49 protein-coding genes, 1 tRNA gene and 1 other annotated feature (2 of these 51 cut by a window edge) are annotated in these 57671 nt (G+C 46.3%); of the genes, 3 read left to right on the forward strand and 47 right to left on the reverse strand.

Going from position 1 to position 57671, the window contains the following annotated elements; translation table 11 throughout:
- The 3 genes from AABI08_RS01705 to pcrA form a co-directional block, all read right to left on the reverse strand.
- Nucleotides 1–295: the 5' portion of a CamS family sex pheromone protein gene (locus AABI08_RS01705; RefSeq protein ID WP_338343377.1), read on the reverse strand. It extends 851 nt beyond the left edge of the window; the window shows 295 of its 1146 coding nt (coding positions 1–295); it begins with the start codon at nucleotides 293–295; the stop codon falls past the left edge of the window.
- Nucleotides 296–373: 78 nt separating this feature from the next.
- On the reverse strand, nucleotides 374–2416 hold the full coding sequence (gene ligA, locus AABI08_RS01710) for an NAD-dependent DNA ligase LigA (protein WP_338343378.1): 2043 nt from the start codon (nucleotides 2414–2416) through the stop codon (nucleotides 374–376).
- Nucleotides 2417–2504: 88 nt separating this feature from the next.
- Complete coding sequence (gene pcrA, locus AABI08_RS01715) at nucleotides 2505–4754, reverse strand: DNA helicase PcrA (RefSeq protein WP_338343379.1); 2250 nt, start codon at nucleotides 4752–4754, stop codon at nucleotides 2505–2507.
- A gap of 200 nt (nucleotides 4755–4954) precedes the next feature.
- On the opposite strand from pcrA, the gene AABI08_RS01720 reads away from it, so the two are divergent.
- A complete protein-coding gene (locus AABI08_RS01720; protein ID WP_338343380.1) occupies nucleotides 4955–6133 on the forward strand; it encodes an ATP-binding protein in 1179 nt (392 codons plus the stop codon).
- Between the two features lie 84 nt (nucleotides 6134–6217).
- On the opposite strand, the gene AABI08_RS01725 is transcribed toward AABI08_RS01720, so the two are convergent.
- The 16 genes from AABI08_RS01725 to gnd form a co-directional block, all read right to left on the reverse strand.
- Nucleotides 6218–6883 carry a glycoside hydrolase family 73 protein gene (locus AABI08_RS01725; RefSeq protein WP_421823470.1) on the reverse strand — a complete coding sequence of 222 codons (666 nt, stop codon included), beginning with the start codon at nucleotides 6881–6883 and terminating at the stop codon, nucleotides 6218–6220.
- 161 nt (nucleotides 6884–7044) lie between these two features.
- Nucleotides 7045–7980: a dihydroorotate oxidase gene (locus AABI08_RS01730; protein ID WP_338343381.1), complete on the reverse strand. Its 936-nt coding sequence runs from the start codon at nucleotides 7978–7980 to the stop codon at nucleotides 7045–7047.
- 3 nt (nucleotides 7981–7983) lie between these two features.
- Nucleotides 7984–11154 carry a carbamoyl-phosphate synthase large subunit gene (carB, locus tag AABI08_RS01735; RefSeq protein ID WP_338343382.1) on the reverse strand — a complete coding sequence of 1057 codons (3171 nt, stop codon included), beginning with the start codon at nucleotides 11152–11154 and terminating at the stop codon, nucleotides 7984–7986.
- A gap of 1 nt (nucleotide 11155) precedes the next feature.
- Nucleotides 11156–12241, reverse strand: coding sequence for a carbamoyl phosphate synthase small subunit (locus AABI08_RS01740; RefSeq protein ID WP_338343383.1), 1086 nt, complete (start codon nucleotides 12239–12241; stop codon nucleotides 11156–11158).
- A 4-nt stretch (nucleotides 12242–12245) separates the two neighbouring features.
- Complete coding sequence (locus AABI08_RS01745; RefSeq protein ID WP_338343384.1) at nucleotides 12246–13514, reverse strand: dihydroorotase; 1269 nt, start codon at nucleotides 13512–13514, stop codon at nucleotides 12246–12248.
- Nucleotides 13511–14443, reverse strand: a complete 933-nt coding sequence (locus tag AABI08_RS01750; RefSeq protein WP_338343385.1) for an aspartate carbamoyltransferase catalytic subunit — start codon at nucleotides 14441–14443, stop codon at nucleotides 13511–13513. Before AABI08_RS01750 ends, AABI08_RS01745 begins: the two co-directional genes overlap by 4 nt.
- Nucleotides 14444–14882: 439 nt before the next feature.
- Complete coding sequence (locus AABI08_RS01755) at nucleotides 14883–15182, reverse strand: DUF1292 domain-containing protein (protein ID WP_059393585.1); 300 nt, start codon at nucleotides 15180–15182, stop codon at nucleotides 14883–14885.
- Nucleotides 15183–15231: 49 nt separating this feature from the next.
- On the reverse strand, nucleotides 15232–15663 hold the full coding sequence (ruvX, locus tag AABI08_RS01760; protein ID WP_047975301.1) for a Holliday junction resolvase RuvX: 432 nt from the start codon (nucleotides 15661–15663) through the stop codon (nucleotides 15232–15234).
- On the reverse strand, nucleotides 15663–15914 hold the full coding sequence (locus tag AABI08_RS01765) for an IreB family regulatory phosphoprotein (RefSeq protein ID WP_059393587.1): 252 nt from the start codon (nucleotides 15912–15914) through the stop codon (nucleotides 15663–15665). The genes ruvX and AABI08_RS01765 overlap by 1 nt, the downstream gene beginning before the upstream one ends.
- A gap of 135 nt (nucleotides 15915–16049) precedes the next feature.
- On the reverse strand, nucleotides 16050–18731 hold the full coding sequence (gene alaS, locus AABI08_RS01770) for an alanine--tRNA ligase (protein WP_338343386.1): 2682 nt from the start codon (nucleotides 18729–18731) through the stop codon (nucleotides 16050–16052).
- A 277-nt stretch (nucleotides 18732–19008) separates the two neighbouring features.
- Nucleotides 19009–20343, reverse strand: coding sequence for an aspartate aminotransferase family protein (locus AABI08_RS01775; protein ID WP_338343387.1), 1335 nt, complete (start codon nucleotides 20341–20343; stop codon nucleotides 19009–19011).
- Between the two features lie 102 nt (nucleotides 20344–20445).
- Entirely contained in the window at nucleotides 20446–21873 is a 1428-nt protein-coding gene (locus AABI08_RS01780) for an APC family permease (protein ID WP_338343388.1), read from the reverse strand.
- Between the two features lie 191 nt (nucleotides 21874–22064).
- Nucleotides 22065–23675 (reverse strand): APC family permease, encoded by a 1611-nt coding sequence (locus AABI08_RS01785; protein WP_338343389.1) that lies wholly within the window; start codon nucleotides 23673–23675, stop codon nucleotides 22065–22067.
- A 146-nt stretch (nucleotides 23676–23821) separates the two neighbouring features.
- Nucleotides 23822–25204, reverse strand: a complete 1383-nt coding sequence (locus AABI08_RS01790; RefSeq protein ID WP_338343390.1) for a gluconate:H+ symporter — start codon at nucleotides 25202–25204, stop codon at nucleotides 23822–23824.
- Between the two features lie 48 nt (nucleotides 25205–25252).
- The gene (gene gntK / locus AABI08_RS01795; RefSeq protein WP_338343391.1) at nucleotides 25253–26791 is read right to left on the reverse strand and encodes a gluconokinase; all 1539 of its coding nucleotides are present in this window, start codon (nucleotides 26789–26791) and stop codon (nucleotides 25253–25255) included.
- Between the two features lie 153 nt (nucleotides 26792–26944).
- The gene (gnd, locus tag AABI08_RS01800; RefSeq protein ID WP_047975309.1) at nucleotides 26945–27853 is read right to left on the reverse strand and encodes a phosphogluconate dehydrogenase (NAD(+)-dependent, decarboxylating); all 909 of its coding nucleotides are present in this window, start codon (nucleotides 27851–27853) and stop codon (nucleotides 26945–26947) included.
- Nucleotides 27854–28004: 151 nt separating this feature from the next.
- Here gnd and AABI08_RS01805 point away from each other — a divergent pair, with 151 nt between their 5' ends.
- Complete coding sequence (locus tag AABI08_RS01805) at nucleotides 28005–28856, forward strand: MurR/RpiR family transcriptional regulator (protein WP_338343392.1); 852 nt, start codon at nucleotides 28005–28007, stop codon at nucleotides 28854–28856.
- An 82-nt stretch (nucleotides 28857–28938) separates the two neighbouring features.
- Here the strand turns inward: AABI08_RS01805 and udk are convergent, their stop codons facing one another.
- The 9 genes from udk to AABI08_RS01850 all read right to left on the reverse strand — a co-directional run bounded on the left by udk (nucleotide 28939) and on the right by AABI08_RS01850 (nucleotide 37140).
- Nucleotides 28939–29574 (reverse strand): uridine kinase, encoded by a 636-nt coding sequence (gene udk, locus AABI08_RS01810; protein WP_168778103.1) that lies wholly within the window; start codon nucleotides 29572–29574, stop codon nucleotides 28939–28941.
- A gap of 180 nt (nucleotides 29575–29754) precedes the next feature.
- Nucleotides 29755–31098, reverse strand: a complete 1344-nt coding sequence (locus AABI08_RS01815) for an MFS transporter (RefSeq protein WP_338344176.1) — start codon at nucleotides 31096–31098, stop codon at nucleotides 29755–29757.
- Between the two features lie 127 nt (nucleotides 31099–31225).
- Nucleotides 31226–32239, reverse strand: coding sequence for a substrate-binding domain-containing protein (locus AABI08_RS01820; protein ID WP_338343393.1), 1014 nt, complete (start codon nucleotides 32237–32239; stop codon nucleotides 31226–31228).
- A gap of 93 nt (nucleotides 32240–32332) precedes the next feature.
- A complete protein-coding gene (locus tag AABI08_RS01825) occupies nucleotides 32333–32548 on the reverse strand; it encodes a hypothetical protein (protein ID WP_338343394.1) in 216 nt (71 codons plus the stop codon).
- Nucleotides 32549–32609: 61 nt separating this feature from the next.
- Entirely contained in the window at nucleotides 32610–33095 is a 486-nt protein-coding gene (locus tag AABI08_RS01830; protein ID WP_338343514.1) for a SprT family protein, read from the reverse strand.
- Nucleotides 33096–33165: 70 nt separating this feature from the next.
- A complete protein-coding gene (locus AABI08_RS01835) occupies nucleotides 33166–33414 on the reverse strand; it encodes an acyl carrier protein (protein WP_338343395.1) in 249 nt (82 codons plus the stop codon).
- Nucleotides 33415–33477: 63 nt separating this feature from the next.
- Nucleotides 33478–34506 carry a phosphate acyltransferase PlsX gene (gene plsX, locus AABI08_RS01840; protein WP_059393694.1) on the reverse strand — a complete coding sequence of 343 codons (1029 nt, stop codon included), beginning with the start codon at nucleotides 34504–34506 and terminating at the stop codon, nucleotides 33478–33480.
- Nucleotides 34507–34547: 41 nt separating this feature from the next.
- Nucleotides 34548–36581 carry an ATP-dependent DNA helicase RecG gene (gene recG, locus AABI08_RS01845; RefSeq protein WP_338344128.1) on the reverse strand — a complete coding sequence of 678 codons (2034 nt, stop codon included), beginning with the start codon at nucleotides 36579–36581 and terminating at the stop codon, nucleotides 34548–34550.
- Between the two features lie 244 nt (nucleotides 36582–36825).
- The gene (locus AABI08_RS01850) at nucleotides 36826–37140 is read right to left on the reverse strand and encodes a SemiSWEET family transporter (protein WP_338343515.1); all 315 of its coding nucleotides are present in this window, start codon (nucleotides 37138–37140) and stop codon (nucleotides 36826–36828) included.
- A gap of 559 nt (nucleotides 37141–37699) precedes the next feature.
- Here AABI08_RS01850 and AABI08_RS01855 point away from each other — a divergent pair.
- On the forward strand, nucleotides 37700–38104 hold the full coding sequence (locus AABI08_RS01855; protein WP_338343397.1) for a hypothetical protein: 405 nt from the start codon (nucleotides 37700–37702) through the stop codon (nucleotides 38102–38104).
- 216 nt (nucleotides 38105–38320) lie between these two features.
- Here AABI08_RS01855 and AABI08_RS01860 read toward each other — a convergent pair whose 3' ends face one another.
- From AABI08_RS01860 to AABI08_RS01950, 19 genes are all read right to left on the reverse strand, one after another.
- The gene (locus tag AABI08_RS01860; RefSeq protein WP_338343398.1) at nucleotides 38321–38713 is read right to left on the reverse strand and encodes a type II toxin-antitoxin system HicB family antitoxin; all 393 of its coding nucleotides are present in this window, start codon (nucleotides 38711–38713) and stop codon (nucleotides 38321–38323) included.
- A gap of 37 nt (nucleotides 38714–38750) precedes the next feature.
- Nucleotides 38751–38942, reverse strand: coding sequence for a type II toxin-antitoxin system HicA family toxin (locus AABI08_RS01865; RefSeq protein ID WP_338343399.1), 192 nt, complete (start codon nucleotides 38940–38942; stop codon nucleotides 38751–38753).
- Between the two features lie 203 nt (nucleotides 38943–39145).
- Nucleotides 39146–39216, reverse strand: a tRNA-Cys gene (locus AABI08_RS01870).
- Nucleotides 39217–39301: 85 nt separating this feature from the next.
- Nucleotides 39302–39604 (reverse strand): hypothetical protein, encoded by a 303-nt coding sequence (locus AABI08_RS01875; RefSeq protein ID WP_168778095.1) that lies wholly within the window; start codon nucleotides 39602–39604, stop codon nucleotides 39302–39304.
- Nucleotides 39588–40367 (reverse strand): YibE/F family protein, encoded by a 780-nt coding sequence (locus tag AABI08_RS01880; protein ID WP_338343400.1) that lies wholly within the window; start codon nucleotides 40365–40367, stop codon nucleotides 39588–39590. Before AABI08_RS01880 ends, AABI08_RS01875 begins: the two co-directional genes overlap by 17 nt.
- Entirely contained in the window at nucleotides 40364–41455 is a 1092-nt protein-coding gene (locus AABI08_RS01885; protein ID WP_338343401.1) for a YibE/F family protein, read from the reverse strand. Before AABI08_RS01885 ends, AABI08_RS01880 begins: the two co-directional genes overlap by 4 nt.
- 97 nt (nucleotides 41456–41552) lie before the next feature.
- Nucleotides 41553–42509: a primosomal protein DnaI gene (gene dnaI, locus AABI08_RS01890; protein WP_338343402.1), complete on the reverse strand. Its 957-nt coding sequence runs from the start codon at nucleotides 42507–42509 to the stop codon at nucleotides 41553–41555.
- 8 nt (nucleotides 42510–42517) lie between these two features.
- Complete coding sequence (locus AABI08_RS01895) at nucleotides 42518–43972, reverse strand: DnaD domain protein (protein ID WP_338343403.1); 1455 nt, start codon at nucleotides 43970–43972, stop codon at nucleotides 42518–42520.
- Nucleotides 43972–44574, reverse strand: coding sequence for a dephospho-CoA kinase (coaE, locus tag AABI08_RS01900; protein ID WP_338343404.1), 603 nt, complete (start codon nucleotides 44572–44574; stop codon nucleotides 43972–43974). The genes AABI08_RS01895 and coaE overlap by 1 nt, the downstream gene beginning before the upstream one ends.
- Nucleotides 44571–45281 carry a DUF975 family protein gene (locus tag AABI08_RS01905; protein ID WP_338343405.1) on the reverse strand — a complete coding sequence of 237 codons (711 nt, stop codon included), beginning with the start codon at nucleotides 45279–45281 and terminating at the stop codon, nucleotides 44571–44573. The genes coaE and AABI08_RS01905 overlap by 4 nt, the downstream gene beginning before the upstream one ends.
- Before the next feature lie 118 nt (nucleotides 45282–45399).
- Nucleotides 45400–46230, reverse strand: coding sequence for a DNA-formamidopyrimidine glycosylase (mutM, locus tag AABI08_RS01910; protein ID WP_338344131.1), 831 nt, complete (start codon nucleotides 46228–46230; stop codon nucleotides 45400–45402).
- A 293-nt stretch (nucleotides 46231–46523) separates the two neighbouring features.
- A complete protein-coding gene (locus AABI08_RS01915; protein ID WP_338344133.1) occupies nucleotides 46524–47903 on the reverse strand; it encodes a DEAD/DEAH box helicase in 1380 nt (459 codons plus the stop codon).
- A gap of 143 nt (nucleotides 47904–48046) precedes the next feature.
- Complete coding sequence (gene obgE / locus AABI08_RS01920) at nucleotides 48047–49363, reverse strand: GTPase ObgE (RefSeq protein WP_059393609.1); 1317 nt, start codon at nucleotides 49361–49363, stop codon at nucleotides 48047–48049.
- A 273-nt stretch (nucleotides 49364–49636) separates the two neighbouring features.
- Nucleotides 49637–51430, reverse strand: a complete 1794-nt coding sequence (uvrC, locus tag AABI08_RS01925) for an excinuclease ABC subunit UvrC (RefSeq protein WP_338343408.1) — start codon at nucleotides 51428–51430, stop codon at nucleotides 49637–49639.
- A 107-nt stretch (nucleotides 51431–51537) separates the two neighbouring features.
- Complete coding sequence (locus AABI08_RS01930) at nucleotides 51538–53157, reverse strand: CTP synthase (protein ID WP_338343409.1); 1620 nt, start codon at nucleotides 53155–53157, stop codon at nucleotides 51538–51540.
- 302 nt (nucleotides 53158–53459) lie between these two features.
- Nucleotides 53460–54839 (reverse strand): amino acid permease, encoded by a 1380-nt coding sequence (locus tag AABI08_RS01935; protein WP_338343410.1) that lies wholly within the window; start codon nucleotides 54837–54839, stop codon nucleotides 53460–53462.
- A 50-nt stretch (nucleotides 54840–54889) separates the two neighbouring features.
- Nucleotides 54890–55111: a binding site (T-box leader), on the reverse strand.
- An 84-nt stretch (nucleotides 55112–55195) separates the two neighbouring features.
- Nucleotides 55196–56212, reverse strand: a complete 1017-nt coding sequence (locus AABI08_RS01940; RefSeq protein WP_338343411.1) for a HoxN/HupN/NixA family nickel/cobalt transporter — start codon at nucleotides 56210–56212, stop codon at nucleotides 55196–55198.
- 37 nt (nucleotides 56213–56249) lie between these two features.
- The gene (locus AABI08_RS01945) at nucleotides 56250–57026 is read right to left on the reverse strand and encodes an L-threonylcarbamoyladenylate synthase (RefSeq protein WP_338343516.1); all 777 of its coding nucleotides are present in this window, start codon (nucleotides 57024–57026) and stop codon (nucleotides 56250–56252) included.
- Nucleotides 57027–57197: 171 nt separating this feature from the next.
- Nucleotides 57198–57671, reverse strand: the 3' portion of a protein-coding gene (locus AABI08_RS01950) for an MFS transporter (RefSeq protein WP_338343412.1). It continues 831 nt past the right edge of the window; 474 of the gene's 1305 nt are visible here — the last part of the coding sequence; the start codon falls outside the window, past its right edge; its stop codon occupies nucleotides 57198–57200.

A 57671-nucleotide genomic window follows, 5' to 3' on the forward strand; every position in this document is an offset into this window, starting at 1 on the left:
CAGTCTTGAAGTGTGACTTCGACAAATTCAACAATGAAGTTTCAAAATCTTGAACATCCAAAGAATTGTTCAAAGACGTTGCAGTAATTCCGCGAGCGGCTGAAGTCAAGTAATGACCATCCTTGATGACTGTCTGGTAATCCCCTGCAGAACTTTGCGTTAACTGAACGCCCTTGGTTTTGGAAACACTGGGTGTGACCGAAGCGATATTAATAAAGTAAAAAAAGGCTCCTAAAATAATCAGAAGCACGAGGCCGATTAGGATATAACCCCGCTTTGAAATCCGTTTTAACATTGTTCTTCCTCTTTGACATCTTGGCTGAAAACACCAAGTACAACCACCGGTAAGTTTTCCTTACCGTGACCGACTGCTTTAGCCGGCCTCATTTTGCTGGGCTGACAAAAATTCTTGCTCATTCCAGACAGTGATTCCAAGATCATTTGCTTTTGTCAGCTTCGAACCCGCATCGGTACCGGCAATCACTAAATCAGTCTTCTTAGAAACTGATCCCGTGACGCTGGCACCATGGGCTTCTAACCAGGCAGCAATTTCACTCCGTGAACTCTGCTCTAGTTTACCAGTCAAAACGATCTTTTTACCATAGAAAAATGAATTTTCATCAATTGGACCCGTTTCGGACAAGTATTCTAGATTTACGCCAGCATTAGCCAATTCGGCCAAAAGGGCTTGGGACTGGGGTTCATCGAAGTATTTCACAACGGAATCCGCAATCGCTTGGCCAATTCCATCGATGGCCACAATTTGGTCAGCATTGGCCTGTCCCAGACTGGGTAAGTCCTGCAGGGTCGCCATAATCGTTTTCGCCGCTTTGGCTCCGACCAAGCGGATTCCCAAACCAAAGAGCAAGCGGTCAGCAGAGTTTGCTTTGGATGCCTGAATGGCCGCCACTAGGTTGTTCGCTGATTTTTCTTGGAACTTATCCAAGGATAGCAGCTGGTCAACCGTCAGGGAATAAATCGAGGCCACATCGGTCACCAATTTTTTCTCCAAAAGCTGGCTAACAATCTGTGGGCCAAGGCCATCAATGTTCATCGCATTGCGGGAAGCAAAGTGAGTCAGCCCTTCCTGCAACTGTGCCGGACAGGCTGGGTTAATGCAGCGCAACACCACTTCGCCCTCAACGTGGACCAAATCAGCACCACAGGAAGGACAGGTTGTTGGAATTTGATACTTTTTAGCATCGGCTGGGCGTTTATCTAGAATTACCTGCCCAATTTCCGGGATAATATCACCGGCCTTGTGCAAGGTCACCGTATCGCCAACGCGGACATCCTTTTCCTCAAGGTAGTCCGGATTGTGCAAAGAAGCCCGCTGCACCGTTGTCCCAGCCAAGAGAACCGGATCCATGGCCGCCGTCGGCGTGACTGCACCCGTTCGGCCAACCGTCCACTCGATGTCACGGACAATTGTTTGTTCCTCTTCCGGTGGAAACTTATAAGCGATGGACCACCGTGGCACCTTGACCGTGTTTCCCAGGTCAATTTCAGAGTCGATATCATCAACTTTGACAACAACGCCATCAATTCCGTAAGGTAGGCCGTCACGTTTTTCAGTATATTCAGCAATATAGGGGGCAATATCTTTCATTTGGCCAATCACGCGATTATCCTTGTTGGTTGGCAAACCAAGTTCGGCAAAGCGTCGCAAAACATCTGATTGCTTGGTTACACCCAAGGTATCGGCCTCGGCCGTATAGTAGATAAAGGCGGACAACTTCCGCTTCTTGGTTTCGCGTGCATCTAGTTGGCGCAAAGACCCGGCCGCTGCATTCCGTGGATTGGCAAAAGGTTCTTGGCCCTGATTTTCCCGCTCCTCATTCAAATGCGCAAAGGAGGCCTTGGGCATATAAATCTCACCACGAACTTCAATGGTTAAGGGCTCTTTTAATTCTTGGGGCACATCCGCGATGGTCTTGACGTTAGCCGTCACATCTTCGCCAATCAGGCCATTACCCCGAGTGGAAGCCTGAATTAAGCGACCATTTTCATACTTTAAAGAAACGGCCAAACCATCAATCTTCAACTCCAAGTTATAGGACGGTTGTTGACCACCCAATGCCTTGACCGTGCGATTTTCCCATTCTTGAAGTTCTTCTATGGAAAAAACATCCCCCAAAGAAAGCATTGGCACTGGATGTTGCACCTTTTCCAAGCCGGACTTGGTCTGAGCACCACCAACATTTTGTGTCGGCGAATCTGGTGTCACAAATTGTGGAAAGGCCTGTTCCAAGGCCACCAGCCGGGCATACTTTTCATCATAAACGTGGTCTTCAACCTTGGGCGCATCTTGCTCATAATAGGCAATCCCGTAATCGGTCAGTTCATCTTGCAGCTGACTGATTTCGACTTGCGCATCCTTTGTCGACATATTTGTTGGTTGTGGATTACTTGCCATAAAAAATCCTTTCTACACGGTCGTTTAATCAGCGACCGCCATGGCTGTGACTGCACCAAGGGAAAAACCTCGGTACCTTCCTGCCCGCTTAATCAACCCGTGTGATTGGTGCAAAGGCAGCCAAAAGTTGTTTAATGCCATCTTCTGGGAAGGCGACCTTGAGTTCTTGGTCCGCCTGATCACCGGTAACTGAAACAACCGTCCCAATCCCCCACTTCTTGTGTGAAACCTTGTCGCCGGCCTGCCACATAACGCCCTCGGCACCAGTGGTTCCGGCTGATTTCTTTTGAACCGGACTGGCCTTAGCAGCCCCCTGATAAGTGGTGCTCGTTGCCCGGAGGAACTTTGAGGACAGACCAGAAGAAACGCCAGAACCACCTGCCGGATAGGCCTGCTCAATCAATTCAGGCGAAATCTCATCAATAAAGCGAGAAGGTTGGTTCGCCTGTGTCCGGCCGTATAGCAAACGAGAGAAGGCGTTGGTCAAATAGAGTTTCTGCTCAGCACGCGTAATCCCGACATAGGCCAGACGGCGTTCTTCCTCTAACTGATCCTCGTCTTGTGCGGCCCGGCCCAGTGGGAACAAGCCCTCTTCAAGGCCAATCAAGAAGACCGTTGGAAATTCCAGTCCCTTGGCGGCGTGCAGGGTCATCAATGTGACCACCCCGCTATCTTCCTCGACATTGTCTAAGTCAGCCATTAAGGCCGTCGATCCTAAGAAATCAGTCAACGGGTTGACTGCGTCTTCCGCCTGAGCGTCGTACTTGTCATCAAATTCCTTCGTAACAGACAAAAATTCATCCAGGTTTTCCAGTCGTGATTGCGACTCGGGGTCTGATTTTGCCTGTAATTCTTTGCGATAGCCGGACTGCTCCAAAATCAAGTCCGTTAGCTCAGAAACGGTTAAGAACTCAGCCTGTTGGCGGAAGTTATGCACCATTTCGGCAAAGGAAAGCAACTTTGTCACCGCTGCTGGGCGGATATCCTGGGCCATTTCGACTTGGTCGATGGCCGCCAACATCGGTAAGTTCACCTGGTTGGCAAAGGTAAAGAGCCGGTCAACCGTTGACTGGCCGATGGCACGCTTGGGAACGTTGATAATCCGTTCTAAGGCCGCATTGTCAGCCGGATTGGCGACCAACGACAAGTAGGCCATAATGTCCAAAATTTCCTTACGGTCGTAGAACTTATGCCCACCGACAATCGTGTAAGGAATGTTCGCCTTGACCAAGGACTCTTCCATGGCACGCGACTGGGCATTGGTCCGGTAAAGAATGGCAAAATCGGACAAGGACTTATGGTTCTCGCGTTGGCCCTTTTGAATTTGACCCAATACATAATAGGCCTCATCTTGAGCAGACTGGGCCCGGTAATAGGTAATCTTGTCCCCAACACCGTTTTCGGTCCAGAGCTTCTTCGGCACTCGCTCGTTGTTGTGATTAATCACATCATTGGCAGCGTCCAAAATCGATTGAGTTGACCGATAATTTTGTTCCAGGAAGACTGATTTTGCCTCGGGCCAATCCTTTTCAAAGTTCAAAATATTTTGCATGTTGGCACCACGCCAACCATAAATTGACTGGTCGGCATCTCCAACAACGGCCAAGTTCTTCGAACCCTGCGCCAGCATGTTGACAATCTTGTACTGGGCATCGTTGGTGTCCTGGTACTCATCGACGTGGAGGTAACGGAATTGGTCCTGGTAGCGTTGCAAAACATCGGGGGCCTTTTCAAAGAGTTCAATCGTCAACATAATTAAGTCATCAAAGTCGACTGACTGCGCCTGACGCAAGGCCTTTTGGTAAGAAGAATAAACTTCCGCCACCCGCTCTTCATAAAAATTAGCGGCCTGTTCTTGGTAATCCTTGGCCGTTAATAAATCGTTTTTGGCGTTAGAAATGGTTCCCAGGATAGTCCGTGGATCATACTGGTTTGAATCCAAATTCAAATCGTTAATCACCCGCTTCACCAGCGTCTTTTGAGCAGAACTATCCAAAATCGTGAAGTTCTTACCCAAACCGATGCGTTCGCCATCTCGACGCAAAATCCGGACAGCCAGGGCGTGAAATGTTGAAACCCAAACGGATTGGGCCAGCTGTTCATCCACTAATTTACCAATTCGCTCCCGCATTTCACGGGCAGCCTTATTCGTAAAGGTGATGGCCAAAATCCGCCAAGGCGCCACATCTAAGTCTTCAATCAAATGCGCAACACGGTGCGTCAAAACCCTGGTCTTCCCAGAGCCGGCACCAGCCATAATTAAAAGCGGTCCCTCTGTCGTTCTGACCGCCTCTGCTTGCTTGCTATTCATACCCTTGGTTAGTTCTTCAATAGTCATTTTGCCATCCTAAATCGTTTTTGTTCACTGCTTTTATTTTATCATAATTCAAGAAAAATCAGGCCAAGACAAAAAACAGTCCTGGTCGAACTCGCTCTCCTGAAAAATACCCGCCAACCTAGCCTCAGCCACCAGTAATTAACCATTTACAGCCTGTCTGATTTTTTGGTAAGGTAACTATAATTAAAGGTGGAAAAATCATGCAAACTAGCGAACACTTACTCACTTTAGGCCAGACTGGCTGGTTCAAGACCAAGTACCAACCAGCGGCCACGACGCTTTTCGCCCCACACCTGCTTTTGGTTGGGCAAACTGGGTCCGGCAAATCAACAACCCTCAAACAAATTAGCCGACAACTACAAGAAAATCGACTCGGACAAATCATTTTCGACCCAACCGGTGAGTTTAGCCGAGCAGACGACCAGCAGGTGTCCTATAACATTGGCCAAAACGTCTACTTTGATCTCAGCCAACTGGCAGCAGAAGACTTGCTAACTGCCCTTGATTTAACCTGGCCAACCAAGTGGCAGCTCCTACTGGGGCAAGCCCAAGCAGCCCTGCGCATTAACTACTACCTTAACCAGCAACAAAAGGCCATTTTGGACACCCAATCCTTAACCACCGATACTTTTTATGAGCAAAAAAGCCAGCTATATCCCAGTCAGTGGACCTTTTCACTGAACCTCCTTGCCCCCCAATTGCGGTTGCTTGCCCGTCAAGGTTTTGCAGATCAAGAAGAGAGTCTTGCCGACACCAATCCTGATTTGATGACAGCCATCAACCAACTGGCCGACCGCCTGGCGGATCCACGCCTAAAGGCCATTGCCCCAAACACCCAGGTGAAAACGACCAAGTACGACCTGCTTTACTTGCTAAAATTAGCAACGGCCAAGGCCGACTTCGGTGCTAAAATCAGCATCAACCTCGCTCAACTGAAAGACCTTGGTCCCCTTCAGGCCACCATCATGTCCACCGTCTGGCGCCAGCTTCTCAGCTTCCAGGCGAAGAGCACACATAAGGCGACTGTTTACCTCTTGATTGACGAGGGCCACCGTTTCCTTTTGAAAAACAACCAAAATAACCAAGACAAAGGTAGTGGCTTAGCACAAATTCTTCGTGAGGGACGCAAGGAAGGCCTCCTGGTGGCCTTTGCTTCCCAGTCGCCACTTGACCTGCCAACCGCCCTGCTCGGACAATTTTCAGCCACAATCGCCCATCGACTGACGAACCAAAACGAATGGCAGGCTCTGCCCCTCTTAGCCAACTCGGCTAAAACTGGCAAGAAATTAGGTCAGCTACAAACCGGCCAAGCAATCGTCAAAATTGGCCAAGAGTCCAGTCGAACCGTCACGATTTTCGCATCAAAGACCAACCAATAAATCAAACAAAAAGAGAACCGTACCTGCGTCCATGACGAATCCGGTTCTCTTTTTAACTGAAATAATGCTAATAAAATTCGTTTATTAATTTATTGAAGAAGTAGCATCCCCCATCTTCACCGCCAAATCAAAGCGCTTTAAATTCCAGGTTTCAATGACTGCCACTAATTTGGCCGCATAGGTCGGATCGGTCGCGTACCCATCTTGAACAAGGGCTTGCGCCGCTGCCTGATAATTTTTGGCTGCCAGCACATGCTCGTACTGGTTGGGATTCCAGTGGGTCCCCTTTGAAATCAGCTGGGCATGCGCCTCCATTGATTCCTGCCAGGTCTTGTAGGAAGCAAATTTTTGATCGACCGTAATCCAATGACCGTCCTCATACTCCTTGGTAGGAACGACCACACCAGCCTGGCTTGCCGATGCCTTAATGCCATACAAGTTGTTATAATCTTTTGACAAACTGGATTGATTCCAATCAGATTCCAAAATCGCCTGTGCCAATGAAATCGAAGCAAAAATCCGATACTTATATTGCATTTTTTGTGCATAAGGAGCCCAAATTTGAAGCTGCTTTTGCTTGGCTTCATTTTGGTAGATAATTTGATCTTTTTTAGTGGTCATCGATTGGTTCATCGCCACGGTCAAAGCAATCAAAGTTAGAAAAACGAGCAAGAGCATAAAGTAAATTCGTCGCTTTTTTTTCGCCTTTGGCAGGAAAAACCATTTTTTCTTTTTCCGCTTTTTAGCCACCAGGGCACCTCCATTTTATTAGAATCATTGTTGTCTGAAATTGAATATAGCCAGTATACGCCTTTCTAATTTATTTGCCAAAAAAAGAAAAAACCAACATCACTGTTGGTTTAATCATTTTACCAGTCAAAAGGCTGACTGATTTTTTAGCCAAAACTGTCTTACAGTTCCTTTAACTTCCCGCGGAAGTCGGCCAGCGTTTGGTAACCCTTTTCAGCCATAATGGCCTTCAATTCTTCGGCTAGACGGTCATAAACGCCCAAACCTTCCTTCATCACCTGAGTACCGACGGAAACCAAATCAGCCCCACAGAGGATATGTGCAAAGACATCTTCCCCGGAAGTTACACCACCGGTTCCCAGCACCTTAATGCTATCATTCAAGCGTTGACGGAGAGCCCGAACATTGGCCAAAGCAGTTGGCAAGACCATTGTTCCCCCTAAACCTCCAAAGCCACCCTTGGCCTTGGTGACAACCTGTTCCTGGTCGATATCAACCCACAGGCCGTTACCAATTGAATTAATCGTGTTCACGTGAGTCAATGGGTACTTGTTCAAGACTGCGGCAATCTTGTCGAAGTGCACTAAGTCAAAATATGGTGGCAACTTCACGCCCAAAGGCTTCGTGTAAAAGCTGAAGACTTCGTTTAAGACCCGGTCGGTGGCCTCAAAGTCGTAAGCCAATTGAGGTTCCCCAACAATGTTTGGGCAAGACAAGTTCAATTCAGTTGGTCCCTGGTAGTCAGAAGCCTGCAAATCCTTTAACAAAGTAATCGCATCGGCTGCAGACAAAGCGGCAACTGACAAAATTGTTGGCTTTGTCTGCTCTTGCAAAACGTAATCGAGGTAAAAATCATAACCCAAGTTTGGCAACCCCATCGAGTTAATTGAACCATTTTCGAGGTCATAGTACCGTGGGTTTGGGTTTCCTTCACGAGCCTGCAGCGTCGCTGATTTTGTCACCATGGCGCCCAAGTTACTTGTGTTTGCCAAGTCATTCAATTCTTCTTTGGTCTGGCAGTGGACCCCAGAGGCGTTGAGCAGTGGGCTCGTTAAAGTTTGGCCAAACAGGTCGGCGCTCAAATCAATTTCAGTCATGAATTATTCTCCCAATGCTTTTACAAAGTGTGTTTCTTCTGGTAATTCCAAAACCGTCAAGTAAGCAGCGACGGTATCCAAGGCCGTAAACAAGGCCACCTCGTTGACGATTGCTGCTGCTCGAACAGGGCTCTCCCCTGCCAAAGCCTGGTCAGCCTGGTCGAGTGTATTAACCATAATTTGGAATTCTTGCTTGGCCATCGCCATTGGCAAATCAGCTGGCGCTGCTTCGGCCGCAACACCGTTTTCCTGCAAGAAAGCCAAATTACTGTCGGTAGCAGACAATTCAAAGCCTAGGGCTGCAAAGCGCTTAGCTAGGGCCAAGCCCTCTTGCTGGTCTGCTTCGGCTAAGTCCCAAAGGATCCGACCCTGGTGCAAAATTGGTAGGCCAGCACCGACCATCGCCTTGGCAAGTGCCTGATCATAGTTATCAGCAGTTCCCATAACTTCACCGGTTGACTTCATTTCTGGTCCAACCGTTGAATTCAAGCCAGCTAATTTGGCAAATGAGAAGACTGGTGCCTTAACATGAACTTCTGCTGGTTCAGGAACCAAACCAGATTGGTAACCCAAGTCCTTCAAGGACTTGCCTAACATGATTTGCGTAGCGACCTGCGCCATTGGAATATCAGTGACCTTTGACAAGAACGGCAACGTCCGCGAAGCCCGTGGGTTGACTTCAATCACGTAGGCGATTTCATCATGAATCACGTACTGAATATTCATCAAGCCGATCACATTCAATTCCTTGGCCAACTTTTGAGCAGATTCGACAATTTGAGCCTTGACGTTGTCAGACATCTTTTGCGTTGGATAAACCGCAAAGGAATCACCTGAGTGAATTCCAGAACGCTCAATGTGCTCCATCACTCCTGGAATCAAGACGTCCGTCCCATCTGAAATCAGGTCAACTTCAGCTTCCTGACCAGTGAGGTAGTCATCAATCAGAACTGGGTGATCATTTGAAACTTTCACCGCCTGTTCCATATAGGTCTTCAGGTCGTCATCAGAATCGATAATGGCCATTGACCGGCCACCAATCACGTAAGATGGTCGAATCAAAACGGGGTAACCAAGGTCATTGGCTGCCTTCAAGGCACCCTCTTTGGTCGTGGCCGTTTCACCCTTTGGCTTTGGCAAACCTAGCTTATCAATCACCTTGGCAAATTCATCGCGGTCTTCCCCGCGGTCCAAATCAGCCACCGTGGTTCCCAAGACCTTGACACCAGCTTTTTCCAAACCAGCAGCCAAGTTAATGGCCGTTTGCCCACCGAACTGCACCACTACACCCAAAGGTTGTTCGAGGTCAATCACGTTCAAGACATCTTCTAGGGTTAATGGTTCAAAATAAAGCTTGTCAGAAATAGCAAAATCAGTTGAAACTGTTTCGGGGTTTGAGTTTTGAATAATAGCTTCATAACCCGCCTGTTGGATGGCCTTCACGGCGTGAACAGTAGCGTAGTCAAATTCCACTCCCTGTCCAATCCGGATTGGGCCAGAGCCAAGAACCAAAACGGAAGGTCGGTCCGTGACAATGGACTCATTTTCGTCTTCATAAGTGCCATAGTAGTAAGGCGTCTTGGACTCAAATTCACCAGCAACCGTATCAACCATCTTAAAGGTTGGTAACAAGCCCTGTGCCTTGCGCCAAGCACGGAATTCAGCTTCCGTCTTGCCAGTCAACTTTGCCAACCAGGCATCGGAAAAGCCGTATTCCTTGGCTGTTTTAATTTCCTCGAAGTTGTCTGGTTCGGCCTGAACAGCTCGTTCGATTTCAATAATGTGCAGAATCTTGTCCAAGAAGAACAAGTCCATCTGGGTAATATCATGAATTTCTTCAATCGTTACCCCGCGGTGAATCAATTCGGCGATGGCAAAGAGGCGGTCATCCTTAGCTGGCATCAATTGTGCCTTCAGGTCTTCGGTTGAAACACCGTCAAAGTAACCAGCACTCAGGTCCTTTTCATCGACTTCGAGCGAACGGACTGCCTTTAGCAATGATTCTTCCAGTGTCCGTCCGATGGCCATGACCTCACCGGTTGCCTTCATTTGCGTTCCCAACGTGCGGTTTGCGTGTTCAAACTTATCAAATGGGAACCGTGGAATCTTGGTCACAACATAATCAAGGGCTGGTTCAAAGGCGGCCCAAGTCGTCTGGGTAACAGGATTCTTAATTTCATTCAAATGCAAACCAACGGCAATCTTGGCCGCCATCTTAGCAATTGGATAACCAGTTGCCTTTGAGGCCAAGGCTGATGAACGAGAAACACGGGGGTTCACTTCGATAATGTAATACTGGAAGGACTCTGGGTCCAAAGCCATTTGGATGTTGACACCACCCTCAATTTTCAAGGCCCGGATAATCTTTAAAGCGGAATCCCGCATCATTTGATAGTCACGGTCCGAGAGGGTCTGCGTTGGCGAAACAACGATGGAGTCACCCGTGTGCACCCCAACTGGATCGATGTTTTCCATCCCCGCCACAATCAAGGCGTTATCGGCGGCATCACGCATGACCTCAAACTCGATTTCCTTGTAGCCGGCAATCGACTTTTCAATCAAAACCTGGGTCACCGGTGATAGCTCCAAACCGTGGGCCGTGATTTCTTCTAATTCAGCCAAATTATTGGCAAAACCACCGCCGGTTCCACCAAGCGTGTAAGCAGGACGGACAACTACTGGGTAACCGATTTGTCCAGCAAAATCAGCTGCTTCTTCAACCGTCGTAGCAATTTGCGATTCCGGTACTGGTTCGTTCAATTCTTCCATCAAATCCTTGAACAATTCACGGTCTTCAGCCTGTTCGATGGCTGGCAACTTCGTTCCAAGCAATTCAATGTTTAATTCCTGCAAGATACCAGAATCGGCTAAATCTTTGGCCATGTTTAGGCCGGTTTGGCCTCCTAAGGTTGGCAAAATGGCATCCGGCTTTTCTCGGTACAAGACCTCCTTGACGAAGTCCAAGGTAATGGGTTCCAAGTACACCTTATCGGCAATTTCTTGGTCCGTCATGATGGTAGCGGGGTTGGAGTTAATCAACACCACCTGGTAGCCCTCTTCTTTTAATGAGAGGCAGGCCTGTGAACCGGAATAGTCAAATTCGGCCGCTTGACCGATAATAATTGGTCCCGAACCAATTACCAAAATTTTATGAATGTCATTTCGCTTGGGCATCTTAGGCTCCCTTCTTTTCCGTCAACTTGTTAATGAAGTTGTCAAAGATATATTCGGCGTCGTGTGGTCCTGGCGAAGCATCCGGGTGGAATTGGACTGAAAACGCTTCCTTATCCTTCAACCGAACGCCCTCAACAGTTTCAGCATTAATCTCTTCGTGGGTTACTTCCAAATTCGTACCGGCCAATGAAGCCCGGTCAACGGCATAACCATGGTTTTGTGAGGTGAAGTACTTCCGCTTGTGATCCACATCCGTCACGGCGTGGTTAAAGCCACGGTAGCCAAACTTCATCTTGTAAGTCTTGGCACCGTTGGCAATGGCGAAGAGCTGGTGTCCCAAGCAAATCCCCATGATTGGGTACTTATTTTGCAATTCGAGGATGGTCTTCGTTGCATAACCGTACTGAGTTGGGTCGCCAGGGCCGTTTGAGAGCAAAACACCGTCGGGGTTGCTGGCTTCAATTACGGAAGCTGGCGTCGTCCCAGGGAAAACCGTCACGGTTGCGCCACGCTTTTGCAAGGCCTTGACAATTGAGCCCTTCAACCCAAAGTCCAACAAAGCAATCTTTGGACCGTCAGCTTCACCAACGAAAGTTTCGATTTCTTCTTCCTTCTTGGCCCGGGCCAACAACAATGATGGGTAGTCCTGAGCAAAGAGGGCATCAATCTTTTCCTGATTTAATTCAGAAACCAAGACGGCAGGCATTGAACCATGGTCGCGGATTTCTTTGGCTAATTTCCGCGTGTCAACGCCAGTCAATCCTGGTAAGTCTTCTTCCTTGGCAAAATCAGCAAGGGTCATCACAGAACGGAAGTTGGCAGGACGGCGAGCCAGGTCCTTGACGATAATGGCATCAACGGCAGGCTTGCTGCCAGCCCCTTCGTTATCGTCTAGGTTAATACCATAATTACCGATCAAAGGATAGGTAAAGACCATTGTTTGGCCAAAATATGAGGGATCAGTCATCGTCTCTTGGTAACCAGTCATCCCGGTTGAAAAGACAACTTCTGTTAACAAATCTTTTTCGGATCCAAAACGCTCACCGGCGTAAACTGATCCATTTTTCAATACTAAGTATCCTTGCATTGCCTTACTCCTTCTTTGCTTGATAGACCAAGCGGCCGTCGACCAAGGTCTTTAAGACCTTACCGTAAACCTCTTGACCGGTAAATGGGGTATTCTTCCCCTTTGATTCAAATTCTTCTGGGTTAATCTTGTATGGATGGATGAAGTCAACCAGAGCGATGTCGGCTGCGTCGCCAACTCGTAGTTCACCTGCAGATGCGAGGTTAAAGACCTGCTTTGGTCGTCGGACCATCCAATCAAGGACAGTATCTAGGTCGACTAAGCCGCTTTTAACAAAGCGGGTATAAACCAAGGGCAAAGCCGTTTCCAGTCCCACAATGCCAAATGAGCAATCGTGCATGGAACCTGATTTTTCCTCTGCGCTGTGTGGCGCATGGTCAGTGGCAATCATGTCAATCGTGCCATCCAAAAGCCCAGCGATTAGGGCTAGTCGGTCTTCTCTTGACCGCAATGGTGGGTTCATTTTGAACATTGGGTCATCGGTTTCAATCATGCTGTCATCCAAGAACAGGTGGTGTGGTGAAACTTCCGCCGTCACTGACAGGCCCATTTGTTTGGCCAAGCGAACCTGGGCAACCGATTCCTTGGTTGAAATATGGGCGATGTGGTACTTGACACCGGTTGCCTGCGCCATTACCAGATCGCGAGCTAATTGGGTTGATTCGGACAACCCTGTCATCCCAGGCAAGCCCAAGCGCTCAGCCTCCGGTCCGGCATTCATCACGCCGCCCTGGATTAAGGAATCATCTTCCAAGTGAGCCGAAATCACGCGGTCGACCTGCTTAGCTGCCTTCATGGCTTCCAACATCGTCTGCGCGTCTTGAACACCGTGGCCATCGTTTGAGAAGGCCATGGCACCGGCATCAGCCATTGCCTGTAAATCAGCTGCGCCCACGCCAACCAGGTCGGCAGATAGCGCACCAAATTGGGCAATCTTCACCAGGCTATTTTCCTGATTTAACAAAACCTGTTGACGAACCTTCTCGGCAGTATCAACAACTGGCTTGACGTTTGGCATGGTCATCACTGTTGTGAAGCCTCCATGAGCGGCTGCATGCGAGCCGGTCTCGATGGTTTCCTTGTAAGTTAAGCCTGGCTCGCGAAAGTGCACGTGAACATCAATCAGACCAGGAATAGCCGTGGCACCGTGGGCGTTAATTTCTTCGTCGGCTGGGACTTCAATTCCACGGGCAATTTTTTCAATCTTGCCATCTACAATTAAGATGTCCTGGCAACGGTTGTTGATTGCCGCATGCTTGATTAATACTCTCATTTGTCAGCCTCCATTAAGCCGCGTGCCTGTAGGACCTTGGTAATCATCGCCATCCGGGCAAAAACCCCGTTGCCCATTTGAGTAAAGATTCGTGATTTGTCGCCATCCACCAATTCACTTGCAATTTCAACATTGCGGTTAACTGGGGCTGGATGCATGATAATGCTGTGTTCTGGTAACAGCTTGGCTCGTTCTTGTGTTAAGCCAAACTGTTGGTAATAATCAACGGCCGTAAAGGCGTCGCGGTTGGCTTCGTCGAAGCGTTCCAATTGCACCCGGAGCATCATGACAACATCTAATTCCGGTAGAATTTCTTCCAGCGTGCCGAACGTTCCCAGGTCGTCAAAATCATGACTGTACCAGGAATCAGGTCCGCCAAAGTAAAGCGTTGCGCCCAATGACTTTAAGATTTTAGCATCTGATTTTGCCACCCGTGAGTGAGCCAAGTCACCGATAATACCAACCTTCAGGCCATCAATTCGGCCAAACTCGTTCTCAATCGTCAACAGGTCTAAAAGCGTTTGTGATGGATGAACACCGGCACCGTCGCCAGCGTTCAACAGGCCCATTGTGACATAGGGGTTTTCAACCAGTTCTTGGTACCAACCGGTTTGGCCGTGGCGAATGACGGCAAAGTCAACGCCAATTGCTTCCAGTGTGCGCAGCGTGTCCGACAGCGTTTCGCCCTTTTGAACGGAGGAAGTCGCCGGATTAACATCAATCAGGTCAATCCCTAATTTCTTCTCCGCCATCTGAAAGGATGACTTGGTTCGCGTGGAATTCTCAAAGAAGAGGTTCACCCCGTAAACTGGGCGTTTCAAAGCCGGTGCTTGTTTCCCGGCTTGGTAGTCTTGGGCTAAGTCCAAAACTTCTTGTAATTGCGTTGTTGATAAATCTGCTAGGTCTAGGCAGTTGTTCCAATTCGTCATCTCAATGCCCCTTGATTTTCCCGCTGCAATTTTCCAATAAAAAACGCCCTAATCCTAAGATCAGAGCGTCAGTGGCGGTTGACTGGACTCGTTTTGCTTGCACTTCGTCCATTCTTGTCAGCCTTTTTGTCAAGGTTAGCCAGGGTCTCGCCCAGGGGTCTGGAATTTCTTCCAACCATTACCTTGCTGCTTGTCCACCTTAGCGACTCTCCGGTCGGCTTTAAAGGATTGCAACTTTTGTTTGCTTGTTAGTATTCTAGCACCTGTAAATGCCTTTGGCAAGCTTTTCTGACATAAAAAAGTGTGATGGTCAACTATTGTCTTTTGTTAAGAAAGCTAACACTGATTGCTGCTGATTTTTGCTCCAAACTATCCTTTTTTTAGCACCTATTTGAGCCAAAAAAAGTCACCACAATAGTGTGGTGACTAATCATCATGCTTAGTTAAAGTTTGAATCATCATCCAAGAAGGTGTTCAACACTTCTTCGACCATGTTCCATTCTGCATCATCTTCAATTGGCAACAAATCTTCTTCCGTTGCTTCACCATCCTCGGCTGGGTTGAAGATATATGCTTGTACATCAACCTCTTCATCTTCTTCGACACCGTCTGGGACGAGCAAGATGTATGAACGGTCAAATTCTTCTGAATGGAAAGTAAACAAAACTTCGTATAAAGTTTCGTCGCCGTTATCATCAATCAGGGTAATCTTGTCAATTTCTGGGTTTTGCTTAGCCATAAAAAAATCCTTTGTTATTGTTACGATTTCACCAAAGTAAAAAAACGATTTACTTGGTCAACTTACCGTTGGCATCCAAATAATTTTGCAAAATGAATTCTGCGGCAATCTTATCGATAACCTTCTTACGCTTCTTCCGGGAAACGTCCGCCTCTTCAATCAGCATCCGTTCCGCTTGAACCGTTGTCAGTCGTTCATCTTGAAAATCGGTGGGTAAACTAAAACGGTCTTCCACCATCTTAGCGTATGCTCGCGCCGCTTCGGCACGAGGACCCTCGGTATTATTCATATTCTTAGGCAGACCTAAAACGACGCCCTTTGCGCCTGTTTCTTGGATAATTTCACCCAAGCGGTCTAAGCCAAAGACTTTTTCGTCCTCGTTGATGCGGATGATTTCCACCCCTTGTGCCGTCCACCCCATTGGGTCAGAAACGGCTACACCAACTGTTTTTGAGCCTACATCAAGTCCTAGTATCCGCATTACTTATTTAAATAGGCGTGTACGAGCTCCTCGATGATTTCATCGCGCTCGTGACGCTTAATTAAATTACGCGCGTCATGGAGTCGGGGAATATAAGCCGGGTCGCCAGACATTAAATACCCAACGATCTGATTGATTGGATTGTAACCCTTTTCTTCCAAAGCGGCATAAACCAATACCATCGTTTCATGGATATCCTTTGGTGCCTGGTTACCGAAGTCAAAAATCGCAGTCTTATCGTTCACACTCATCGTACACACTCCTTTCTTCATAATTTTCACTTTTACGTGTCTCTAGTTTAACACGTTTCCAAGCAAAAAGCCGACTAAATTCCAAGTTGACCAATTTGCCAGTTGTCTTCAATCGACCTTCTATCAAAGAAAATATTAAGCTTGACCAATGATTTTTTCGGCTTGGTCAAGGGCTTCAGCAATCTTGCTTTGGTCCTTTCCACCGGCTTGGGCCAAATCAGGCCGGCCACCACCACCGCCACCGACAATTGGGGCAATGGCCTTGACCACATCCCCCGCCTTAATGCCGGCAGCGTTGGCCGTCTTATCAGCACCAACTAACAAATTGACCTTATCACCAATGGCGGCAGCCAAAACCAAGATGTTTGACGCACCCTTGTCACGCCAAACATCTGCCATTTGGCGCAAGCCACCGGCATTATCGACCTTGACCTGGGCAATCACAGCCGTTACTTGACCAATTTGCTTTGGACTGTTGAAGAGTTCACCAGCCTGCAAGGCAGCTAATTGTGCCTGCATGGCCTCGATCTGTTGGTTAGCGGCCTTCAAATCGGCTTGCACTTCTTCAACCTTGTCCTTCACAGCCAAAAGGTTTGGCACCTTCAAGCTCTTGGCAATGGCAGCTAATGTCTGCTCCTCTGCCTCAAAGCGCGTTAAGGCCGAAATTGAAGTCAACGCTTCAATTCGACGAACACCCGCCCCGATACCGGATTCAGAAACAATCGTAAAGAGTCCCAACTCAGCTGTTGACTGGGCGTGAGTTCCACCATCAAATTCTTGGTTATAGTCGCCAATGGAAACCACTCGAACCGTGTCACCGTACTTGTCATCAAAGACCGCAACGGCGCCAACCTTCTTGGCATCCTCAAGAGACATTTCTTCCCAAGTAACCGGCAAGTTTTTGGCAATCTGCTCGTTGACTTGGTCTTGAATCTGATTTAACGTTGCCTGGTCAACCGGACCTTCATGATTAAAGTCAAAGCGCAAGTACTCAGGTTCCACCAAAGAACCAGCCTGGTGGACATCCCCACCAATCACATTCCGCAATGCTTGGTCCAACATGTGAGTAGCCGTGTGGTTCAACGACACGGCACGGTTGCGGTCCAAATCAATCGCTAAGTCAACTACCTGGTCAACCTTCACATCGGCCATAATTTGTGCCGTATGGATGTGTTGACCATTTGGTCCATTTTGCACATCCGTCACTTGGGCTAAGATGTTATCGTTTTCGTCCTTAACCGTTCCAAAATCAGCGACTTGGCCACCCATTTCAGCGTAGAACGGTGTCTTATCAAAGACCAACCAAGCCGTTTGGCCAGCATGAGCTTCTGTTGCCACTTGGGCCACGCCGTTTTCATCGTGAACCAACACGGCCACGACCTTGGCTCCAAGAACAGCCTTGTCCGTCCAACCAACATAAGTTGATGGTACCTTCAAGTCCGTTAAGGCAGCGTTTTGAACACCCATGGCATGGTCGGTTGACCGTGCTGCACGCGCACGGTCACGCTGCTCTTGCAAAGCTTTCTGATAACCGGCCAAGTCAACTGACAAACCGGCGTCTTCGGCCTGTTCTTCCGTTAATTCAACCGGGAAACCATAGGTATCAGACAACTTGAAGGCATCTGCACCAGAGATTTCCTTTTGGCCATTCTTCTTGGCTTCAGCAATCACTTCATCCAAAAGTGACAAACCAGCCTTCAAAGTCTTGTTAAAGCGCTTTTCTTCAGCCAAGATTGTCTTTTCAATTTCAGCCTGGTTAGCCTTCAACTCTGGATAATAAGAATCCAAAGTGCCAATCACGGCTGGTACCAATTTTGTCAAGAATTCACCCTGAATGCCCAACTTTTGGCCGTGCAAAACAGCTCGGCGAAGCAAGCGGCGGATAACGTAGCCACGGCCTTCGTTACTTGGCTTAGCCCCGTCCGCGATGGCAAAGGAAATTGCCCGAATGTGGTCCGCAACCACCTTAAAGGAGACGTTTTCGGCCGTATCCTTAGTTTCGTCGTACTTGGCACCATCAGCTAATTTTTCAGTTTCATGAATAATTGGCAAGAACAAGTCCGTGTCAAAGTTTGTTCGACCATTTTGGAAAACGGAAACCAATCGTTCAAGTCCCATTCCCGTATCAATGTTCTTATGTGGCAATTCTGGGTACGTACTGTTGTCCGTTAGTCCAGGCAAGTGGTTAAACTGTGAGAAGACAATGTTCCAGATTTCCAAGTAGCGTTCGTTTTCGCCCCCTGGATACATTTCAGGATCATCCGCTGGTAAATCAGCAAAGGCCTCACCACGATCATAGAAAATTTCAGAATCGGGACCTGAAGGCCCTTCACCGATATCCCAAAAGTTATCTTCGACTTCGTAGACGTGCCCTGCCGGCAAATCAGTCTTTTCTTCCCAAATTTTGCGTGACTCTTGGTCCTTTGGATAAACCGTGACGTACAGCTTTTCCTTGTCCAAGCCATACCATTCTGGTGAAGTTAGGAGTTCCCAAGCCCAAGGAATCACTTCTTCCTTGAAATAGTCTCCAATTGAGAAGTTGCCCATCATTTCAAAAAGTGTATGGTGGCGGGCCGTCTTACCAACGTTTTCAATATCGTTTGTTCGAATGGCCTTTTGCGCGTTGGTCAATCGAGGCTTTGGTGGCACAACAGAACCATCGAAGTACTTCTTTAAAGTTGCTACCCCAGAGTTAATCCACAATAGTGATGGGTCGTTTTCTGGAATCAATGACTTGGCCGGTACAACCAAGTGGTCCTTACTGGCAAAAAAATCTAAGAACATTTGCCGAATTTCGGCTGATGATAATTCTTTCATGAGTTCTCCTTTGGTTTTCGGCTAAATAAAAAAAGACCAAAACAAAGAGCGGACGCGTGACCGTGGTACCACCGCTGTTTGTAATGATCTTTTAAATCTTTACCTTTAAGTCCTGATAACGCTAGGATGCGGCCGATTTCGGCATTTATCCTGGGAGCACGCTCTCATGTTCCTAGTGTTTTCCATCAACCAACACCTTGCTAAAAGGAAGCTATAAGACCGCATATCCAGTTACTAAGGATAATTATAGCACAATTTTTTCTTGGCGAAAGTCTCTTTACCAGCCAATTGCGCGGTCTTTTGGCAACGGCTTCAGGGTTCCATTGTCAGCCTCCGTAAAGACCTGGTCAAACATCGAAAAGACTTGGTCAAGCTGCTCGTCTGTCATCACCAAAGGCGGCTGGAAACGCAAAATAAAGCCCCGAAGCGTAATCATAACGGCCCCTAAATCAAAGAGCCTGAAAATGATTTGGCTCGCTAATTGGGCGTCTGGTTGGCCATCCTTATCAACGATATCAATCCCACCATCAAGACCGTAAATGCGCACATCACCAAGGCAGGTATAACGTTTTTGGGCCTGATCAAAGTATTCTTGTACCCGCTTGCCCAATCGCTTTGACCGACCAACTAAGTCCTCTTCTTCTAAGACGTCTAAGCCAGCTAAAGCAGCTGCGGCAGCCACCGGATTGCCCCCAGTCGTAAAGAGGTGGCCCGGTGCAGGCAAGGCATCCATGATTTCAGCCTTCCCAACGACAGCTGACAATGGCAAACCAGAGGCGATTGATTTTCCAATAGCTAGCAAATCAGGCACAATTCCGAAATGATCAATGGACCACAGCGTGCCGGACCGGCCTAAGCCCTGGTTGACTTCATCAACTGCAAACACAATGCCATTTTCCCTAGTGAATTGATAAACCAAATCCATGTATTCTTGCGGCGCCTTGACGATGCCGCCGTCTCCCTGAATTGGTTCAATCAAAACCAACGCCGTTTCGTCCGCCGGCACATAACTCTCAAAGAGCTGCTTAAATTCAGCAAATTTACGTAAGGAGAAATCATGCTCATTTTCTCCCGGTAAGCGATCATGGCTGTCCGGGAATGGTGCCTTGTAAAAACCGGGCATCAATGGACCAATTTTGCGGACCTGGTTCAATGAGATTGCTGAAGCAATCGAAGCCGCATAGGTTGACCCATGCATCGCTCCGGTAAAGGTCACCACATTTGGCCGCCCGGTATAAGCTCTGGCAAACTTAATCATCGCCTCGTTGGCATCCGAACCCGAATTTCCTAAGGCAACTTTCTTGACGAAATCGCCCGGCGTCAACCGAGACAGCCGGTCCAAAAGCTTCGCCGTGGTCGTATTCGCAAAGTAAGCTGGCGTATATAAAATCAGTTGTTCAGCCTGGTCCTTAATAGCCTGAACCACCTTCGGATGACAGTGACCGAAGTTAATGGCAGAGGCTGAGGCCAACAAATCAATATAGGTCTTCCCGTCCGCATCCGTCACTGTTGCCCCAGAGCCAGACTGCACGACTAAGTCAAAATACTTAATCCGAGCCGCCTCATTTCGGTTTTGGTCCTCTTCGGCTAAAATATCTAAGTTTTTACTCATACCCAACCTCATTTTTTTCTCATTTGTTTTTAATTATTATACAATAAAAGCCCGGAAATTTCCGGGCTTTCAAGAAAAAATATTAGATTAATTGTTTCTGATTTATTTGTGCAAGCGTGAATGGCGTGAACCATAGAACATATAAACCAGCAAGCCTAAGATGAACCAGAAGCCAGCGTAAACACGGGCCTGGATATCCAGTGACCAGAAGATATAGAAAGCACCCAAAGCGCCCAAAGCAGGCAAAACTGGGTAAAGTGGCATCTTAAAGCCAGGTACTGGCAAATCCTTTCCTTCACGTGGACGCAAGGCGTAAACCCCAATAGAAACCATGATAAAGGCAATCAACGTTCCGGCTGAAATCAGACCGGCCAATTCGTTGAATGAGAAGACAGAACCAACCAAAACGGCAATGACAGTCAAGACCAACAAAGCATTGTTTGGCAAACCTTTGCCGTTAACGTCACCCAAGAACTTTGGCAACAAACCATCACGACCGAAGGCATAAAGCAAACGTGATCCAGCCAGCATCATACCAATAATGGCTGTAAACATACCAGCCAAGGCAACAACAGACAAAATGTTTGACACAAGTGGGTGTCCAGCCTTTTCCAAGGCCCAAGCAGCTGGCGCAGCGTTGTTCGCATACTGGGTATAGTGGAACATTCCAACCATGACCAAGGCAACCGTCACGAACAAGACCGTGGCGATAATCAAAGAACCAATGATACCACGAGGCATCGTCTTCTGTGGGTTCTTGGCTTCAGCGGAATTGGCAGCAATCGAATCAAAGCCAATATAGGCCAAGAAGATTTGTGAAGCACCGGCTGAAATTCCTTGCCAACCACCAAAAGTCGTTCCTGGCTTATGAGCTGGAATAAAGTTGGCATAGTTTGAAGGATGGATAGCGGTAGCACCCACAACGATAAAGAGCAAGATAACCAAGACCTTCAAGACAACCAAGGTATTTTCAACCTTGGCAGTCGTGTTCGTACCCTTCCAAAGCAAAGTGGCCACAATCAAGACAGCCAAAAGTGAGAAGAGGTCAATCACCCCACCGTTTCCGGCAGCAAAGGATCCATTCAAGGCCTTTGGCAATGACAAGCCGAAATTAGCTAAGAATTGGTGGAAATTGGCTGACCAACCAGAAGCAACGAAGGCAACGGCGATAAAATATTCAGCCAACAAGGCCCAACCGGCAATCCAACCAAAAACTTCACCAAAGACAACGTTAGCCCAAGAGTAAACGGAACCGGCAAATGGCAAGACAGAAGCAAATTCCGCATAAGCAAAGGCTGTCAAACCAGAAACGACCGCAGCAACCACGAAAGACAAGGTAACGGCTGCACCCGCGTGGTTCGCTGCCACGATTCCTGGCAAGGTAAAGATGGCCGTGGAAACAATTGTTCCAACTCCCAAGGCCAACATTTCCTTCACGCCCAGTGTCTTTTTCAGATGGGCATCACTCTGTTCAAATGCTGATGGATCGGCTTTTCTAAACCAAGAGCCCATCCCGCTTTTATCTGCCATATGCATCTCCTACTTTCTTAATTCATAAACTATTAAAAATATTAGCATTTTCTAATTTAAATGTCAAACACTTTATCAACACTAGCTTTGTTGTTTTTCTGATTTCTCATTTATCCCCTTGTAATCAGAAGAATTTCTTGCTGAATTAAAAAAAGAACCGGATTAACCGATTCTTTTTCATTAAATCAATATTAAAGTTCAGGTTCTTCAACTTCAACCGTATCATTAATCCTCTTGGCACGGCGGAAATGCTTGGTAACCAAGCGTGAGCCAGTACCCCAGAAGTAAAAGGCCAAAGCAACAATAATAATCATGACGAAGTCTAATGGATACTTCACGAGGCCGATTCCATTAAATTCGTGCGAACCAATATAAGATTCAATTGACAAGGCAACCAAGTACCAAAGCAACCAGGAAGATCCCTTAATTTGCTGCTTAGCCCGGTCCATTGACCAACCCTGCTTCCACTCGTAGAAGAAGTAGAATGGCAATCCCAAGACAATAATCAAGATAACTTCAATCGTGGTTGGCCACATTGCCCAATAGGTTGCTAATGAGGCCAATACGAAGGCCAACGGCGCCATATATTTCATGCTCTTCGACTTAAATGGTCGATTGAAATCAGGTGCCATCTTTCGCAATGACATGACGGTAACTGGTCCCGTCAAATAGGCAATCAAGGTAGCAGTTGAAATAACGGCCGCCAAAGTTCCCCACGACCGGAAAACCGTTACCATAATCATTGATAAGATAGCATCCGTGACCATGGCCATTCGTGGAATACCGTACTTTTCGTTAATCTTACCCAAGTATTGTGGGATGTGCTTATCAGAAGCCATCGCTGCCAAGACACGACCGGTTGAGGCCGCAAAGGAAACACCAGTTCCAAATGGTGAAACAAAGGCATCCGTATACAGCAAGATTGACAACCAGTTCAAGCCAAGTAAGATGGCCAAATCAGCAAATGGTGACTGGAAATCGATTCCGTGCCAACCAAATTTAGCAATTTCAGACGGTTCAATCGCCGTAATAAAGGTTGATTGAATCAAGATGTACAAAACTGCTGCAATTCCCAATGAAATCACAATTCCGCGGGAAATATCTTTTGTTGGGTCCTTAACTTCTGAACCGAAGTTAATGATTGTTTGAAAGGCATTAAAAGAGAAGATAATACCAGAAACAGTTGTTGCCGCAAAGATTGGTGCTGTTCCATATGGCATGAACTGGTGAACAGTTGAGCCGTAGTTTCCTGGGTGGAAACTTGAAATGGTCAACATGGCAATCGTCAACAATGGTACCCCAATTTTCAAGAATGAGATTGCCGAAGTAAAGCGAGTCAACAAGGTCACGGACCAGTAATTGAGCAACGTGAAAATGACAATAAAGCCAAAGACAATGAGCAATCCTGGTGTCGTGATTTGACCGTTACTCAAGAAATGGTGCGTCCAGTTTGCCCATTTCCAAGGCCAAGTTGACATATATTGAACGGCAGCCACCGCTTCGATTGGAATCAAAGTAATCAATGATACCCAGTTCGCCCATGAGGCAATAAAACCTAAGAGCGATCCGTGAGTATACTGGGCAAACTTTGACATTCCACCCGATTGCGGAAACATTGTCCCCAATTCAATATAGGTGTAAGCAATCACACCAATCACGACTGCACCAATTACCCATGAGATAATGGCGGCTGGTCCAGCAACTCGCGTTGCCTCCCAAGAACCAAACAGCCAACCAGAACCAATCAATGATCCTAGTCCCAAAAGAACAAGTTGTAGTAAACCAATTTTATGAGATTTCATAATATCCTTCCATCACATTTATCGAAGTGACCACTTACACGTGAATCACCAATGGTCACTATTGTACCAGAACGATTACAAATTGCAACTCTATTATACAAAAAAACTGCTGGTTGTTAATACCAACAGTTCTTTTTTGCACTGATTTAAACAAAAAGTGCCGTAATAATTAAGATAACAATCAAACCAGTTACGGAAATAACTGTTTCCAAAACCGTCCAGATTTGGAAGGTTTGCTTAACCGTCAAGTCGAAGTATTCCTTAAAGATCCAGAATCCAGCATCGTTAACGTGAGAAGCAATCAATGAACCTGCACCGATGGCCAAGGCAACCAAGACAAGCAACAAGTCACCGTGTGGGTTGGCAGCTAAGATACCGTTCACGACACCAACGGCCGTGATACCAGCAACCGTGGCTGAACCAACGGCAATTCGAAGCAATGAGGCTACTGCCCAAGCAAACAAAACAATCGAGATTGGAGACATTGAACCTGATGATTGGAACAAGTGAGCGATTTGGTTTGACATACCTGATGTCACCAAAACACCACGCAAGGCACCACCACCACCAACAATCAACAAGATGCCGGCAACTGAGTTCAAGCCTTCTGTCAATGAAGCTTCAACATCCTTCATTGAACGCTTTTGACCAGGTCCCATCGCAAAGATAGCAAAAATCAAAGAAATCGTCATCGCAACAGCTGGGTTTGCCAAGAAATCAATTACTCGGTAAACCATGTCAGGATGAGCTGGGGCCTTTCCACCTGAAACCACCAACTTATAAACAGTGGCGATGATCATAAAGATCAATGGGAAGACAGAAGTCAAAACTGACAAACCAAAGCTTGGTGACTTATCTAAGTCATATTCCTTCACTTCACCAACTGCTTCAATGTGTTCCTTGAATTGGAAGGCATCGGGAGCAAACTTCTGTGCCAACTTTGTATAAACAGGACCGGCAACAATCGCTGTGATGATTGAAACAACCAAACCGACAATCAACATCAAACCAACGTTTGCGCCCAATTGTGAGGCAACAGCAGTTGGAGCTGGTTGTGGTGGCAAGAAACCTTGTGCAGATGACAAGGCAGCCGTCATTGAGATTCCCAAGTAAAGCAATGGGACACCCGCTTCAATGGCAACGGCAAAGACGATTGGAATCAACAAAACCATGCCGACTCCGAAAATCATTGAAATTCCAATGATAAAGGAAGCTAACAAAACGGCCCATTGCAAACGCTTCAAACCAAACCAAGCAATCAAGGTCTTAGCGATTCGATAAGAACCGCCAGCATCAGCAACCAAACGACCAATCATCCCACCAAAGATGAAGATAACGGCGTTTGATCCCAAGATGTTTCCCATTCCCTGGGAGCCCAAAACGGCATCCGGGATCTTTGATGGGTTCATGCCCAACAAGAGGGCCAAAACGAAGGCCGTGATGACCAACGATACAAAGGTGTTCAACTTAAACTTGGTGATTAAAACCAGCAAGAGTAAGATGGACACGAATAACATAACAAATTCCATTTATCCATACGAAAGCCACTTGGCTTTCTCTCCTATTATCTCTGCGCCTTACTTCATGTGCTTACGCTGGAAGTCGGCAATGTTATCATATTCAGTTTGCAATTGGCGTGACAAGCGAATAAAGATTGGTGCCAATTCCCGGTAAGCTTCGAAGTTTTCTGGGTCTGGCTGGTAAGTGTTTGACTTACCAACATACTTTGAGATTTCATACAAATCATCGATTTGACCCAAGGCCTTTTGAGCCACAACAACGGCGGCCAATGCCCCTGATTCAAAGGCTTGTGGCACTGTCACAGGTTGCTCAAAGATATCAGCAAACATTTGTCGCCACAAAGGTGAGCGAGCAAAACCACCAGTTGCCTGGATGGACTTCAATGAACCAACAACTTCTTCCAAGGCCAATGAGACCATGTAGACGTTAAAGGTAATTCCTTCCAGAACGGCACGAATCATGTTTGCTCGAGTATGTGAATGGTTCAAACCAAAGAATGAGCCACGAGCGTTTGCATCCCAGATTGGTGCTCGTTCACCACCCAAGTATGGATGGAAAAGCAAACCATCTGAGCCAGCAGGAATCTTTGATGCCACTTCAGTCATCAAGTCATAAGCATCTTGTCCAAGCAATGCTGCTGTTGACTTCTCGGCATCAAAGAGGTTATCGCGGGCCCAACGGAAGACATCGCCACCGTTGTTAACTGGTCCACCAACAACCCAGTGATCCTTATCCAAGGCATAAGTAAATGTTCGACCCTTTGGATCGATAACTGGCTTATCAGAAACAACACGGATGGCACCAGAAGTACCAATCGTAATTGCAGCGACACCAGGTTGAACGGCATCAACACCAAGGTTTGACAATGGACCATCACCGGCACCATAAACAAATGGTGTATCAGCAGGCAAGCCAAGAACCGTCGCATAGTCGCTCTTCATCTTGGTTTCGTATTCATATGGTGAAACAGGTTCGGGCAATTGGTCCTTTGACAAACCAGTTACCGACATCGCTTGCTCATCCCAATCCAAGTTAAAGATGTTGAACAAGCCAGTTCCTGAAGCAATTGAAATATCCATCTTGTTTGCACCAAACAAACGGAAGAACAAATATTCCTTAATACCCAAGTAATGAGCAGCATTGTTGTAAATATCTGGCTGATCATTCTTCAACCAAAGCAACTTTGACAAAGGTGCCATTGGATGAATTGGCGTTCCGGTCTTTTGGTAGATTTCCATCCCCTGACCGGATTCCTTCAATTCATCAGCATACTTAACGGCGCGAGTATCCGCCCAAGTAATAACACGTGTCAGCGGCTTCCAATCCTTATCAAAAGCAATCAATGAGTGCATTGCTGATGAGAATGAAACGGCTGCAATCTTATTACCTTCGCTCAACTTTGCCTTACGAACAACAGCAGCTAGAGCATTGGTGAAGGCAACAAAGATTTCCTCTAAGTCTTCTTCCGCCATATCCGTTTGATCCCGGTATAAGGGATAACCAACGTTGGATTGGGCCACCACTTGGTTTTGATCATCGAACAAAACGGCCTTGGTAGAGGTCGTTCCTAAATCGATACCAATCATATAATCCATGATTATTTCTCCATCACAATTCCAGAAAAAAGGCCAGTCGGCCTTTTTTCTGATAATTCAACTTAATCTAGAATAGCAAGGTGCTTGATAGAATAAGTTTTTCATAGAAAAAGCTCCCAAGTAACGGGAGCAAGTTTCAAAACAAATCTTAAATTACTTAGCAGCGTCCATAGCGTGTCCACCAAAGCCGTTACGCAATGCTGAAACAACCTTTCCAGTGAACGTGTCTTCTTGCAATGAACGGTAACGCATTGCAAGTGACAAGTAGATAACTGGGGCTGGAACTTCCAAGTCAAGTGATTCTTCAACTGTCCACTTTCCTTCACCAGATGAGTGCATCCGTCCAGAAATCTTTGACAACTTTGGATCCTTAGCAAATTGTTCTTCGGCCAATTCCATCAACCATGAACGAACAACTGAACCGTGGTTCCACAACTTTGCGACTGCTTCGTAGTCGTAATCGAATTGTGAAGCTTCCAATACTTCGAAACCTTCGGCGATGGCTTGCATCATACCGTATTCGATTCCGTTGTGAACCATCTTCAAGTAATGACCTGATCCCAAACGACCAGTGTACAAGTAACCATCTTCCAAAGCGATTGAAGCAAACAATGGTTCGATTGTCTTCCATGCTTCGGCATCATCGCCACCAATCATGAAGTTTCCACCGTTACGAGCACCTGACATTCCACCAGAAGTACCAGCATCGAAGAACTTCAAACCAGCTGCAGTCGTGCGCTTGTTTTGTTCCAAGTTATCCTTGTAGTTTGAGTTTCCACCATCAATGATGATGTCGCCCTTATCCATCTTTTCAATCAAAGTATCGATTGTTGAGTTTGTTGGAACACCAGCTGGTACCATTACCCAAACAACCTTTGGTGATGGCAACTTAGCCAACATGTCATCGATTGTGCTTGCGCCTTCAACCTTGTCTGAGTAAGCATCTGCTTCTGCAACAAAATCCTTGTTCAAGTCGAATGCAACAACTTCATGACCATTGTCAACGGCGTTCTTAACCAAGTTAAGACCCATCTTACCAAGGCCGATCATGGCAAACTTCATGTGTATTACCTCTTTTTTAAATTCTTCTATTAAACTACAAGTCTTATTATATGAAAATTATTTACATGATGCAAGTGATAATTGAAAATAAATTTCAATTTCGGTATAGTATTTATATTCTTAGGTTCTTCAATAATAAAGAGAGACAATTATGCCAAATTCAATTTTTGCTAAACTCGGACAAAATCCGGCCGGTTATAATCAGACCGAAAGTAAACTGATTACCTATATTAAAGCGAAACCCGCCGAGGCCGCAACCGGCACCATCCGTGAAATGGCTGAAGAAACTGGCGTATCCACTGCTTCCATTTCACGTTTTGTTAAAAAAATCGGCTTCGCCTCCTACCGTGACTTTTCGGTGGCCCTCGCCTCCTATAATCAACGAAAGCCACCTGTCGATTTATTTGGTGAAATTGAGGATGCTGATGATACAGCCGCCATTACAAAGAAAGTCTTTGCCGGTGCTCAAAACGCCCTTTCAATGACCAGCGATAACTTAACCGCTGAAAAATTAGACCAAGCGGTGAAGTGGCTGACCTCAGCAAAGCGCGTTGGTTTCTTTGGCATTGGTGGTTCTTCGATTGCGGCCTTTGATGCCTACCACAAGTTCTTACGGACCCCAATTGATGTGATTTCACACCCAGATTACGACATCCAATTGATGCAGGCCGTCAAACTAACGCCACAAGATACCGCTGTCGTTATTTCCCATTCCGGTCGAAACGAGGACACCCTCTTCGTTGCCCAAAAGTTAAAGGACAACAAGGTTCCCTTTATCGCAATTACTTCCTTCGCCGATTCCCCTTTGGCCGAGATGGCTGATTTAGTCTTCTTATCCTTGGCTGAAGAAATTAATTTTCGGTCAGAATCGATGTCTTCTTTGGTTGCCCAGTTAACCATTATCGACACGCTTTTCACCCTTGCTGGATCCAAGCTACCAACCCAAACACAGCATGTCGTCGATACCATGCGTGATGTGATTGAGAGCACCCGCCTTCATTAATCACCGTTTCGTATCTTTGCTTAAAAATCAGTATTAGTCAGCAAAAAACGCACTGTTTCATCAACAGTGCGTTTTTTGTTTACTATTCTTGTTCTTCTTTTTCAACCATGGCAATTGCCTGGTTCATCAACATATCGATGGCCACAAAGTTTTCGCCACCCTCTGGCACGATAATGTCTGCATAACGTTTTGTTGGTTCAACGAATTGATTGTGCATTGGCTTAACAGTTGCCAAGTATTGCTCAATCACGCCTTCAACCGTCCGGCCACGTTCATGCGTGTCACGTTGGAGACGACGGATAAAGCGAATATCATCGTCCGTATCAACAAACACCTTCAAATCAAGCAAGTGACGAACACGGGCATCATTGAAAAGCAAAACCCCATCAACAATAATCACATCAGCTGGTTCAATATGAACCGTTTCGCTTGATCGCGTGTGTTGCGCATAATCATAAACCGGAATATCAATTGCCTGATAGTCAATCAACTTTTCCAAATCAGCAACGAACCGATCCGTCTCAATCGAATCCGGATGATCATAGTTCGTCTTAACCCGTTCAGACATTGGCTTGTCCGACTGGTCCTTGTAGTAAACGTCTTGCTGCAACAAGACTGGCTGGTTTGCACTTAAACGAGTGATTAACGCCTTGGAAACGGTGGTCTTACCAGAACCAGACCCACCTGTAATACCAATTAGTAACGGTTTCTTTGCCAAAATTGCCTCCAAGGGGCCAAAAAAGCCCACTCAATCATTTTTTCTTATCCAACCTATTTTACGTGATAACGGCCCTAAAAGCTAGTATCATTTTGTTTCAAAAAGGGAAATCAGCGTCATAAAAAGCCCAAAATTAACAAATTTTGGGCTTCAACACAAAAACAATTTCTTTTCTGATTTTTAATCCTGCTTTTGGACACGAATCCGACTGGCCAATAAGTAGCCAGACAGTGGAATCAAAATAAACCAAGCAGCCGTGTGGCTTAATGCAGCTCCATAAGAAGTCGACTTGATGAACACACCAATCAAAATACTAGCAACCAAAATCGAGGTTGCACCAATCACCTGACGCATGGTCGTAATAATGGCTGTCCCGTGGGAAACCAGGTGCTTAGGCAAAGCATTATTAGCAGCCGTAACCGCTGGCATCATGATGAAGGCGTTGCCACCTTCCAAGAGCATGGCGCCAATGATGGCTAGTAGCAGGTACTTTGTTCCAAAGACAGCTAAGTCCAAGTAGCCCAAAACCATCATGGTTGACCCAAGCAAGACCAAGGGGCGCAAGCCAATCTTCTCAAGCAACCGGCCGGCGCGTGGGTTCATGGAAGACAAGAAGACCGCTGCTGGAATCATCAACAGACCTGAAATAACCGGCACCAAGTGATAAACCTTTTGGAAGTACAACGGCATCAAAACCGTCGCAGTAATTAAGCCAGAATAAGACATCCCAGTTAGCAACATAGCTGGCAAATAGCCCTGGTACTTGAAAACCCGCAAATCCAAAAATGGGGTTTCTTCCTTCAACTGGCGCACGACAAAGGTCAGTAAGAAAATGACTGAAAGCAACAAAATCAGCCCCAGTGGCCAATTCCAACCAGTAGCGGGCAAAACCGAAATCGTATAGAGGATACCGGCAAAGCCAATCAGAAGAACAGCAGACAAAAAGTCAAAATTACGTGGCTCTAATTTGTGCGTATTTTCAATCTTGGACTGCATCGTGGTAATCAAAACCAGCAAGACAATAAAGAACAAGCCAAACAAAATTCGCCACGATCCCCACTGTAAAACAATACCGGAAACGATTGGTCCAACAGCCAGTGCCGAACCCATCACCAGACCAACGGTTCCCATCGCCACACCACGGTCATCCTTTGGCGTATTTTCTAGGATAACTGCCTGGTAAGTTGGAAAGAGTGCCCCAACAGCGACCCCCTCTAGCAAACGACCAATGACGACACCAAGAAAGTTTGGCGTGACCATCGCATACAACGTTCCAACAAGAAAGACACCGACAATCAAATTCAATAACTTTTTCAATGGAATGTTGTCTAGTAACCAGGGTGACAAAGGCATCACTAAGGTCATAGCAACCATAAAGCCAGAGGTTACCCACTGCACATTAGCAGCGTTAATCCCAAACTGCTTCATTAAAATTGGGTAGGCTGTCGTCATCGTGGATTGTGAAATCGACATCGTAAAGGATGTAAATAACAAGACCAGTGAAAATGGCGACAAGCGCTTCATATTTTTCAAGGAAATTTCCCCCTTTGTTGATTATCCCTTTATTCTATAGAAAAAATTCAAAAATGGCAAGTTATTTATAATGATTCTAAATTAAAAAGAAACCCTAGAATGGAATTCCTGTTTTTGTCTATTTAGTTCTTGTCGATCCGCGACTAATCAAAGTATATGGCAACTTAATTTGCGTATCTGTCAGTTCTTCGCCATTCATCAACTTTGTCAACATCCGCATGGCAACGGCCCCGATATCGTACTTAGGTTGGTTAATCGATGAAAGCTCTGGGCGAGAAACAATCGAGAAATTCGTATTGTTTGACGTGACAATTTCCAAGTCTTCCGGCACTTTGTACCCATGGTCCTGGTAGTAGTTCAAGATTGAAACGGCAATTTCGTCATCATAAGCAACAACAGCCGTCACATCCTGGGCCATTAAATCAGCCGCCTGCAGTTGACCAGCTTCATACGTCCGCGCCTTAGCAAAGACCAGCTGGTCATCGTAATCGATGCCCGCTTCTTGCAAAGCACGTTGGTAACCAACTAAACGAAAGTCCTGATCAATAGCCCGATCCCTTGATCCAAGGACCAAGGCAATTCTTTGATGACCGCGGGCCAGCAACTTAGTAGTGACCGTTTCAAAAGCAGTGACATAATCGATGTTAACAGACGGCAAGGCCTCGTTTTCGGCCACGGATCCGGCCAAGACAACCGGAACGCCGGCAGATTGAATCATGGCCATCACTGGCGCCGAGAGCTTAGTCCCCATGTAGATAATACCGTCGACCTGCTTCGTCAACAAGTTTTTGATAGCCGTCACGGCTCGATCCTGGTCGTCATCCGTATTAGTTAGCAAAGCGTCGTATTGGTACATTTGGGCGATATCATCAACACCCCGCGTTAATTCGGAATAGAAAACATTCGTCACATCCGGCATGACCACACCAATAGTAGTGGTTTTCTTGGAGGCTAAGCCCCGAGCTACCGCATTGGGCTGGTAGCCTAGCTCGTCAATCGCCTTCAATACCTTGTCTCTGGTTGACTGGCGCACATTATCATTGCCATTAACAACTCGGGAAACAGTGGCCAGTGAAACGCCGACCTTTTCGGCGACATCATAAATTGTTGCGTTTTTCTTTTGCTCTGCCATCGCCATAACTCCTTATATAAAGCCTCTTCTAAAGTTTAATCATAGCAAAAAAAGGCCGTCTGTGCAAACGCTTACACGGCCTTTTCATTTAAATTACAAGACATTTTCATCTTGGTGCGTATCCATTAATTCCTGTTGCCGGTAGCCACCGTAGGCGATGGCCATAAAACCAAGACTGCCGACAAGCATTAAGACGAAAGCGGCAACCAGGGTTAGCCAGGTTGGCCACCCATGGTTAGCTGCCCATAAGAATGTAATTGGGTAAGCAAGTAAAATTAGAAAACTCCAGCCAACTTTAAGTAACGTCATGATTCCTTCCCTTTTTAATCTGTAAAAATAATCATTTGTTTGGCCAAGAAAATTTCAAGAACTAACGAATTTCTTCCACCAAGGTCAGTCGACCTCGACACTGGCCACAGCGATACTTTTTCGTGTCCACCCGTCGTTTGCGATAAAAGTCGTGGCCGTTTTGACAACGATAGTGCCATTTCACGCTCTGCTGCTTTCTTGGGCCGAGAGCCGGCGCATAGCGCGACCCACCGACCTGCTGCAAAAGTGCCTTAAAATCGGCATCCTTATGTTGATAACCTCGGTGTGCCAGATGAAGATGATAGTGGGTTAGTTCATGCTTGACAATGCCGATAAAATCAACCCGGTGGGCCATCTTCGGGTTAAAGTCAATATGATGATCAGCTAGGTGATAGCGGCCACCCGTTGTTTGCAAGCGGTTGTTATAAATCGCTTGATGCGTAAAAGGCCGCCCAAAGAACTCTAAAGAAACTTTTTCAACAAAGGCCTGTAAATCAGCTTGCTTAAGTTCAGCCGATTCAAAACCACGACCAGGTTCACTACGGATGGTCACCGCTGATTTTCGGTGTGCAGGTGTCGTCCGTGGCGTTTTGACCCTCGGGCTAACCTGCCGCCGATTACGCCTGGTGAACATAGACGTAGTCAACAACCTTCTGCAAAGTTGTTAGGGAATCCAGCTCTTCGTCTGGAATTTCCATATTATATTCATCTTCGACTTCTAAGACTAACTCAACCACATCAATCGAATCGGCCGATGTATCCTGAGCAAAGTTCAGATCGGGGCTAACCTTCTCAGCTTTTAATGAAAACCGTTGTGCGGCTTCCTTTGCTAACCGGTCATAAATCTGTTCTTTTGTAAACGCCATTTGTTACTCCTTCAGCGATTAACGGCACGTGGGCAATAGCAGTCACGACCGTCAGGCTGATTTTTATTTTTCAATTTTCTTTGCCTTCAAAGCGTCGGCATTTTCTTTAATAAAGGCCGTTGTCTTCTCGACCAAGTTTTCCTGCACCATCGTTTGAATCTGGCCCATCGTGTTGGCAACAGCATTTGCCTTAGCAGAACCGTGCGTCTTAACGACAGGTGCCTTCACACCCAAGACCACGGCACCACCCTGTTCGTTAAAGTCCATCTTATGCTTCAAAGAACGCAAGGCTGGCTTCATCAAGAGGGCACCCAACATGCCACGGAAGCCGGCTGATTTAATCGAATCCTTCAACTGATCCATCATCGTCAACGCCGTTCCTTCCATGGCCTTCAAAGCAGCATTGCCAGAGAAACCATCAGCAACAACAACGTCGGCAGTGCCTTCCAGAATTTCACGGGCCTCAACATTGCCTAGGAAATTAAAGGCGGTTGCCTGCTTCATCAACTGGTGGGCTGCCTTGTGGGTTTCATCCCCCTTGTCTTCTTCGCCCCCGTTATTTAATAGACGAACACGAGGGTTTTGAATACCCATAACAGACTGGGCATAGAAGCTACCCAAAATACCATATTGGTAAAGGTGGGCCGGCTTGTTTTCAGCATTGGCGCCCAAGTCCATGAAAACAAATGAATCATTAGGGCCACCAAATGATGGAATTGCAGAAGCCAAAGCCGGACGGTCGACACCCTTAATCCGGCCAACAATAAAGATGGCCGAAGATAGGATGGCACCGGTATTGCCGGCAGAGAACAGGGCATCTGCCGTTCCTTCCTTCACGGCCGTTGCAGCGCGCACCAAAGAAGAGTCAGGCTTATTTTTCATTGCCTTCACGGGCTCTTCACCCATCTCGATTTCTTCTGTCGTTGGAATCAATGTAATTCGATCATTATTTTGAATCAATGGACGGACCTTGGCTTCAGTTCCAAATAATTGGAATTCCAAGCCGGCATAACGGTCACGGGCCATTTCAACACCCTTAACAATTTCATCTGGGGCAAAGTCCCCACCCATCGCATCAATGGCAATCTTAATCACAATTTTTCTCCTAAAATTATCGTCTTATTTCTTATTGATTAATCAAAATGGCGGAACTGCGCCATAGTTTTGGATAAGTAGGTCACTAGGGGCTGATTTTCCACCTGGTTATCCCAATCCGACTCACGCACGAGACTTAAGGCCTCCTGCTGAGCAATCGTCAGCATGGTCAAATCCTTGACCGGATCCCCCACCTGAAATTCAGGCATCCCCGACTGCTTTGTCCCTAAGATATCACCTGCGCCTCGTAATTCCAAGTCGCGCTGGGCTAATTCAAAGCCATCGGTTGTATCAACTAAGGCCTTGAGTCGTTCCTTACCATAGTCGGTCTTAGGGTCGGCCACCAAAACCGTATAAGACTGGCGGTCACCTCGGCCAACCCGGCCCCGCAATTGATGGAGCTGAGCCAAACCGAAACGGTCAGCATCTAATATTAACATAATGGAAGCATTGGGCACATCGACCCCAACCTCAACGACGGTCGTCGCAACCAAGACCTGGACCTGATTATCCTTGAAGCCCTGCATCAGGGTATCCTTGTCATCCTTTTTCAAGCGCCCGTGCAAGAGGCCAACCGTATAATCTGGCAAGGCTGCTTGCAAGGTCTGGTAGACTTCGGTGACGTTTCGAACATCCAATGTCTCGGACTCCTCAATCAAAGGCGTCACGACATACGCCTGAGCCCCCTTGGCCAATTCTTCCTTCATTAAAGCCAGCGCTTGGTCAAACTGCCTTTGAGAAAGCTGACTCGTAATAATCTGTTTCCGTCCAGCTGGTAATTCATCAATCACGGAAACTTCCATCTCGCCATAGGCTGTAATGGACAAGGTTCTTGGAATTGGTGTCGCCGTCATGGCCAGGATATCAGGGTTCATCCCCCCCTCGCGCAGCTTTGACCGCTGCTTCACACCAAAACGGTGTTGCTCATCAATGACTGCTAAGCCGAGATGATGGAAGTAAACATCATCTTGCACCAGGGCATGAGTGCCAACCACAATATCAATCTCACCATTGGTTAAATCAGTTAAGATTTGGCGACGCTGCGCAGCCTTCAGGCCGGAAGTCAACAGTTCCACCCGCAGGTCGATCCCCGCCTGGTCAAAGAGCTTTGCCAGGCTCTTGGCGTGTTGCTGGGCCAGAATTTCGGTTGGCGCCATTAAGGCCGCCTGACAGCCGGCAGTCACCGTTGCATACATGGCGATGGCTGCCACCACCGTTTTTCCAGAACCAACATCACCTTGTAAGAGACGGTTCATGTGCCGTGCATCGTGTTGGTCGGCCAAAATTTCGCCGACCACTCGCTTTTGGGCAGCAGTTAAGTCATAAGGAAGGCGGTTAATCAGTTTGGCAACCGCCTCTTTGTCGTAGTTAAGTGGCTGGCCACCAAAGGACTGATCCGCCTGTTTAATTAATTGCAGGCGCATTTGAAAAATAAAGAATTCTTCAAAGGCAGCCGACCGCCGACCGGCCTTGGCTTCCGCTGAATCCTTGGGAAAATGAGCCCACTCGATTTGCTGATTTTTATCGAGAAGTCGGTACTTATCACGTAAGTGTTGTGGCACCAAGTTTGGCATCTGCCCACGCAGCTGTCCCCAGGCTTGCTCAACCAAATCAGCAATCGTCTTGGCCTTAACTCCCTTGGAGGCCGGATAAATTGGATCGAGGGCATCGGTCGTGGCTGGGACTAATTTGATAGCGGATAGGGCCGCTTTGGCTGCGTTGTAGGTTCCATAGACGGCAACCTCCTGGCCGACCTCGATATTTTTCGCAACCCAGGGCTGGTTAAAGAAGGTTACCCGGATGTTTTCACGGTCAATCAAGAGCCCTAAAACCGTCTGCGACCGTTTTCCAAAGCGCCGAACGACGGCAGGTGTGGAAACAATCCCTTTAAACGTGACCTTTTCCCCATCGAGTGTTTCCGATGGCCGCCTTGCACCCAGGTCCTCGTAGCGGAAGGGATAGTAAGTCAACAAGTCTTCAATTGTAAAAATACCCAAGTCGCGTAGCGCAGCTTGTCTTTTTTCCCCGACACCAGACAGTGCTGAAACAGGGTCTTCTAAAGCCAATGACATGAGTCTATCCCCTCTTTTTGATAAGCAATATTTTACCATTTTCAAGAACGAAAGGAAATATCACCCACGCTAGCAAGCCCGTCAGCACCGCCTTTGCAACAATTTTGTCACTTTCGCCACCAAAATCAGAAGTCAACTTGCTGGTATTTTTTTGGCATGGTACTTTCTTCAATGCTAGTTATCAGTACACTGATTTTCTCATTTTTTAGCCATAAAAAAAGACGCCCGTGGCGACTTTTGTTCTTTAATGAATAAATACTGTGATAAAAGTAACCGCTCCAAAGAAAATTCCTGGAACGTTGGAAATGATGATTGGCCAATCCTTATAGGTCTTCAACCAACCATAACCAGTCCATAACGTAGCGTTGACCATTGCAACGGCTGGTTGGAGCCAGTTAACTGGGTGGCCGCTAAAGTTGGAAATAATCTGTGGAAAGTATGAAACGTACATCAAGATGTTCATCACGGTTGCGACCTTAGAAAAGATCTTCAACATCTTAATCCGCTTCTCATCTACCTGCTTTTTTTCTTCTGGTGAAACATAATTATCAACACGCATGCCCATGATTTTGTATCTCCTATTCCATCATTCGCTCGAATGATTGTGTCAATTATAACACACTCAAAAAAAACGCAAGGACAATCGCAGCGAAATGTTGGATAAGAGAAAATAGACATTTTACCACTAAAAAGTTTTGTTCCTTATCAAGACTGCCAGAACCAATTTTGTCTCCCTATAAGCAAAAAAATTGAGCACAAATAATTTAGCTCAATCAATATTCTAGAAATGGAAATAGGTAAAGCTTTTTTCGACCGCTTTTAAAAGGAAATTTTATTACTTTTTGTTAGTTTTTATCTCATTTTTGATAGAATAAAGTATGTCATCCACCGAAGATGACATTTTAGACAATTAATAGTATTTTGTGCAAGGGCATAACTTGCTAATCGCTGATTTTGTTTCTTCCAAATGCAGCGAAAATTTTTCGATACATGACCAGGCACTGATCATGTTAGCTGGAATAAATACGAATACATAGTTCAAACAATAATCGGAAGCATCACGTGCAGAGCCGGAACCACGCTAAAAGCTGATTAACTTAGGTATTAGGAGAAGGCCCATGTTATTAGAGTCAAGCCAATCAAATAGCGGTAAGGTTATCAGAATTTTAAATGAGTATGAAGTGATTGTGAACGTTGGCAAAAAAGACGGCATCTACTATGGACAAAAACTAGGCGTCTATAAGCTTTTGGGTGAGGTTACTGATCCCTATAATGATGACAAATTCTTAGGTCGTTGCGAATCATTAATTGAAACACTAACACCATTGAAAATCGACGAAAACTACTCGATTTTATACAAGCGTCACTTCGCTGTTCCATCAACTTCACATGTTAACTACCCATTAACCAGCAAAGAAGCGCTGATTTTAAATGTGGATGACGACAATATTCTCCCGTTTGAAGACGTTAGTCGTCAAACCATCAAGCTTGGCGATACTGTCAAAAATTTACCGCTGTATTGATGGCTGTGGTCTGACCACCTGTTAAAAGAAAAAAATATTCTGCGCCTATAAGAGGCAGCAATTTGAAGGCTTAACAGCCTTCTTTTTGTTTGCCAGCAAACTAAACGCCTGAAAAATCAAAAAAGTTTAAAAAAGTTCATCTACCAAATTTTAACGTACACTCAGAAAACCATTTTCAAAGGGTACGTTATTGACTAACTAGCAATTATCTCCTACTTAATTCAGTTTCAACTTTTTCTTTAGTCGATCTGACAGCTCTTGAGAAAAGTTAAGGCCATTCTCTCGAGCAGCTCTATCTAAGTAGGACGGAATGGTCAGCGTTTTCTTGACTAATTTATTGTCTTCTCGCTCCCTTACAAGGGAGGTATCAACCACAACAGCAAGCAAGGACTCACCTTTTTTTGTTTGAATATCAGCAGCGTTCGTTCTTTCAGGCAATTCAATCTGGTTGTCTTCGGCAGCAAGCAGATACCCTTCTAGTGCATCTTTGGCCATTTCGGCCGCTTCAATTTCATCATCGCCAAAAGTATTCACATTTGGAAAATCATAAAACTTAACACCAATGCTATCGCCGTCTTGATATAGAGTTGCATAATAAATATATTTCATATCGCTCACCTTTTCGATCTTAACGTACTAAATCAGTTTAATAGCCCAATGCTTTCAGTATTCGCTGGGCTGTGCCTTTAGCAATTGCCTTTTTACCGTGATTAGGTATCGTAACCAATTCTCCTGTTTCGTCCTTCAAGAACTGATAATGACTACCTTTAATACGAACAACTTTAAAGCCCTTATTATTGGCCATTTTGGACAACTTTTTGAAGTTGTACTCTACCATGCTTCCTCATTTCTTCAAATAACATTATAACACGTATAAATATACGTGTTACTGCCAACTATCTATTTTAAAATCAGAAAAGTAATTTCTTGTGTGCGCCAATCGACCACAAGTAATCATACGAAATCAAGATAAGATAACGCAGTTCAAAAATAAATAAAAAAAGTCCCCGACAGGATAACCCGTCAGGGACTTTACTTTCAAGGTGGCAACCGGAGTCGAACCGGCGATCAGGGTGTTGCAGACCCATGCCTTACCACTTGGCTATGCCACCAAAAAGCGTTTGAACAACGCTTATAATTATAAAGAAAATTGGTCTAAATTTCAATACCTTTATGAAAGTTATTGCACAAGCTGATTTAACCTAATTTGTTATCTAAGAGAATCTGCTTCATTTCCGCCTGAATGTCATCTGGCTTGACCCACTCGTCAAAATGGTCGGCTTCCAATGGTAAAAAATCATAGTGGTGATTAATAAAGTCTTCCACCTTTTCCACGTGGGAAGACCGTGGAATATTCATCTTTAAAATCCGCACTTCCTTAATCATCCCATGTTCGGCAGCATATTCTGCCCGAGAATTTTCGGAAATATTACCCAGCTCGTAGTAAACCGTACCATCATTGCGGGTGATTTCTTCAATCAAATTAAATGTCTGATTCATCTAACAAGTTCCGTCCTTCCTTTTGGTAACGGCGCTCGACCATGTAAGTCGACAGCCAAATCGATAACAAAATACCAACCATGCCCAACAACATCGTGGCCACTTCCATGACCAAGAGCTTGGCATTGATAAATTCCGCCAACGTGTAGTGCAGACGCAGGTACCAAATCAAAAGCGGAATATTAGCCCCTAACATCCCGAAGAAGAGCGTGTTAACCGCCGTTCCCAGAATTTGGCTTCCAATGGTTTCCGCATGCTCACTTAATGATTTTTCAGTAATATCAGGCGAACGGTCAATCACCTCAAACAAATCAGCGGTAACCGCCATCGAAGCTTCAGCAATCGCCCCCAAAGCCGAAATGATCATCACAATCACAACTAAATGGCTAAAGTTGATGCCGATATTTAATGATAAACCTTCCAGTTCATCCGAATTTTCCAAGGTATAGCCTTGAACCTGGGCAAAGTGTTGGGTCAAAAAAGACAAACAGCCAACAACGGTAGTTACTACCAAAGAGCTCTGCCAGGCGATTGCCATGACCTTCGCCCGACCGGCCGAAAGATAGATAGCAACCGAGAGAATCATCAAAGAAATAATAGCCGTTACGATATAGGGATTAAAGCCCCAATTAACAAGGATAATTAACGTAAAAATCAGGACAAAGTTCAAAACCAGTCCCAAAAAAGTCTTCAACCCTTGCTGACCACCCACAATCATCAACGAAAGAAGAAGAATCACAATCAGCACAAAAATTGAATTCATTTTGCCGCCTCCTCTTCTTCTTGATGACGTAATTTCCAAGCGGTCAAACCAGCTGTGACCGGTACTGCCCAAACAATGCCAAGAGCAGAAACCACCGTCTGCAAAATACCAAGGTTCATGACCTGGTCCAAAATATAGGACCAGTTATTACCATTGCGTAGCATCAAAATCACCATCGGAATGGTTTCGGCAATAAAAATCATAAACAAAACGTTGGTCAAGGTACCCAAGATTTCGCGACCAACCGACAAGCCTGCCTGCCAATAGTCTTTAAAAGGTCGATGCGGTGATTCCCGGTGCAGTCCGAAGAGGCCAGCAACGATATCAGCTGACTCATCCATCACCGCCCCCAAAACACCAATAATAGTTTGCGCATAGAAAATTGGGGCTGGAACCTGGGTCACAAAGGACATGGTTTCAAAGTGCACACCAATACCGCCCGTCACCAGTAACACAAACCACATGACAAAAACCGCCAAGGCAGTCGTAATGGCCGTGGCCGCCAGCGTAATATGAGCTTGCCGACTGCGCCCTAAGACAAGGTAAAGCGAAAGTGAAGCTAAAGCCACTGCCACCAAAGAAAACCAGAGAACAACCGGTAAACTCTTAACATGGACATCAACAACCAACGCGACCACAAAGACGGCAGCGTTCAATACAATCGATAATAGTAAGAAACTGGTCTTTTTAAAGCGAACATAAATGATTGTCGCCGTTACCAATAGGGCAACCAACGCCAAGAGCGTCGAATCGCGCTTGATGGTATCAATTTGATAAGAGCCAGAGTACTCCTTGAGCAGAATTTGGTCACCGACTTCGTAATTAGTCGTCATCGTCTGCGAGGCCATTACCTGATTTTGAATCTTAACCGTTTGGCCGGAACGGTTGAGTAATTTAACCGTCAGATTCTGGGTATATTGGCCGTCCTGGTTGCCAAATTCATCCGTCGTTGTTTCCTGACTGGTCTGTTTAACGGCCGTTACCTGGCCAACAGGGGCGGGGTACAAAAAGCTATCAAAACGGGCCAAGAAAAAGGCCAGGATGGTCACAACGGCAATAATGGCCAAGCGGCCAAGCTGTTTTTTCATGATCAACATCCCCTCTTGCCCTCCTGAAAAAGGACAAAGTTAAAGCTTACAAAAGAAAAGGGCTGTCACAGAAACTGTCCAGCCCCAACAGAATTTTTTAACGACGCAAACGCAAATTTTCGCCGGCCACCGCCACTGGCTGGGCCAAGAAAAGGATTCGTTGCATCAACCGAGCCGCCTTGCCCGGCTCTTTTGCCTCTCTCGTTTGACTCAAATACTCCTCTAATGAGGTTAAATCAAAATTAGAAGTAAAGCAAGTGGTCAACTGATTTTGCATCCGGTATTCCAAGATAACCGATAAAATCGAATCTCTCGCCCAGGCTGTTAGGTTATCCGTCCCCATATCGTCTAAAATCAGGACTTCGGCCTGCTTGGCCTGTGCGATAATATCATCCGTTTTTTGATCAGCGCTGTTTTTATTGAAGCCGGCCTTCAAGTCCTCAATCATCGATGTCCAGTGGACCATCATGACCGAAATCCCGTTGGCGGACAAGGCATTGGCCAAAGCCCCCATCAGATAGGTCTTCCCAACACCAAAATCGCCATACAGGTAAAGCCCCTGAACAAAGTCGTCCTGGTGGCCTTCATCTTTTGAAACCAAAGCGTCAAAAAGCCGAACGGCCGCTGAAACAGCAGCCTGGCGGCCAGGGTGCTGGCCGACTTCTGCTACTAATTGTTTCAAATCAGCCTGGCGTACATCCTTTGGCACTGAAAACATCTTTAACATCTTTTTTTGCATCAAAGATTCCTGAGTTTTCTGGCTGGCCTGGTAGGTCACATGTGGGTAACCCTTTTCAATCGTTAGAACGGGATGGTAACCAGGAAAGAGCCCACTGTCCGGATTTTTACTCTGATGTTTTTGGTTAACATATTCAAAGAGGTCCATCATCGATACAGCAAAGGCATCGGGTTTCAGCTCTTTTTGATGTGCCTGCCAAAAGTCTTGAACGTCTTGGTCGCTCTTAATCACTTCCAGGGTTTGCGCCAAACGGGCATTGGAAACTTGGGGGTATTTTTTTTGAAAATCTTTTAAGGCTGACCCTAAATCTTTCATTACAAACCTCAATTCTTAGTTTTGCGGTCCTTCAACAGTGCCATCATGGCAGCTGCATCGTCACCCTGACTGGCCTGGTTGGCCAACTGGTCATTTTGAGCCATCTTCGGTTCAACCTTCTGACCGGATCGATTATAACGACCCTGGTAGCGACTTTGATTCGTATTCGTACGGGCCTTCTGTTGGTTTTGGTGATTCTTAATCGCCGCCACCGCCTTTGGCGCAGTATCAACCTGATTTTTCGCCCAATCATTGGCAATTGAATCAACCAAGTTCCGCTTCAAATCGGAATTATCCATATTCACCAAAACCTGGTAAATCAGGATATTAATCACTGGGACCGGCAAAATATTTTGTTGGACCAGGTTGGTCAGAAGCTGGCTTTCAGACTTCGTCACGTAACCATGATTATTTTCTTTAATTTGCCGTAGAAAGTCAATTGGGCTCAATAGGTCAGCGGCCTGATATAAGGATTGCAGGGCCCTTGATTGCTTTGATGTCGTCTGGGTAGGCTGACTCTGGTTATTTGGCGCCTGAGCTGTTGGTTGACCCTGGCTTCCGGTCGCCTGCTGGCTTGCTGAACCAACCGCTTGATTGTCCTGCCCCTGACTAGTAACAGGCCTTTCGCTTTGATTACCCCGGTTGGCTAACTTTGTCTTTTCAGCATTGTTTCCCCACTGATTTTGTAAGTAGGCCATCAAGGCAGCTCGGTTTAAATGGTGGTCATCAAGGTTAATGCTGCGCGTAATGGCGGTTGCCAATTCAGCCTCGTTCAGCCCATAAAGAACCTGCTGGGTCATAATCAATTGCCGGTCGGGCGCTAAATTAGCAGCCGTTGTGCCATGGATAAGGGCGACCATCGCATCATAGTCAAAGGTCTGCGTGCTAAAGTCCAAATCGTCCAGCGACCCTGGCCCTGCCAATTCAACACTTGGCTGACGGCCGGCAACCGGATTATCAAAGAATTCCAAAAAGCTAGCCGAGAGGTTCACAACGTTGGTACCGGTGACTTGACCGGCCGGTTGACCACCAAAACGGTCAGCCAAGACTTGAAAGCGGTCCTCACCGGCAAAGTAAAAGAGTAAGCCAGACAACAAATCCTCGTTAAAGAAGTCTCTTGCCGTCATTGGCGGCTGAATTTGGTATGTATAGCCAACAAAACCGCCAGCTTCCTGGTAGAAGGTTTTCAACAATCCCACCGCCTCCAGCGCCTTGCGAGCATGGACAAGATCGGGCAATGAAAGGGTTAGCGTATCAAGCAGCAAATAGTGATCAGACCATTTCTTTGTACCAGCCTGACTCTCTTGAACCATAAAATGGTAAAGCGCATAGGCTTTAGCGCCCAAAAATGGCAAGTACAAGCTAAAAACCCGGTCCAAATCAGCAAGACTAATGGGTGCCTGCAGGCTCAAATAGGCCGGCTCTTTCGCCTGAAATTCAATTGTCTGCTTGGAAACAGCCATTATTCTTCCTTCTTTAAATCAGTTAAATACTTTTCCACTTGCGCCTTTAGTTCTTCTTCACTACCGTTATTATCAAAGACAACATCTGCCATCTCAGCCTTTTTTTCAATTGAAATTTGGGCCTTAATTCGGCTTTGAGCCGCATATTCGTCTAAGTGGTCACGAGCCATTAGTCGGTCAAGCTCAATGCGGGGATTGGTTGCCACAACCAAAATTTGGTTGAGCCAGCCAGCCTCATCGTACTTTTGTTCAAAAAGAAGCGGAATAGCGACAAAAATCACCTTTTCACCACGGTTTTTAAAAAAATTTAGCTTATCCTCGATGGCTGAGTAGATGGCTGGACTCGTAATCGCTGTGAGTTCCTTCAATTTGGCTGGGTCTTGAAAGACTATTTGCCCTAACTTTTTTCGGTTCAAAACCCCGTTTGCAACGATATCCAAACCAAAAACATCCTTGATTTTTTCAAGGGTAAAGGTACCTGGTTCCACTACCTCGCGGGCAACTAGGTCAGCATCAATCACCCGGTAACCGGCAGCTGCCACAATCTTGGTGACCGCTGATTTTCCAGTAGCAATACTCCCTGTTAAACCGATGATTTTCATGCTTCCCCCTTCTGCAAAGCTTGCGCAAAGACTTGGCTTGAGTAGACAACTCGCGCCGTATTCAAATATGGTGTGACGTAGATATAGGCTAGTCCAAAGGTCAAAAATCCTAGTAAGTGCCAACCTAAAAAGGAAAGTTCAAGTTGAAATAGTTCCATTTTACGTCCGGACATCACCCGCCGAGAAATCGAAATATAGTCGGTCAAGGATTTTTGCTGGCGACCAAAGAGGCTGTCCATCTTAAAAGCATAGTAGGTCTGTGAGTAAGAAAAGGACTTAACGAAGCCCGGAATCACTAGTGCCGACCATAAGAAGAGCAGAATATTTTGTACAAAGGCCAGCATAAAGGTTGCAAAGAACCGCCCAAAACGAAAAGCTTGAATACTTTGGCTCCAAGTGACCTTGGCCTTTGGTTCCTGAAATTGATCCACGATGGCCCACTTAGCAGACCAAGAAAAGACCAGGGCGACCGTGCTAGCAATCGTTTGGCTAAAGTAAGCACTTCGTTGGTTAAAATACACCAGCTGACCCGTTTGGTGATAGTTCAATAGCACTAGATAGGTCGTTGTCAGCACTAAGGCTGTTTGAAAAAGGTTAAAGAAGATAACAATCCAGTTAGCCTTGATGGCCGCAGCAAAGTTTTTTTGTAGGTGTTTTCTTGCGGTCAACTTAACACGGTTGCGCGAGATTGGTGTAATTTCTGTCATGAGTTCCTTTCGCGAGAAGGCACCATTACCTTCTGCTGGGTTTTTAAAAGATAAATAGAATGAAATAGCGGTGATTTTCGCGGCCTAATCCACAGTCACAAGACAAACCAGGAATCCCTTACTTTTGCACCTGACATTTTGGACAATAAGTAGTTCCCCGCTGGGCGACTTTGATTTTGACGAGGGTTGTGCCACAGCGCCGGCAGGGTTCACCGGCCCGACCATAGACATCGAGTTCGTTTTGGAACTGACCAACTTCACCAAAAACATTGGAGAATGAATGGACAGTCGTTCCATGATGAACGGTCGCCCGGTTAATCTCTTGAATGATATTTTGGCGCAGATTGGCCACCTCTTCCGCCGATAAGTGGTCCGTCAAGGTCTCTGGGTGGACCTTGGTCTGCCAAAGCACCTCATCCGTATAGATATTACCGAGGCCAGCCACGTTAGACTGGTCGAGCAAAAATGGCTTAATCTTGCGGTGGGACTTAGCTAAAATTGAGGTCAAATAGGTAATGTCTAAATCAGCTTCAGTGGGTTCCGGTCCCATCTTCGCTAAGCCGGAAACCTCTTGGTATTCTTTACCTGTTGGCACCAGTTGCATCCGGCCGAAGCGACGGGTGTCGTTGTACATTAAGTCACGGTCATCATCTAGGCTAAAGATAACTTCCGTGTGCTTATGCGGGGTCGCCCCTACAGGCTCAACCGAGTACTGGCCCTCCATCCGTAGGTGGGAAACCAGGGTCTTTTGATTCGAGAGCCGGAAAAGCAAAAACTTGCCCCGCCGGTCAATTTGATCAATGGTGGCCCCGACTAAATCGGTCTGAAAATCGGTTAAATCAGAAACCACGGCTTTTGGATAAGGAACAGCCACACTGTTAATTTTTGCCCCCTGTACCAGGGCAGTCAGCCCACGGCGGACAGTTTCAACTTCAGGTAATTCTGGCATTTGGGTCGATAACCCCCTTTATATCAACGTTTTCAATATTTTGGCTTAGTTTTTGGCTGACTTTTGGCCTAACCTTGACGATTACTGGTTAAATCAACAAATTTCATTAATATTTTCAAGAAATATTATAACAAAAAATAGCCAGGCACGATTGCCCGACTATCTTTTGGATAATCTGTCAATAAGTTCATATTGTCTTTATTATAGCACAGGGATAATGGCCAACGGTTTGCCTTGTTATCAGCAGCCAACTACCAGTTGGCTGCACTTGAAAAAAAGGAAAACCGATTAGATTACTTCGAATCTTGAGGTCGGCTAGCCCACTTTGGCTTTCCCTTATTTTTCTTCTTCCGTGCTTGGTGCTTCTTCTTCGCCTTAGCAGCTTCCTTAGTAGTCAGTTCGCGTTTCTCTTCGGACTGCTTTTGCCGGTTCTTCTTATCAGCCTTGCGGTTTTTACCATCCTGAGGGTTGGCAGCCCGCTTCTTTTCAGCCCGTGGCTGGTGTTCGTCGGCCAAATCAGCACCGTCCACACTGTCGTCAGCCACCGTCGCCATCGCCTTTTGCAACTTCTTGGCTTCTTGTTGCTTTTCATCGGCTGCGGCCCAATCAAACTTTTCCAGACTGATTTCTTCTGGCAAATACTGTTTTAACTTGCGGATATCGTGGTCGTTACCCAGGTTCAACACCTGGCCGGAAAGCCCGGCACGCCCTGTTCGGCCCGTTCGGTGCAGGTAGGTTGTCAAGTTATTTGGAATTTGTGCGTTGACCACTAATGGCAAGCCCTGGATATCAAGACCACGGGCAGCCACATCGGTTGCCAGCAATAAGTCAAGCTTGCCCTTCTTAAACGATTGGAGAGCGTCAGCCCGTTTTAAATGTGATTTCTCGTTATTTCCAACGGACATGACGGAAGCATGTTCGTGGCGCAAGGCGGCTTGAGCGGCAACCAAGGCACCAATGGTGTTAAAGAAAACCAAGGCTTGCTGGTGCCGGCGAGCTAATTCGATTAAGACCTTGTGGTTCGCCTTGGCATCAACGTGCAAATAAGTGTGATCAATGGTTTTCGGTGCCTGATTTTCCACGGAAACCGGCTTTACAGAGTGACCAAAGAGTTCCTGAACCCAGGGCAAGTTGACACCTGAGGTAGCTGAAAAAAGAGCAACTTGGTCAAGCTGAGGAAGCGCATCCGCCAACGCATTTAAGTCTTCCTGATGTTCCTCGTTCAAGGTGGCATCGGCCTCATCAACAATTAACGTCTTCAGGTGTTTGGTTTTCAACGCCCCACCATCAATCATCGTTAAAATCCGGCCGAGGGTACCGACCACGATAGCCGGCTTTTCCTTCTTCAACTTATCAGCCTGACGCTTCCCGTTGGCCCCACCAATTAAGGCAGCGACCTTGACACCAACCTCACTCGCATATGGGCGAATAACCTGGGCAAGTTGTGCCCCTAATTCCTGTGACGGTGCTAAAATCAGAACCTGACTCTGCTTGGCCGTCAAATCAATCCGTGACAACACTGGCAAAGCAAAGGCCAGCGTCTTCCCAGAACCAGTCGGTGCCAGGCCAAAGACAGATTCACCGGCGGTCATTCGATCAAAAAGAGCCCTTTGAATTGGCGTTTCTTCCTGAAATTGTTCATGAAATAAATTGGCAAGTTCCGGTAAAATCATTGTTTATTTTCCTTATTTTGGGTGACTATCTTTTTGACGACAATTCGCCAATTATTAAAATTCACTTCTATTATAACAAAAGCCCGCCTTACGATTTTTGTAGGTGGGCTTTTTCGACTGAAAGGTAGCCAATGGTTTTTGGCTTATTCAGAATATTCAAAGACAAAGTTTGTATTATTAATTCGAACGTCGTCGCCATCTTCGGCGCCAGCTTCACGCAACTTATCATCAACACCCATATGGCGGAGTTGACGGGCAAAACGCATAATCGTGGCTTCACGCTGCATGTTCGTCATGGCGGCAAGCTTTTCGACTTCCGGTCCAGAAATCAACCAGCAAGAAAGTTCATCATCCCAATCAACGGAAATGACAGGCGTTTGCTTCTTGTATTGGTAAATCTTCTCTTCTGTTGTTTCTTCTTCCTGTTGGTAAGCCGTTGGTACTGGCGCTTGATCCAACAAGTCGGCTGTTTTACGCAAAAGCGCATCAACGCCATCATGGGTAACAGCTGAAATCGAAACAATTTCAGGCGTTTTGGCCAAACCAGAATCTGCTTGAACTTGTTCTTGGAACTTCGCAAACAATTCCTCTGAATCCGGCATGTCCATCTTAGTAGCAACCACGATTTGTGGTCGCTCCAAAATTGTTGGGTCATATTCCTTCAATTCAGTCAAAATCTTCTTATACTGAACGTAAGGATCCTGCCCTTCAATACCTGACATATCGACCAGGTGCAAGATAACGCGAGTCCGTTCAACGTGGCGCAAGAATTGGAATCCCAAGCCAACGCCTTGTGAAGCTCCTTCAATCAACCCTGGCAAATCAGCCATGACAAAGTCACGGTTATCGCCCAAGCGAACCATTCCGATGTTCGGGTCAATCGTTGTAAAGTGGTAAGCCGCAATCTTTGGCTTCGCATTTGAAACCACTGACAACAAAGTTGACTTTCCAGCAGATGGGAAACCAACCAAACCAACATCAGCCAAAACTCGCAGTTCCAACTTAATTTGTCGTGTTTGACCTGGCTCACCGTTTTCAGATAATTCAGGAGCTGGGTTAGCTGGTGTGGCAAAACGAATGTTACCACGACCACCACGGCCACCACGGGCAACCAATAATGTTTGATCAGGGCGCACTAAATCACCCAATACCTCACCGGTATCAGCATCGGTCACAATGGTCCCTTGGGGAACTTTAATAACGCGGTCGTCAGCAGACGCACCGGTCATCCCCTTGGTCCCACCATTGCCACCAGACTGGGCCTTGAAGTGACGATTATAACGGAAATCCATCAAAGTTCGTAGTCCCTCATCCACCTTTAGAATGATAGAACCACCATGGCCACCGTCCCCACCGAAGGGACCACCCATGGCCACAAACTTTTCATGACGGAAGGAAACGATTCCATCGCCACCCTTACCTGCTTTTAGCTCAACTTGTGCTTGATCAACAAATGCCATTTGTATTCGCGCGCAATGCGCTACTCCTTTTTTAATCCAATGAATCTAGACAGTTAAGTGTATCACAGAAAGTTCTCTTTGCCTACACTTCTGCCCAGAAGACGCCAAATCAGGACAAAAATGACCTGATTTTTTACCGTAACAAAAATTTTGACGTCCCCCATCAATTATGTGAACACTACCAATATACTGCAAACCGAGGGTAAAACGCCAATGGTTGCCAGCATTATATAAAACTATTCTAACCTGACTAGCCAATTCAGCTAATTTTCCCTAAGACTTTTGCTCCGACAGAGACCAATGGACCAACTGAGCAACCTTTGCCGACAATCCCAAGGCTTCAAGCTCTTCGATACTGGCCGCCTCAATCTTGGTGATGGAACCAAAGTTCGTCAACAGTTTCTGCCTGGTTTTTGGGCCAACACCCGCAATCGCATCCAGACGCGAAGACAATGATTTCTTCGACCGCGACTGACGGTGGAAAGTAATGGCAAAGCGGTGAACCTCATCTTGAATTCGTTGAACTAAGAAGAAGCCCTGAGACTGGTGGTCTAAGCGCACGACCTCCTCGGTCTTACCATTAATCAAATCAGCAGTCTTGTGCTTATCGTTTTTAACCATGGCCGCAATCGGTAAATCAAGACCCAGCTCATCTTCCAAAACTTCCTTAGCAGCATGAAGCTGGATGATGCCCCCATCCATTAAAATCAGGTCCGGCATCTCAGCCCCTTCCTTCAGAAGGCGGGAATAACGCCGCCGAATGACTTCTTGCGTTTCTAGCCACTCATCGGCGTGGTCGGTCGACTTAATCTTGTACTTCCGGTACATATCCTTGTTTGGTCGACCATCTTCAAAGACCACCATCGCCGAAACAATTTCTTCCCCTTGTGTATGAGAATGATCGAAGGCTTCAATTCGGTGGCCCATTGAAATCCCAAGGACATCGGTGATTTCCTTCATAGCCCCCGAAGTCTTTTGCTCATTGAGTTCCATCAAGCGGAACTTCTCATCCAAGGCAATCTTGGCATTCTTTTCTGCCAAGTCCAATAAGTCCTTCTTTTCACCGCGAACGGGCGTGCGCACCGGAATATCCAAGGCGGCGGCTAAAAGGTCGTGATCAACACCCTTTGGCACCAAAATTTCCTTAGGCTTTTGGATGTTCTTTTGTAGGTAGAATTGCTGGATAAAGGTCGTAAATTCATCAATCCCATCACCAACAACGGCGAAAGTCTGCTTACTCTGGCGAATCAAACGAGCCTGCCGAACAAACATCACAGAAACTGTAATCCACCCCTTATCCAGGTAAAAGTTAAAGATATCACGTGGCGTTGAATCATTCGACAAGATTCGCTGGCTTTCGACCGTTTCATCAATATACTTCAGTTGGTCACGTAAATCAGCTGCGCGCTCGAACTCCAAATTTTCAGCAGCCTGACCCATTTGCTTTTCAATTTGCCGCTTCACGACCTTGGTATCACCAGACAAAAAGCGCTTAATTCGGTCAACCTGAGCCGTGTATTCCGCCTTAGGGACATCCCGAAAACAGGCACCCAGACACTGGCCCATCGAATAATAAAGGCAAGGACGACCTTGGCGACCCTTGCACCGTCTTAGTGGATAGTTTTTTTCCAAGAAGTGAAGCGTTTCCTGGGCAGCATAAACGTTGGGATAGGGACCAAAGTAAAAAGCACCATCCTTTTTCACTTCTGAAACCAGGGCCATTCGTGGATCGGTTTCGCGAGTAATCTTGATGTAGGGGTAGCCTGTTCCATACTTCAAGCGAATGTTGTAATAGGGCTTATACTTCTTAATTAACTCATTTTCCAACAAGAAGGCTTCCTTATCGGAATTGGTCACGATAAAGTCGAAGTCAACAATGTTGGCGACCAGTTCGGCCGTTTTGCCAGTATGGTCCTGCTTAAAATATGACCGCACCCGGTTCTTCAAGTTTTTGGCCTTACCGACATAAATAATTTTGCCCAAGCGGTCCTTCATTTGGTAAGAACCTGGTTCATCCGGTAAGAGGAGCAGTTTTTGTTCAAGGTGTTTTGAGATATTGGCTAACATAACTTTATTATACCCCCACGACTTCTATGTACGAAAAGGCCGCCAAACAATATGGCGACCTTTTTGTCTTCAAAACAAAGCATTCATTAAAAAAATCAGCTTGGAGCTTACTTTTCGTTATAGGCCACAGCGGCAGTGATAAAGCTGTTGTACAAGCCTTCTGGCTTGTTTGGCCGTGAAATAAATTCTGGATGGTATTGAGCAGCAATAAAGAAGTCGTTCTTTGGATATTCGATAACTTCCATCAACTTGTTATCAGGTGATGTTGCTGAGAAGACCATGCCAGCCTTTTCAAATTCGTCCCGGTACTTAATGTTAAATTCATAGCGGTGACGGTGACGTTCGTCAACTTCGGACTTGTTACCATAAGCGGCAGCAGTCTTTGTGCCTTCCAACAGGCAAGTTGGGTAGAAGCCAAGACGTTGTGTCCCACCCAAGTCAGTCACTTGGTTTTGATCATCCATCAAGGCGATGATTGGGTGCGTTGTTTCAGGGTTCAACTCAATTGAGTTGGCATCCTCATAACCCAAGACATCACGAGCAAATTCAACAGAGGCCAATTGCATTCCCAAGCAAACACCCAAGAATGGAATGTTGTTTTCACGGGCATAGCGAATGGCCTGAATCTTACCTTCTGTTCCACGAGGACCAAAGCCACCAGGAACCATAATGCCATCCATATCCTTCAACAAGGAAGCAACGTTTTCTTCCGTTACCGTTTCAGAATTAATGTGGGCGATTTCAACATCAGTGTCTTGTGAGTAACCACCGTGCTTCAAGGCTTCATTCACTGAGATATAAGCATCTTGCAAATCAGTATACTTACCAACAACGGCAACATGGATAGTCTTCTTTGGATGCTCGATGGCGTCAACCATGGCCTTCCATTCTGTCATGTCGGCTTCAGGAACATCCAAATTCAACTTATCAACAACCACTTGGTCCATCTTTTGTGCTTGCAAGTTCAAAGGAATTTCATACAAAGTGTCCACATCGCGTGATTCGATAACGGCTTGTGGGTTAACATCCGTAAAGGTTGCCAACTTTGTCTTCATTTCATCTGTCAATGGGTGTTGTGTCCGCAAGACCAACATGTCTGGTTGGATACCCAATGAGCGCAATGTTGTCACAGAATGTTGTGTTGGCTTTGTCTTTGCTTCGCCGGCAGCCTGTAAGTAAACAATCAATGATGTGTGTAAGTAGAAGACGTTTTCACTACCAAAGTCTGATTTCATCTGACGCAAGGCTTCGATAAATGGCAATGATTCGATATCACCAACCGTTCCACCAACTTCGACGATAACAACATCGGCATCAGTTGATTCACCGGCCTTGACAATCTTGTCCTTGATGGCGTTGGTGATATGTGGGATAACCTGGACCGTCGCACCATTGTAATCACCCTTACGTTCCTTGGCCAAAACTTCTGAATAAATTCGACCAGTTGTTACGTTTGAGTACATGTTGGTGTTGATGTCCATGAAACGCTCGTAGTGGCCCATGTCCAAATCAGTTTCAAGGCCATCGCCCGTCACATACGTTTCCCCGTGTTGGTATGGAGACATGGTACCTGGGTCAACGTTGATGTAAGGATCCAACTTTTGTATTGCCATCTTCAAGCCGCGGTTCTTCAACAAACGACCCAAAGAAGCTGCTACAATCCCCTTTCCAAGGGATGAAACGACCCCACCGGTGACGAAAATATACTTGGTTTGCTTCTTTGCCATAATGCCTCCTATGTTTTGCCTGACACACTGAATTTTGCTATGGTTTTAGCCAAAATTCGTTAAATAAAATAGAAAGGCTCCCAAGCAGTAGCTTGGGAGCCATAAAAGATTTTCACATTAAATGTGAGCCCTAATATATATTACAGACTGCCCCCCTGAATGTCAACACTAGATAAAATAATTATCTAGACCAAACAATTTCAGTTTTAAAGGCAGGAGACAGCCAGCTACTCATCAACAATTTCTTGATTAAAACGCTTCCAATTAAACAACCAAGACAGCCTTGTCAGCGAAGCTGATTTTTACTTCGCTTCCTGCTGGTTTCGGTGCGTCCAGAAGTACAAGAGCCCCATGAAGAGCAAGAAACCAAAGCCGATGGCCAATGGCACCCGAGTCGTTGGGTTAATCACCATGAAGACCAAAGTAATTAATAGGAAGAAAATCGCAAAGTAGTTCGACCATGGTGACAAGGCCAACATGAATGGGTGGCCCTTCATCAGGTCTGGGTTTTCCTTGCGGAACTTAATTTGAGAAATCAAGATCACAAACCATGGCACCATTCCCGGTAAGGTTGAAGCCGAGTAAACCAAGACGAAGATGTTCGCAGACCCCTTCCAGAAAAGTGGTAAGACGGCGTTTAAGACGATACCCAACAAAATCCCCAATGACATGGCCAAAACGGAAACGTCTGGCACGCGGTTCTTTGACAACTTCAAGAAGACCGGTGGCAATTCCTTTTGCTGTGCCAATGTGTACAACATCCGTGATGATGAGAACAAACCAGAATTCAATGCTGATGCAGCCGCCGTCAACATCACGAAGTTGATGATTCCAGCGGCAGCCGTAATCCCAACCTTGGCGAACGTTTCAACGAATGGTGAGCCGACCGTGTCTAATTTATCCCAAGGATAAATCGTCACAATCACAAAGATTGCCCCAACATAGAAAATCAAAATTCGAGCAACAATCGACTTAATTGACTTCACGATTGCTTCTTGCGGGTGGGCCGCTTCACCAGCCGTAATCCCGATGATTTCGATGGCTTGGTAAGAAGTGACCACGATTGACAAGGCAAACATGAAGCCCTTGAAGCCGTGAGCAAAGAATGGTCCATGTGACCAAAGGTTTGAGAAGCCAATGGCATGGCCATGATTTCCAAAGCCAAAGACAATCATCAACAGTCCCAAGATAATCATAAAGACAATCGTCAAAACCTTAATGATTGAGAACCAGGCTTCCAATCGACCGTAGGCCTTAACCGTTACCAAGTTTGTTAACGTCAACAGGATTAAGACAATCACACCTGTTACCCAAGTTGGCACACCCGGCCACCAGTAGTGCATGTAATCACCGACGGCGATTGTTTCCGAAATACCAACCGTCAACCACTGGAAGACATTCGCCCACACGGTTAGATAACCGGCAACCGGATGAATATACTTGGTTGCATAGTTGGCAAATGATCCAACAATTGGCTTCACGTAAAGCATCTCTCCCAATGCCCGCATGACAATATATAAGACTAACCCAGCCAATAGGTAGGCTAGCAAGACGGACGTTCCCGTCCACTTGATGGTCGAAGAGGAACCCAAGAAGAGTCCAACACCAATTGTTCCACCAAGGGCAATCATTTCCATCTGGAATGATGATAATGACCGCTTTAATTCTTTTCCATTTTCCATCTGTTTCTCCTTCACGCGGCTGGCAAACAAAAAAAGCGCCCCTAGAAATCTCTAGGGACGCTTGTTGCGTGGTACCACCCGTGTTTTGCCTAAGTAAAAAGACTTAGACAACACTCTTTTGCCAAGATAACGGCTGACAACCGGGCTTCGTTTCACGCATTACTCAAAGGCCACTACTGAGGGAGTTTTCACCGGCTTCGCCCGTCACTTTCACCAACCGTGACGTCTCTAGCAGACTGATACCGATTACTCGTCCTCATGAATGTGATAATTGTAAGCGTATCTGAAAAAAATTGCAAGTACTTTTATCAAAGACAATCGGGCGGTGACCATTGGTAGGCTGATTTTTCAAAAACTTACGACTCGACTTGATCGTATTTTGACAGGTTCATCACCTTCCAAATCAGCAGAGCGACTGCCCAGGCCACAACGAAAATAACCACCAAAATGATGCCCAATTCATTGAAATCAAGCGCACCCGCCCACTTGGTCAAGAAGTTGTCCCAGTGGAACATGGCTGACATTGATTGAATCAAGTCGACAACGCCGATAAAGCCGGCAGCAATAATCGAGATACTTGTCAAAATCAGGTTAAAGTAGACCTTCCGGTAAGAAGTTGAAATAATCCAGTTGTAGGTCGTTGACATAAAGAAACCGTCCAAGGTATCCATCAGGCACATTCCCGCAGTAAAGAACAAAGGCACGGACAAGATGGCGTACCAAGGAACACCGGCAGTCGTTGCCGTTGCCGATGTGGCCAAGACAGCCACCTGCGTTGCCGTATCAAAGCCCAAACCAAATAAGAAACCAACAATGGCCACCTGCCAGTTATGGTTCACTAAGTTCAACATCTTCATGAACAAGCGGTAAATCCGTGATTCAGCGGCTAATTGCTCGTTATCGGGGTCCAAAGACGCCTTCTTCATTTGCCGGAAATTTTTCCAAATACCACGCAGGATAAAGGTATTAAAGCAAGCCAGCATTAACAACATCACAGCGGCAATCATGGTCCCAAACATCCCACCAACGGACTCCAAAATTGGCAAAGAATGATCAGCCCACTCGACAAAAAGCACCGTCAATAAGGTCAGCAACACCACGACCAAAGAATGCCCGAAGGAGAAGGAAAACCCAACCCCTCTCGTGTTCTTGTGGTCATTTAACATTTTCCGAGTCATATTGTCGATGGCGGCAATGTGATCAACATCAAAGGCGTGCCGTAAGCCAAAGGTAAACGAAATGCCGGCCATCCCAAGCAATTGGGGATACTTGCCCATCCCCGTGCTCAAAAACACGATGCCCAGAGCCAAGATGCCCAAAATAAAGGCCCCATAACGGCTAATGTCGAACTTCCAACTGTGACTGTCTGTCATAAATACTGCTCCTCTTTTCTACTTTCTAAAAGCTACTTCAGTAATAAAAACCATGGCGATAATCAAAACTCGTAAAAATCAGCGCCATGTTGGCCATAATTTTGTCGATATCAAGTCCTTTCCGAATCACGATTGGGCATGGCTGAATGCCCACCTGATTGTTTTGTTCTGGGATTAATTGTCCATCTTGGTCAACCATCGAAACCATCACCCCTTGCTCATAACGGGTGTCGATGTTCTTGTCCGGTTGAATCGATGCCACGTAATCGTCGGCCTCAATCACCAAATCAGCAGCCTCTTCGATTCGCTCACCAATACCGGTAACCAAGCCCCGGTTTCCCTGCCCTGATGGGTTGGCAGAGCTGGCAAAGGCAAACTGGTGGTTCTTTTCCCATAACTCTTTCGCAATTTGTTCACTTGGCCGACCAAATTTGATGACAAAGCAACTCGTCTGTCGTTGATCCATCATCAATTCTTGGCAACCGTCATCTGGCAATTGTGCCATCCCCGTTTTTTTCCAAGGCAAGATGCAACCTAGCAAGATGTCTTGGTCCCAATGCTTTTGGTACAAGTCTCTGATTTCTGGTGTCATTTCGGCCAATTCTTCCAACTCGGCCATGGAGCCACACAAAACTACGCCCGGCTTATTGCGCTTGCGGTTCTTAGCGGAAAACTTCCGTTCCAAGCCCGCCTTATCCGTGGTCATAATGATGTAACCAACCTTGGTTGGGCTGACAATCATCCCCTTGCCCGCCTGCAAAATGGTCATGGCCTCTTCTTGAACATTCCCGTTCCAGTGCACTTGCTTTGTCATCGTCTTTGTCATCGTTTCAGTCATTTCCTTCTCCTCTTTTTTGAGCTAACGCTCGCTGTCAAACACATGTTTGTGGTGTCAGCTTTTTGCGATTGCTGATTTTACTTGCAAAAATTCCTTGGATGCTAGCAAGCATCCCCCTCGTTTTGATTGCCACATTTGTTTGGCTACTTACTCGATGGCGACCTTTTTCGTTTCCGGTCCAAAAATGGCCACGATTACCGCCGCAATCATGGCAATCGCTGCGATAAACCAAAAGATGACGCTGGCCTTCAGATACGCTAGGGCAAAAGCCACCACGTAGGGCGTAAAGACCGTCAAAATTTTAGCCACGGCGTTGGCAATTCCAGCACCCCGGAAACGGAAAGTCGTTGGGAACAGCTCAGCAACGTAAACACTCACAATCGAAGCCATCAAGACGTAAATTGCCAGCACTAAGATAAAGCCGACAACCATCACGGCTTCTGCCTGACGCTGGTTGGCATAAATCAGTCCCCAAACCGCTGTAAAAATAAAGGTCGTGATGATGACCTTTTTACGACCCAGCCAATCGACCAAGCTAGCACCCAATAGGGCTCCAAATGGCGCACCAGCCATCATGACGGCCGAGAAGACCAACGAGTGGGCCACTGCAACTCCCTGCTT

The organism is Fructobacillus evanidus, assembly GCF_963580165.1.
Lineage (GTDB): Bacteria > Bacillota > Bacilli > Lactobacillales > Lactobacillaceae > Fructobacillus > Fructobacillus evanidus.

Excerpts from the sequence above, each read along its gene's own strand:
- ligA (WP_338343378.1), bottom strand. The coding sequence starts at position 2,416 with ATGGCAAGTAATCCACAACCAACAAATATGTCGACAAAGGATGCGCAA.
- pcrA (WP_338343379.1), bottom strand. The coding sequence starts at position 4,754 with ATGACTATTGAAGAACTAACCAAGGGTATGAATAGCAAGCAAGCAGAG.
- AABI08_RS01720 (WP_338343380.1), top strand. The coding sequence starts at position 4,955 with ATGCAAACTAGCGAACACTTACTCACTTTAGGCCAGACTGGCTGGTTC.
- AABI08_RS01730 (WP_338343381.1), bottom strand. The coding sequence starts at position 7,980 with ATGACTGAAATTGATTTGAGCGCCGACCTGTTTGGCCAAACTTTAACG.
- carB (WP_338343382.1), bottom strand. The coding sequence starts at position 11,154 with ATGCCCAAGCGAAATGACATTCATAAAATTTTGGTAATTGGTTCGGGA.
- AABI08_RS01740 (WP_338343383.1), bottom strand. The coding sequence starts at position 12,241 with ATGCAAGGATACTTAGTATTGAAAAATGGATCAGTTTACGCCGGTGAG.
- AABI08_RS01745 (WP_338343384.1), bottom strand. The coding sequence starts at position 13,514 with ATGAGAGTATTAATCAAGCATGCGGCAATCAACAACCGTTGCCAGGAC.
- AABI08_RS01750 (WP_338343385.1), bottom strand. The coding sequence starts at position 14,443 with ATGACGAATTGGAACAACTGCCTAGACCTAGCAGATTTATCAACAACG.
- AABI08_RS01755 (WP_059393585.1), bottom strand. The coding sequence starts at position 15,182 with ATGGCTAAGCAAAACCCAGAAATTGACAAGATTACCCTGATTGATGAT.
- ruvX (WP_047975301.1), bottom strand. The coding sequence starts at position 15,663 with ATGCGGATACTAGGACTTGATGTAGGCTCAAAAACAGTTGGTGTAGCC.
- AABI08_RS01765 (WP_059393587.1), bottom strand. The coding sequence starts at position 15,914 with ATGAGTGTGAACGATAAGACTGCGATTTTTGACTTCGGTAACCAGGCA.
- alaS (WP_338343386.1), bottom strand. The coding sequence starts at position 18,731 with ATGAAAGAATTATCATCAGCCGAAATTCGGCAAATGTTCTTAGATTTT.
- AABI08_RS01775 (WP_338343387.1), bottom strand. The coding sequence starts at position 20,343 with ATGAGTAAAAACTTAGATATTTTAGCCGAAGAGGACCAAAACCGAAAT.
- AABI08_RS01780 (WP_338343388.1), bottom strand. The coding sequence starts at position 21,873 with ATGGCAGATAAAAGCGGGATGGGCTCTTGGTTTAGAAAAGCCGATCCA.
- AABI08_RS01785 (WP_338343389.1), bottom strand. The coding sequence starts at position 23,675 with ATGAAATCTCATAAAATTGGTTTACTACAACTTGTTCTTTTGGGACTA.
- AABI08_RS01790 (WP_338343390.1), bottom strand. The coding sequence starts at position 25,204 with ATGGAATTTGTTATGTTATTCGTGTCCATCTTACTCTTGCTGGTTTTA.
- gntK (WP_338343391.1), bottom strand. The coding sequence starts at position 26,791 with ATGGATTATATGATTGGTATCGATTTAGGAACGACCTCTACCAAGGCC.
- gnd (WP_047975309.1), bottom strand. The coding sequence starts at position 27,853 with ATGAAGTTTGCCATGATCGGCCTTGGTAAGATGGGTCTTAACTTGGTT.
- AABI08_RS01805 (WP_338343392.1), top strand. The coding sequence starts at position 28,005 with ATGCCAAATTCAATTTTTGCTAAACTCGGACAAAATCCGGCCGGTTAT.
- AABI08_RS01815 (WP_338344176.1), bottom strand. The coding sequence starts at position 31,098 with ATGAAGCGCTTGTCGCCATTTTCACTGGTCTTGTTATTTACATCCTTT.
- AABI08_RS01820 (WP_338343393.1), bottom strand. The coding sequence starts at position 32,239 with ATGGCAGAGCAAAAGAAAAACGCAACAATTTATGATGTCGCCGAAAAG.
- AABI08_RS01825 (WP_338343394.1), bottom strand. The coding sequence starts at position 32,548 with ATGACGTTACTTAAAGTTGGCTGGAGTTTTCTAATTTTACTTGCTTAC.
- AABI08_RS01835 (WP_338343395.1), bottom strand. The coding sequence starts at position 33,414 with ATGGCGTTTACAAAAGAACAGATTTATGACCGGTTAGCAAAGGAAGCC.
- recG (WP_338344128.1), bottom strand. The coding sequence starts at position 36,581 with ATGTCATTGGCTTTAGAAGACCCTGTTTCAGCACTGTCTGGTGTCGGG.
- AABI08_RS01850 (WP_338343515.1), bottom strand. The coding sequence starts at position 37,140 with ATGCGTGTTGATAATTATGTTTCACCAGAAGAAAAAAAGCAGGTAGAT.
- AABI08_RS01855 (WP_338343397.1), top strand. The coding sequence starts at position 37,700 with ATGTTATTAGAGTCAAGCCAATCAAATAGCGGTAAGGTTATCAGAATT.
- AABI08_RS01860 (WP_338343398.1), bottom strand. The coding sequence starts at position 38,713 with ATGAAATATATTTATTATGCAACTCTATATCAAGACGGCGATAGCATT.
- AABI08_RS01865 (WP_338343399.1), bottom strand. The coding sequence starts at position 38,942 with ATGGTAGAGTACAACTTCAAAAAGTTGTCCAAAATGGCCAATAATAAG.
- AABI08_RS01875 (WP_168778095.1), bottom strand. The coding sequence starts at position 39,604 with ATGAATCAGACATTTAATTTGATTGAAGAAATCACCCGCAATGATGGT.
- AABI08_RS01880 (WP_338343400.1), bottom strand. The coding sequence starts at position 40,367 with ATGAATTCAATTTTTGTGCTGATTGTGATTCTTCTTCTTTCGTTGATG.
- AABI08_RS01885 (WP_338343401.1), bottom strand. The coding sequence starts at position 41,455 with ATGAAAAAACAGCTTGGCCGCTTGGCCATTATTGCCGTTGTGACCATC.
- dnaI (WP_338343402.1), bottom strand. The coding sequence starts at position 42,509 with ATGAAAGATTTAGGGTCAGCCTTAAAAGATTTTCAAAAAAAATACCCC.
- AABI08_RS01895 (WP_338343403.1), bottom strand. The coding sequence starts at position 43,972 with ATGGCTGTTTCCAAGCAGACAATTGAATTTCAGGCGAAAGAGCCGGCC.
- coaE (WP_338343404.1), bottom strand. The coding sequence starts at position 44,574 with ATGAAAATCATCGGTTTAACAGGGAGTATTGCTACTGGAAAATCAGCG.
- AABI08_RS01905 (WP_338343405.1), bottom strand. The coding sequence starts at position 45,281 with ATGACAGAAATTACACCAATCTCGCGCAACCGTGTTAAGTTGACCGCA.
- mutM (WP_338344131.1), bottom strand. The coding sequence starts at position 46,230 with ATGCCAGAATTACCTGAAGTTGAAACTGTCCGCCGTGGGCTGACTGCC.
- AABI08_RS01915 (WP_338344133.1), bottom strand. The coding sequence starts at position 47,903 with ATGATTTTACCGGAACTTGCCAATTTATTTCATGAACAATTTCAGGAA.
- obgE (WP_059393609.1), bottom strand. The coding sequence starts at position 49,363 with ATGGCATTTGTTGATCAAGCACAAGTTGAGCTAAAAGCAGGTAAGGGT.
- uvrC (WP_338343408.1), bottom strand. The coding sequence starts at position 51,430 with ATGTTAGCCAATATCTCAAAACACCTTGAACAAAAACTGCTCCTCTTA.
- AABI08_RS01930 (WP_338343409.1), bottom strand. The coding sequence starts at position 53,157 with ATGGCAAAGAAGCAAACCAAGTATATTTTCGTCACCGGTGGGGTCGTT.
- AABI08_RS01935 (WP_338343410.1), bottom strand. The coding sequence starts at position 54,839 with ATGGAAAATGGAAAAGAATTAAAGCGGTCATTATCATCATTCCAGATG.
- AABI08_RS01940 (WP_338343411.1), bottom strand. The coding sequence starts at position 56,212 with ATGACAGACAGTCACAGTTGGAAGTTCGACATTAGCCGTTATGGGGCC.
- AABI08_RS01945 (WP_338343516.1), bottom strand. The coding sequence starts at position 57,026 with ATGACAAAGCAAGTGCACTGGAACGGGAATGTTCAAGAAGAGGCCATG.